This window comes from Bacteroides salyersiae WAL 10018 = DSM 18765 = JCM 12988 (assembly GCF_000381365.1).
GTDB lineage: Bacteria > Bacteroidota > Bacteroidia > Bacteroidales > Bacteroidaceae > Bacteroides > Bacteroides salyersiae.
In genome coordinates, this window is record NZ_KB905469.1 from 173,014 (window position 1) to 230,684 (window position 57,671).

A 57,671-nucleotide genomic window follows, 5' to 3' on the forward strand; every position below is an offset into this window, starting at 1 on the left:
GAAGCGTTACACAAGTCTAACCGTCAACTTCAACGGGATTTGGATACGACAAAGATGCTTCATAAAGCCTGCGAGGTGCTTATTGATCTGACAGAGTAGACCTATCATATACCCGTGCGAAAAAACTCAGATGCCAAGTAATCGACACCTTGTCACAGAGGGGCTCAGTCAACCGTAAATACGGTGGTCTGAACAGACTCTGTGGTTACTTCGGCATAACCAGACAAGGTTACTATAAACATGTGGACAGACAGTGTGAAGCTAATGTTTTGAAGACAAGCATTGTTCTGTATTGCAAAGAATTAAGAACTTTAATGCCCCAAGCGGGTATGTGTGAGCTATATGCATGCTGTGTTCGTTACTTTAAGGAAAAAATGGTGATAGGACGTGACCAGTGCTATGAGATATTCCGATCTAATGGTCTGGTCCAACGGAAGAGACGCGTGCGTCCCAAAACGAGGAACTCCAATCATAATTATTATGGGAATTATATATATCCTAATTTGCTAAACACGACACCTAAGTTTGTTGCAAGCACAAGCGGAAGTATAATAGTAGGTTATTCGTTCTGTCCTTCATTGACAATGGAAGGCCCGATGAAAGCTTTGGAGTCAGCTTTTCTATTTTACAGAGAGAACGGAATAAATATCAGTGGGTTGATTATATCATTCAGACCTGAAGTTCAATACTGTTCAAACCAATATGTTGATACGTTAAAAGCACAACATATAAACATAAGCATGACACAGTGTGGTGATCCTCTGCATAATGCATTGACCGAACGGGTGAATAATACTATTAAGAACGGATGGCTCTTTGACTACGGGAAGGAGATTTTAATCAGGTGGAAGAACGCATTAAACAGGCTGTGCACACATATAATAATATCCAACCACACCAAGCTTTGAAAATGCGCACACCAATGGAAATTATAAAGGAGGAGAAGGTATGAAAGTACCCCGACTCAGGTTGTGCTCATCGGGACGGGTGGTCCCGCCCTTTGCCGTACGGCCCCGACCGAGGATATTTCTTGACAAATGAGAATATAACAAAAATCAGTTCTATAACATTGGAATAAATAGAATAATTAGTACTATATTTGGATATCCTCCAAATAGGACAACTACAATAGGACTAACAAACAGAAGTGTAAACTTATTCGGTTCTTCTTTAATTTAGTTGAAGAAGAACCACTAAATCCAGTACATATCACACCCGGATGTTTTATCAAATAGAAATGGAAAAACTCTACCTAAATATTCGACATACAACTGCATATACTAATAAATTTAATTTCTACTCAATTATTGAAGAAAATTAGCCAAAATCTCAACACTGTCAACATTAGATACAATGAAAAATTATTCTTCACTTTCTGCCTTCATCCCTTTATATTGTTTCGGAGAAAGTTGATATTTTTTAAAGAATTCGTTATAAAAGTAAGATTTGTTAGTAATACCTATCTTATAAATAATCTCTTTCACTGATAAATTTGTAGTAATAAGTAACTTCGCAGCATAAGAAAGTTTATAATCTTTAACCAGCTCTGTAGGGGAAATTTCTATGATCTTTTTCATTTGACGATATAAATTCCGAGTCGAAGTCTTCATCTGATTTGCAATTAATTCCGGACCAAGTTCCGAATTAGATATATTCTCCTTTATAATATCTAATACATCTTCAATAAACTTCTTATCTTTTTGATGTAAAAGTTTTCCATGTATATATTCAAAAGAGCTATCTACAGAATCATAATAATTTTTCATTTCCACTTTATTGGTCAGAAAACGACATACTACAGAAATCAAGACATCGGATGAGAAAGGTTTAGTTATATAGGCATCAACACCCAACTCATATCCTTTTACCTGATCCAAATTATCTGTTTTAGCAGAAAGAGCAATTATTGGAAGACGTTTACAGTATTTATCTTCACGCAACATCCGGATAAAAGAGAATCCGTCAATTTCAGGCATCATTATATCTGTAATTACAAGAGATGGAGTTTGCTTCTTCAAAAGCCCCAAAGCCTCTTTTACACTAAAGGCTTTCAATGTTTGACAATATGGAGACAATAAATCTGCTACTAATTCTACAATATCTTTATTATCATCAACAATTAAAACATGTGGAACCGAAGCTTCCACAACACTATTAATATCTATTTTTGATACTTTCTCCGTATTGTCCTCCTCAACCAAATTAACTGATACCTTCACAATCGGCTGTTCATTGGTATTCGGTATCTCATTTTGAACCTGGTTAGGCAAAGTAATAACAAACTCTGTATACTCGTTGACCACACTATTTACCGTTATCTCTCCTTTCAGCATTTTCACAATACTGTAACAAATATATAATCCCAGCCCATTTCTGGCTGTCATTTGATTATTAGCATTTACATCGGTCTCCTCCAAAATACAATTCCGATCAAAAATAGAAGACAGTTTGCTGGGTTCTATGCCTTTTCCTGAATTGCGAACCACAATTTTCAGAATATTATTTTCAACAGTGACCGTTAATTTAACATACCCACCAACCGGAGTGTATTTCAATGCATTAGACAGTAAATTAGAAATTATCTTTCTAAATCCTTTACTATCTGTGTTCCAATATAAATTATCGGGTACAGAAGTAATAAATTCAATACTATTTTGACCAGCCAATACAGAAAAAGAAGTTAATAATTTATCAAAAATCTCAGATAAACAAATATTCTTTAAGACACTAAGATTAATATCAGCCTCTTCAATTTTTCTTACATCCAATATTTCTTGTATCAACTCATTCAAACTAAGTACATTATTATGCAGAACACTCAGATATTTTCGCGTATTCTGATTTATTTCTCCTTTTCGTATTTGATCCACCGCCCCATTTATCAACGTTAAAGGAGTATACAATTCATGAGTTACATTGGCAAAAAAATTCAATTTTGACTCATACATTTTTTCCTTTTGTTCCTCTTTGATTCTTCGCGCCAGTGCCTGTTGTTTTTGTACAAATTTTCTTCGTACATATAGAATGACTAAAACAAGAGATACAACAAACAAAAAACTGTAAATCAAATAAGCCAATGGAGAAAGATACCAAGGCGGTAATACGGTAACCCGAAGAGAATACACCTTATCATCAGCAGAAACAACATCATTTCTATATTTAACTTTCAAAGTGTAATCACCCGGAGGGAGATTAGTAAAGCGAATCTTATTCTCCTTTTTCAATGAAACCCACTGATTATCATAATTATCAAGTAAATAGAAATAATCATAATTATCACCATTTATATAATCCAAAGTTGCAAATGTCAGTTGAAACGTATTTTGATCAGATCTCAACTTTAATACCTTATCTGTATTTTCATTATATTCATATAATGTCTGCTTATCTCCAGAACAATCTAACTCTGTAAATAATAAATCTGGTTCATAGGTAGTAATTGTTTGTTCAATCTCCGGCTCGATCCATACAAGTCCGTTTACACCACCAAAAAACAGGCGTCCAGTTAATGGACATTTCCAATAAGCATCATCCGAAAATTCAGAAACACCAATGTGTAATGACCTCACATTAAAAAATGCACCATTCTGAGGATTATATTTGACCAATCCTTTACTAGTACTGAGCCAAATAATACCAAAATTATCTTCCAGAATTCCATGAATCATATCATTCAAGATACCATCCTCACGAGTAAACTGCTTTATTTTATCTTTCGTTTTATCTTCACCTCCCAAAACTTGTATCAATCCAGAACTGGTACCCACGTACAACGTAGAATCTTCGTCAATGTACAAACTAATAACATCTCCAATTGCCATATTCATCAAAATAGAAGAACTCGTGGAATCGTTAATATTAAAACGGTTCACTCCATATCCCCCCCTACTTCCTAAGAATAAAATAGAGTCTCCATTATAAATCATTGAATAAAATTCATCATTAACCCAAACATTATCTCTCAGAAAAGGATAACATTCTTTTCTTTTAATTTCATAAGGATGTTTACTTTTATCAATAGTAACTTTATAAAGCCCTCTGGAAGACAACCATAACGTAGAATCGTTCACTTCACAGAAACTATGAACATTTGCAACAGCCGGAACCAGATTTGAATGATCCTTCACTGGATACATTTTTTTTTCTTTATAAGAATAATAAGAGAGATTTCCATCAGTACCGATCCACAAATCATTTTTATTGAAACGACTTCTTACGAAAGAATATACTGGATTTTCGTGCATATCGACAAAGTGCTGTATATTCTCAACAGGAATTTTGCTGTTCTTAAATAAAGCATAATCTTTAATTCGAATAATTCCATCTCCTTTGGTTCCAATCCAAAGTGTATTCTCTTCATCCGTATAGAAGGCACGGACCGGGCGTTTTGCAACAAACGGCAAATTACTCAACAATATATTACCAAAATTATTCTTTTCACTACAATATAATTCCACTCCCAAACCATCGGTACCAACCCACATCGCCTCTTGAAAACGATCTTTCATCAATCCGAAAATACCCACTGTCATATTTATTAATTCCGGCTTCTTGTCATGAGTAGACGCATCAAACTTTAACAACCCACTATGCATAAAAGCAAGATAGACTTCATTCTGAAAAAGCCGTAGAGACGAAACTAATCCATATTGACTAACCATATCAGATATGTTCCGCAGCAAAATTTTCATTTGCTTAAAGCTGTCATAGACAAACAGGTTATGGTATTTATCAATAAAATAGACCTGTTCATCCTCATAAAAGACCTGTATTATTTCTTCATTATGAAAATTTACCTCCGATATAGACAAGGCATAAGGGATATCTTTTCTCGTAACTTTACAGGTCAATGTAAGATATTGCAAACGGGCATCTTTCAATATAAGACAGATTCTACCCGATTTATCAGCAAACATTGACCTTATTTCACTCAACCGAATCCCCTCGGCAGGTATCTCCCACATTTTCTTTATTGATGAATCATAAAATAAGATATAATTATCTTTATTAATCATCCAACTATTCCCTTTTTTATCAACTGCAATCAGATCTACCCGTTTATATTGCACATAAGTTTCAACAGCCTGTCGTTCTTTCAAAGAAAATTTATTAAGTCCGCGTTGAGTCGATATCCACAAATAACCATCATCAGCACTTTGTATATTATGGATGGTATTACCAGAAAGGGAATTCGGATTATTAATTTCATAACGGAATGTAGTTACCTTCTTGCCATCATACAAATTTAGTCCGTCATAAGTACCAAACCACATGAAGCCATACAAATCCTGATGAATACACAAAATAGCATTATTAGACAGCTGACCATTAAGACTTGCCAAGTCGAGCAATGAAAAAGATGCAAATGCCTGTTTTACAACAAAAAGACTCAACAATAGAATAGTAATCAATACTTTTCTCATAACATTATACTATAACTTCAACTTTCTATTTTATTCATTGCAATCTATATGACAATATTTCACTTTATTCAGCTACGAATTTACTAATAATCATCTTCTTTGTATCTGTAAATATCATTTTTCCATCTTTCATCGCAGAAATTGTATAGAGATAAATTCCTTCGTTAATATCGTGACTATCCCAGATGAATTCCTGTAACCCAGATTTGGAAACCGGATAAACACGGTTATCAATAACTTTCCCAATACAATCATACACATTCAATACAAGCTCGGATATTCCTTCTGGCACTACACATTGTATCGCAGTCTGTCTAAAAAAAGGATTCGGATAGTTACCTTCAATATGGAAATTATTATTCAAAGAAACTGTATGTTCAATGCCCACTGTACCCACTTCACGACCATACACAGCAAACTCAAGAATACGTATAGTAGACCCTTTCTGTTCACCCTTATCGATCTGTAAGCGAATACGATCGGCTTTAAAAGGAGTTACTGATCGGTGAACCTTATTTATCGTATTTCCTTCCACTCCATCTATATCTATCCAATTGCCATTTTCGTATTTTTGTAAACGGAATGCCGAGGTTATATAATCAGTACTCTCAATTCCTGCATTCATAACAAACCAATGACAGATTTCCACCGTTTTAGCAAAAGAAAATTCCAGCCAAGGAGTAGAATTGTCAGTAACACACCATTTCGTATCTAAATCGTCATCAACAGCCTTATCCGCCCCCTCATTACTACCATTTTGATGAGAAGCTTGAACTGTCTGCGGAACCAATTTCTCACCACATCTGTCTTCTGACAAATCAGTAAACACCGGCAAAGAAGTCACCTCAGATACCGGAATTACATCATCATTCACATTATCAGAAAGAGTAATTGCAAAAATATATAAATCTGTATTAGTTGCTATCATCAAGTCTGTAGCATCATAATTTATCGGAATCGCATACTTGTACATATGCATGAATCCATAAAGATCATTTTTCCCATTTTTAGTATGCCGATGAGTAGCTGTAAAAGCCACATTTTCCTTACAAAATCCTCCTTCCTCGTTATATTCGGTTTCCCATGCTCCAATTGTTTCAGCCCAATATGGAACATGAAATGAATAAGACTTCCCTCCTACGGTAAATTTAGCAATAGTTCCTTCTTTCTTACTACTCGCAGCCAACACATACATTTTCTTTGCATTTTGCATAGCCGGTAAAGCAATTGAGATTTTACTATCTCTACATAAAAAAGCATTTCTTTGTTTAGCTTCACGATTTCCAATCTTAAACTCAACACCCCCCGAAAACAAATTGTCAGAAAGCAATTCTGCAGGATAAGCATAATCAATACCAGTCGACATATCATTTCTACTATTATCATAGCTCATTACATCACGATTATAACTCAAATCCACAATACAGGATGAGGGAGGAGTTACTCCAGTTTCTTGTAAAGCCAATTTTAAAGCGAAAGTTTTCGGTTGGAATTTTCCAATATTAAAAGCCAATTTATTATTAGAAAAAGAAGCATTCCCGACTTCTTCTTCAATACCATTAACCTCACGTGCCGACAAAATTGTACTAGGAAACGTAAGTTCTACATTATCTTGATTATTTCCTGTCAATTCATATACACGTACTATGATCTCATCCGATTCTTCTGCTTTCTTTAGTGCTTTTATAGCTACTTTATCGGTATTTAACGAGACAAATCCAAAACTCTTCCCCAAGAGACCTGCATATTTAGGTACTTGGAAAGCTAATATAGGCTGATTAAGACGGGAAGCCTCCCATTGTGTACGTTCATCCCATTTGCCTTCATGACTATAAAAAGAATATGTAAACTTATTTAATCCCAAATCCTGATCTTTTTGATACGAATAATTTCCCGCTACAGCAGGTGTATGAATCAAAGTCAAACGCAATGTATTATCATTTGGTTTATCCCATCCATATTTACAATCATTTAAGATAGAAACTCCATATTCGCCATCAACAGCGGTTAAATCGGCCCATTGATGTCCAGCTACTTCATATAAGTTTTCTTTATTATTTCCACGCTCAATAGCCCCTATAGACAAATCGTAAGTTGCTTTTGAATTTGCACTTTGCAATGGAAAAGCTACCTTTAACAACTTCCCCCTACTTTTCCAATTCACTTCATTAACAAAGTCAATCCGATCACTCACTTCACTATCTGTCAAACGTATATATTGTACAAATTCAGATCCAGCTTTCGTTCGACAGATCTTTAAACTAACTCTCAACGGACCATTCTCTACTATCTCAATTTTCACATTTTCATCCACATAGGAAGGCGTATTATTTAAAGTTTCATAAACTATTTCCCATGCAGGAAAGCTATCCGACCGATCATCAAACAAAAGCATCTGTATAGGCATTCTCAACAAAAGTTTGTCCAGCTTTTTATCTTTAATCTGCCGAACATCTCCTGTCCTTGCATTAAGAGTTACAAGATAACGATCATTTTCAAGAGTAGTTTCAGTAATTTTCAATGAAGAAGATAATTCAGAGGTCTCGTTCAAGCGTATCTCATAAGTGGCATATCCCAATGAGGCTACAGTAGCCTTAAATATAAAAGAAAGTTTGCCCGTAGTACTATCATATCCCGTTATTTGAGACAAAACTTCTTCACCCGCCCCATCTAATATACGTATTTCGGAAGGCTCAGAAGCTACAGTAATCGATGCTTCAACCACATCGGTCCGTTGCACAGAAAGAGGATTGTAAACTACCAAAGGAACGCCTTGTACTTGTGTATCCATCTGACGCACTAATGCCCCAATGGTACCAGTAAGCGTGTTGGCTAAAGTCTGATTCACTAGCACTTCGTCATTGTAAGAAATTGTATAAGCACTCGGGATAGAAGTTCCGGTCAAGTCATCATGGAACTGATGCCACAACAAACGTATCCAGGATTCAGTCAGAATATCCGACGGATATTCTGCGCCTCCCACCCATGCAGCAGCAACCGATGCTTTTTCAGTAGCATCAGCCAACAGTTCGTTTTTACGATTCCAGTATTTCATAATGGTCTGAGAAGTATAACATCCAGTACCATGCGTTTTCATTGGTAATTCATTGTCCCAAACCACATACTTTTCATTACGGTTTTCATCTAAGTATTGAAAGATAGCGTCCGGAGTCCATAAATCGACTTTTACCGGTCCGTCTGAATTTATACTCTGCTGTAACCAATAAGGAGTACGTTCACCTTCTTCACTTTCAGTATCTTTCAATCCGCCTCCTCTATCCCCCATCGGACCAACATATCTAAATACCGATGCCAAGCCATATTTCTGATAATTTTCCTCTGCAAGTCGATTCATATCTTCATCCTTAGACATATCTTTATTATATTGTTTATGTGCATCATAGGCCTCCCCTTTAAAGATAGCATACACTTCAGAACCATCTACGCCTTTCCAAATACCAAACGGTGGCAATGATTTATAATCATAAGCCGATCCCCAAGAAAGTTTCTGTGTATGAAATCCCGTTATTCCACAATGCTTTCCTAAAGTAGGCAGAGAGTATGGAAAACCAAAACAGTCAGGAAGCATAATGTCAGTTCCTCCTTTTCTCCCGAATTCTTTTTTATAATAAGATTGTCCGTACAGGAAATTTCTGATAACAGATTCGGCAGAAGGCACCATTACATCACTTGCATTGATACTTCCTCCACTAATATGCCAACGCCCTTCAGTAATATACTTCTTCACTTTTTCGTATTCCTCCGGATAATATTCTTTCATCCACATATAATGGATAGCCGCCTCAAAATTAAAATGAAAGTCCGGATATTTCTCAAACAAAGGAAAATTCTGAGTCATCGTATTCGGAATATATTCTTCAAGAGTGGTCCGGGCTGTCCAATTCCACTGAGTATCCAAATGAGACGTAGAAATAAAAATACATTTCTTCTCATCAGCCTGTCCCCAAATAGTTGCGCTCATACATAAGGCCAACAACGTTACTGATAGATTTTGTTTAATCATGATATCTTAATTATTTGTTAATCGTGATACTTTGTTGTAAAAATAGTACATACCATAATACCATACAACTAAATGAGTGAATCAAATACTCATTTGGCATATTATGTCCCTTTTTAAAACACACTACCAGTCATAGGCATCGTTATTTTAGCTATTTTTGTAATATTATTAATCATACCTATATGCACATGAAAATACAAATTTATTCCCTCGTTTTAACATTCGTATTATTACTTATTCCACATACAGGAACAGTAAATACCAAACTACCGATCACATTAGAAGCAGCCAATGCTCAATTAAAAGGAAATGGTCCTACCATATCAGAACATGAGAATGGAAAAATAGTAGAAAACATTACATTCGGTTCCTCACTCGAATATACAGAAATCGAAATAGAAAAGGCCGGAACCTATAAATTTGACATCAAATACCTGACAGGAGACACCAACCGCCCAATGTCAATAACTGTAAATAACTACGACCCTGTCATCGTCCAATTTCCACAAACAACCGCTTCGTGGGGAAATCCGGCTGATGCCAATACCGCAACAACCTACCTGCACTTTGATACCGGTAAAAACAACATCAAAATCACTCCGTTAAAAAACTACGGACCAAACTTGGTGCGGTTCATCATCAGCAAATCCGATAAGTACATCGATGAAAATGTATATCCCTACGATTTCACAGATGATGCGACAATAAGTTCGTCCGATGATAATGAAACACTCGAGAATCTAACAGATAATAATTACAATACCTTATATAATGTACCCGAAAAAACATCTGCAACAATTACAATCGATTGTAAACAACCTGTTTTATTAACAGGATATCTATTATCCGCAGGAAAAACGAGTACCGAAGACGTAGGTAAATGGATATTGGAATATTCGGCAGATGCACTAAACTGGAAAATGGTAATCCCCTCTTCTTCCAAATCGCACGAATATTCTACTATTTTTCAGATAGACCGGAACACTTCGAACGCCGTTACGGAGACTGCACGTTATTATCGCTTGAAAGCAACCGGACACCCAAGTGTCAGCGTTGCCGAACTACAACTGTTCGGAATTCCCTTCACTGAATCCGGAGAAGCATTCGTTGAAGACATGATGGCCGGAATTCCTGTAGAAGAACACACCAGTGCAACACCGGAAGGTGAAAACGGACATAGCTTTCTCAACTTATTCGACCGCAAATTATCTACCAAATATTATGGAAAGTCCGCCAATACCTTCTTTGTCATAACCGAACCCGCACAGCCCCAAGCATTACAATATTACACATTAACTTCCTGTGAAGATGCAATAGACAGAGATCTGAAATCCTGGAATATAGAAGGATACAACGGGTATACTTGGGAAACGATCGATGAAAGACACGATTTCCTGTTTCCCTGCCGATTAGCAACTATGAAGTTCAAAGTAAACAGCACAAAAGGATATCAAGCTTTCCGCCTAAGAATGCAAGAAACAAATGGCAGTTCCAACTTCCAGTTATTGCAATGGCAACTGTTCGGTAAGAATGCTTCTATCAACCAAAAGCCTCAGACTCAATGGAGGAAAAAGAAATCGCCCATAACAACTCCGTGGTATGATACTATCGATCCGGAAAATGTATTAGGAGAATACCCTCGCCCGCAAATGGTACGTGATAACTGGCTCAATTTGAATGGAATTTGGGATTTTAAAGAAAGTATCGGCATGGGAAGATACCGTTCTGCCCAACTTTTCGACAAGAAAGTTTTAGTTCCATTTCCTATTGAATCAGCATTATCCGGCTTAATGCTAACTGACCATGAAGAACGCCCTTACAAAACTTATCTATACAACCGGACATTCACCATTCCTTCCGAAATGAAAGGTAAAAACATTCTTCTCCATTTCGGTGCAGTGGACTGGAAATGTGAAGTTTATGTGAACGGAAAACAAGTAGGCACCCATACAGGAGGATATGACCCGTTCAGCTTTGATATAACCTCAGCTCTAAAAGAAGAAGGAGAGCAAGAATTACAAGTCCAGTTCATGGATCCTACTGATGCCGGAGGACAACCCGTTGGAAAACAAAAAATTCAGAATGGCGGTATCTTCTATACCCCTTCATCGGGAATCTGGCAGACTGTATGGATGGAGGGAGTAAATAATAGTCATATCAGTGAATTAAGTATTATTCCCGATGTGGACAATAGTCTGGTCAAAATAAAAATAAACGGAAACAATGCACTTTCATGTCAAGCCATCATACGCATTTATGATAAAGGTTCTTTAGTCACAGAGAAAATCGGCAAAGTATTTCAAACCATCGAATTGCCGATTGCACAACCTAAATTATGGAGTCCCGATTCTCCTTTCCTTTACGATGTAGAAATAGAATTACGTTCCAACAATCAAACCGTAGATAAAGTAAAAAGCTACTTCGGTATGCGAAAAATATCAATGGGAAGTGAAAACGGAAAAGCCTGTTTCATGCTCAACAACAAACCGATTTTTCAATTCGGTCCTCTGGACCAAGGCTTCTGGCCCGATGGTTTATATACCGCGCCAAGCGATGATGCATTGATTTTCGACATTGAACAGACCAAAGCATTAGGCTTTAACATGTCACGCAAACATATCAAAGTAGAACCGGCACGTTGGTATTATCATTGTGACCGACTGGGGTTATTGGTATGGCAAGACATGGTAAATGCCGGTTCGGATCAAAACTTATTGGGTGATGACGAATGGGTAAAAAAGAATTTCCTGAGTGAATGCGATCACATTGTCAGCAACCTGAAAAATCACCCGTGTATCGTCACCTGGATTGCCTTTAATGAAGGATTCGGACAGTATGCGGATAATAGTAACCATACCCGCAATGCCTATAACCGGATCAAAGCTTTAGATGATACCCGTATCGTCAGTTCTGCCAGTGGTTGGGTGATTTTTGATAACGTAGGACAAGTAGCCGATATGCACAGTTATCCCCGCCCTGGTATGCTTCCCAATCCTACTTCCAACCGGATATCTGTATGTGGAGAATATGGTGGAATCACTTATGTTATAAAAGACCATGTCTGGAAAAACAGTGATATGGTATATGTATCGGTAAATAGCGGTGAAGAATTGAAAGATCTGTTCAATAGCTATACAGATTTGCTGAAGCCTTTGCAAGCCGATGGATTGGGAGGTGCCGTATACACACAGCTCACCGATTTGGAAGGAGAAGTCAATGGCCTGATAACCTATGACCGGAAAGTCGTAAAAGTAAATGAACAACAGAAAGAAGAAATCAAAAAAGAGATTTCACACACAATCAAGTCTTCTGCCATCGAGCTGGTCCCTACAGCATTAAGAGCTAAAAAAGTTCAATGGAAATACACTAACAACACACCAGCCGAGGATTGGAATACTATAACTTTCAATGATACTTCGTGGAATACCGGAGTTAGTGGTTTCGGTGATGGAGGCGCACCTAACACCACTTATGACAATAAATCCACAGTAAATACAGAATGGAAAAGCAACCATATCTATTTAAGAAAGAAATTCAACGTAGCAGAAAAAGACGAGAAACTCCGTAACAATCTACGCCTGACGCTTTATCACGATGACGACTGTGAAGTTTATATCAACGGAGTATTGGCTTTCAGTACAACCGGATACACCAGTAATTACACAACAGTAGATGTCAGTAAGGAAGCCAAAGCAACTTTAAAAGCCGGAGAAAATTTAATTGCTGTAAAATGCACTCAATTCTCGGGTGGCCAATACATCGATGCAGGATTGATCCTGGAGTATCCCGTAAATGAAGACGATGGCGGCACCGGGCTTCTTGCACCCTCTGCCTCCGTAAACGACCTTTATCTGTCTCCAAACCCAACTAAAGGTTATTGTTCAATAGAGGGTACCAATTCGGAACTGATAAATGAAGTAAGAATCTTCAGTCTATCCGGAAAAACAGAAAAAACATTCTCCAACAAGGTATTTAACATAGACGACATGGATAAAGGCATTTACCTGATACAAGCCTATACAAAAGCCGGACAATCGTATTCATTAAAACTAATTAAAGAATAATACCCACATCTCTATATAAGAACATGAAAATAACAAAAAAAATAGCAGTATTCGCCATTCTGGCGGCATCTTTTTGTTGGAGTATGAATGCAAAACCCGTATTACCGGCAATATTTTCCGATAACATGGTCTTACAGCAACAAACTCAGATCCCGATATGGGGGCAGGCAGGCAAAAGAAAAGAGGTAAAGCTCACCGCTTCATGGGATGGAAAAACCTATATCGCCCCTACCGACTCCGAAGGAAATTGGAAAATCGAAATTCAAACACCAAATGCAGGAGGTCCCTATGATATCAGCATTTCAGATGGTAAAGAGATCAAGCTATCCAATGTTATGATTGGAGAAGTATGGATATGCTCCGGGCAATCCAATATGGAAATGCCTATTAAAGGATGGGGAAAAGTAATGAATTTCCAACAAGAAATCAATCAGGCCAATCATCCTGATATCCGTTTATACCAAGTGAAAAAGACCATTAGTCCTATCCCTCTTACAAAAGGAGAAAGCACAATGGGAGGATGGCAAAACTGTTCATCACAAACCGTAGAAAATTTCTCGGCAGTAGCCTATTTCTTTGCCCGTGAATTAAATCAAAAATTAAACGTACCAATAGGAGTTATTGATGTGACCTGGGGAGGAACTCCAGCCGAAAGTTGGACGAGCGGTAAAACACTGGATACCATGTGGGAATTTCACGAACAAATAGCGCTTACCCGAAAAGCAGAAGACAATATGCCGGAAGCCATAGCCATATACAATCGGATGATGAACGAATGGGAAGCACAAGTCAGACAAAAAGACCCGGGATACAACAATGAACACCCCTTATGGGCGGAAGTTGATTACGACACTTCTTCCTGGGGGACCATACAAATTCCAGGATATATAGAAGAACAAATCAATCCCGGTTTTGAAGGATTCATCTGGTTACGTCGCGAAATAGACCTACCGGATGAATGGTTAAAGCAAGATTTGAAAGTAGAACTGAACCAAATTGATGACGATGACATAACCTTTTTCAATGGCCATGAAATAGGTCGTACGTATGGCATAGGTACTGCACGTCACTATGCAATTCCACGTAATCTATTGAAAAAGGGAAAAAACATATTAACCATTCGCTTAGGAGATACCGGAGGAAACAGTGGAATTCCGGGAGATCCCTCCATGCTTTATGTCACAAACGGTAAAGGAAGAATATCTTTGGCAGGAGAATGGCAACAGCAAATCAGTATTTTCAATAAAAACGAAGTACCACAACAACCTCTGTCATTCCAGACATGCCAGTTCTACCCGACAGTACTATACAACGGAATGTTACATCCGCTTATCCCATTCGGAATGAAAGGCGTTATTTGGTATCAAGGAGAAGCCAATGCAGACCGTGCCTACCAATACCGCGACTTGTTTCCTTTAATGATTCGTGACTGGCGTACTAAATGGAACAAAGACTTTCCTTTCTATTTCGTACAATTGGCTAACTTCATGCAACGTTCAGAAAAGCCGGAAGAATCGGCTTGGGCCGAATTACGTGAAGCTCAAACCAGAACTTTAAGCCTGGAAAACACAGGCATGGCTGTTACAATCGACATAGGTGATGCCAATGACATTCACCCCAAAAACAAACAGGAAGTAGGACGTCGGCTTTCATTAATAGCCCTTAACCAAACCTATGGAAAAAATATTAACTATTCCGGACCTATTTATAGTCACATGCAGTTAAGAAACAACGAAATAGAAATATTTTTCAAACACACTAACGGTTCATTGATTGCTCAAGGAGGCGAATTAAAAGGATTTACGATCGCCGGAGCAGACCATATATTCTACCCGGCCGAAGCAAAAATAATCGGTGATAAGGTCATTGTCTCTTCCCCAAAAATCACTTTCCCAATAGCTGTACGCTATGGTTGGGCCAATAATCCGGAATGTACTTTATACAATAAAGCGGGACTTCCCGCCTCTCCTTTCCGCACAGACGACTGGCCGGGAATAACCCAATCTTCCTCTAATCAATAAAATCAAAAGATTTATTGAATACACATAAAAGAACTACGGCCCGAATTCAAAGAATTCGGGCCGTAGTTCTTTTATTAACTTCTTATCAACTCTCATACCACTATCTTCACAGAGCAGAAAGTACGTCTTCGATCGAAAAAGATACAAAATAGCATGTGGCGATCCTAATAACTTCCAGTTACGACAGAACCAGCCACATATTAAAATTCATTATTCAAACTATTATCAAAGAATACGAACATTTTTCTGTACACATATATCGTGGGAAGAAAATCCCAACATTATATGATAATCACCTTTATCTTTCAAAAAGCTCTTTGCAGCTATATTATAATAAGTAAATGCATCCTTAGACAACAACATTTTTATCGTTATCGATTCTCCCGCTTTCAAGAAGACCTTTTTGAATTGCTTTAATTCTTTTTCGGGACGCTCTACGATTCCCCCCGTTTTCCCAACATATAACTGCACAACCTGTGCACCATCACGTTTTCCTGTATTGGTGAGTTTGCACGTCACTTCTACAGAACCATCGACCATCGGATTGGAAACAGACAGATCGGAAAGGCGAAAATCCGTATAAGACAAACCATAACCAAAAGGATATTGTACCTCGCGTTGCAATTTATCATAACCACGATAACCAATAAATATTCCTTCTGTATAAGCAACATGTTTATCACCATCCGGATCATAATAACTATCATAAGCAGGATTATCCTCCCATCGCTTTTCAAAAGTCATCGGTAATTTACCTGAGGGATTCACATTACCAAAAAGTATATCAGCAACAGCCGTACCACTTTCCTGTCCCGCATACCATCCCCACAACAAACCTTTTAATCCGGGTTCCCATGCTTGCATCTCTACATTCCCTCCCGCATTAACAACACCGACTACCGGCCTTTTACATTTTAATGCTCGTGTAATCATCTTTGCATCAGCATCAGGTAATGCAAAAGTACGGTCAGCGCCTTCTCCTTCCGTATCCGAACTATGCCCAAAACAAGCTATTACCATATCCGCACGATCTAACCGTTCTACAAAAGGATCTCGCTTTTCACCTTTATACTCCCAAATCAAAGCAACAGCTGCCCCACCGCCTTCCTGAAAATATTCGAAACGTATATCATACTCCTTACCTGCTTCCAATCTCTTTTTCACAGAAGAATTACGAAAGCTACCTATTTCCCACTGATCGGCTACCAGTTCATTGTCAATAAACAGACGATAACCATCGTCACCACCTACAGAAAATTCATATTCTCCCGTGATATCAGGGCGTATCACACCTGTCCATCGCACCGAATAGTTTTCTTTACCAAGTCCTTTTATCCCTGTGCCTTTCGTCCAAGAATAGTTGATCTTATTCTCCGTACGTTCAAAAACCGGTTTTCCAGATAGATTTTTATTATTAAAATAAGCAGCATGTAAACCTCTCTCACCCATACTTTTTGTATATAAAATCTCGGGTAAGAAATCAAGTTCATCTACATAAGTCACATTTACATGATGTTTTGCAGCTTCTTTTTGAATGCCTTCGTACATACTTACATAATGGAAAGGATTTACAGAACCACTACCACCACCATGTACATACCCATGCGCGTTTTTACCAACCACTACAATGTCTCTCACTTTTTTCGTGTTAATAGGTAGGGTATTCTGTGTGTTTTTCAATAAAACAATACCCTCTCTTGCCACATCTAATGCCACTTCAGCTGCTTTCGGATCATCTAATGGAATATTTTTATCTGCTTTCATCCCATTCTGAAAATCAAACGCAACCATTGTGCGTAGAATATGACGCACCATCTCATCGATCATTTCTATAGTTATATCACCTGTCTTGAGGTAATAAGCAAGTTCTTCCGGTTTTCTCGTCCCTCCTGGCATCTCAAGATCAAGCCCAGCCTTTACAGCCGGAATGCAATGATGGGTAGACCCCCAATCAGACATAAGTACCCCATTGAACCCCCATTCATCTCTCAAAACACCTTTCAACAACCAAGGAGACTCTGTCGTATAAACACCATAGAGTAAGTTATAACTAGTCATGACAGCAGCTACTCCAGCCTCTTGAACAGCTGCCTTGAATGCCGGAAAATAAATTTCATGCAATGTTCTTTCATCAATATCATTGCTTATTTCATGCCTGTCATAGTCGGAATTATTAGCAGAAAAGTGTTTGATGACAGCCATAATTCCCTGGTCTTGTACCCCTTTTATATATCCCGTAGAGATACGTGCCGCCAAATAAGGGTCTTCTCCCATATATTCGAAATTACGGCCACACATAGGAGCGCGATATATGTTCACTGCAGGTCCCAATAATACATTAATCCCTCTGGCTCTACAATCACGTCCTAAGGACTTACCATATTCATAGGCAAGATCTTCATTCCAAGTAGCAGCCAACAATACCGTAGCCGGATAAGCAGTAGACTGTCCATGAGTACCGAGCCCCTGCGGTCCATCAGACATTTTCATACGGGGTATTCCTAAACGATCAATGTTTCTCGTATACATCCAATCAATTCCACCGATATAAGATAACTTTTCTTTTACAGTCATCTTTCTCAAAATATTATCTACCTTCTCATCTACATCAGAAGTATACCACTTCTGTGCCATTACACAAAAAGGTGCCAAGATTAGTAAAAATGTAATAGTGATTCTTTGAAATTTCATGTTATTCGTGTTATTTTGCTTAAGACCTATTTATGTTTTCATAAAAAACAGCACACAACCGGAAGGTTAGACTCCCAGTTGTATACTATCACAAACTGCTTATTGTATGCTGTTCAGCAAATCAGTTTTCCCTTCATTCACCAGTTTCAGAATCAATTCACCGAACAAAGTGTTCTGCCAAGCAAACCATGCACGGGTAAAATTAGCAGGATCATCCTTATGGAAAGATTCGTGTATGAATCCGGTACCGGCATCTGTATCTATCAGCATTTTGACACAATCTTTTATTTCCTCATCATCTTGACTGGTAAATGCCTTCATCATGATACTCATCGGCCATATCATATCATAACCGATGTGTGGACCACCAATTCCCTCACCAGCTTTACCTTTAAAAAAATAAGGATTATCCTTACTCCATACAAAACGACGTGTATTCTGATAAATCGGATCGTTTATATCTACATCTCCCAAATAAGCCATTGCTAACAAACTGGGTACATTCGCGTCATCCATCAATAAATGATTACCGAAACCGTCTACTTCAAAAGCATAAATGGTGCCGTATTTAGGGTGGTTGTAAGTTGCATACTTCTGCAATGCCGTTTCGACTTCCTCCGCAAGATCGGTACATTGCTGTGCAAGATTTGTATTTTGATTCACAGTCGTTAGTATCTCAGCTGCTTTCCGCAATGAAGACACAGCAAAAAAATTAGAAGGAACCAGAAATTGCAAAGTAGTTGCATCGTCCGAAGGCCGGAAACAGGATACAATTAATCCCACCGGATTAACAGGAGCGCCCAAGCCATTGTTATTCAGTGTATCAAGAGCACGTTCCGTTTTACGTTGAAATTTATAATAGTCCACTCTTCCCTTACGCTGTTGTTCCTTGAATGTTTTCAATATATTGGTGATAGCTTGTATCCATTCGCTATCGAATACACTGGCATCACCGGTTTCTTTCCAATATTGATATGCTAAACGGAGAGGATAACAAAGAGAATCTATTTCCCATTTACGCTCATGAAGTTCCGGTTTCATGTCTGTCAGATCGGACATCCAATCCCCTCCTTTTGCACCATCATTGAAAGCATTGGCATACGGATCTATATTAATACACTTAAACTGACGCCGGATTACACCTTCGAGCATTTTCTTCAATTCAGGGTCTTTATGAGCCAGCTGTATATAAGGCCATACCTGCGCACCGGAATCACGTAACCACATTGCGTGAATATCTCCTGTATATACAAAGGTATCCGGTTTACCGTCAGTTGTCCGATAATGTACGGTTGTTTCAAGTGTGTTCGGAAAACAATTTTCAAACATCCAAGCCAGTTTCTGGTTAGTCAACAGTTTCTTTACACGCAAAATCTCTGTTTCAACAGCCTTAGAAGTAAATAATCTCTTCTTTACAGGCGGACGGTTCGTTTTATATGCTGCTGCCAGACACGCCTGATTTACAATGACCGTATTATCTTTTACAATGACAAAATCGGTTGCTTTCACAGACTTCCCCATCAACAATGCGGTTGCAATTACACACAAACTAATGTTTTTGTTTTTCATATTTTCTTATCTTTAATTGTTTACAAATCTTTTATTTGAGCCAGACGTGCATACATTTCCACTATAGCAGCCTGTGTCAACAGCCACTTCTTTCCGTCTTTATCTACTCCGCTTAAATCAACATTGAACAGTCCATTATCATCACGAGCATTATCCCAGGCATACGTCAAACTCCGGTTGAAAGCATCCAGATACTTCTTATTATTATCCTGCTTGTAAAGTTCGATAAATCCACGGAGCATAACGGCCGTAAACCAGATATCTCCTCTCTTAATCAATTTAAAAGTATTACCATCCGCCGGAGTAAAATCAACAAAGAAATAATTATAACATTCCTTCGCTATATTTTGTGCATCTGTCAGATAAGCCGGAATGCCGGTCAATTGGTAAAGTAATGCTGCGGCCTGCATCATCTGTCCGCTATTATAAGCAAACTTAGCTCTCCCTATTTTACCATCCAATCGGATGTTATCAAAATAAAGATAGTCTGTAGAATCCTGCAAATGTGTCTTTGTCCATTCATACAGCACTCTGCCACGAGACAAGAAAAGAGTGTCTCCAGTCGCTTTGAATAATTTTAGCGCCAAAACAGCTCCGGGTGCATTAGAACAAGTATTTTTACTCTCTTTCTTCTGCTCACACCAATAAATACCACCACCGAGTTGATCATCCGTCCCGCTTTCAACAAAATTCCATATCAATCGGGCTTTCTCAAGATATCCGGCTCCTTTAGTCATCTGATAAAGATCGGTAAAGTCAATGCCAAGCCACACATTATCGTCATAAAAACGATCAGACAACGGCGCCGTCCGGATATATGATGAATAAGCCTGAGGTTCCCTACGGGTATCAAAGTACTCTTCCAGCCCCGGCAATACTTTTTTATCCAGCAACTCTTTATACTTTGATTGGCCGGTAGCCTCCAACAAAGCATTCACAGCTGAAAACGTTCCCGAATACGGCCAAAGGTACGAATATTGATTCGGCATATTTGCCTGCTCTTCAGAAGCAAGATAAGTAACAGTATTCTGTTGATCGAAAGGATAATTCTCCCGTAATAAATTTCCATCCGGTTGAGAGTAATTCTGATAAAGAGAATCCAATGTTTCCTGAGCTCTCAACAAGTTAGGATTCGTATTCGATTGTTCCTTCTGAGCACAACCGACCAAAGCAAGCGCACATAACGAGTGCAATAAAAAACGTTCTAAATTCATATCTCTACTAAATTATATATTATCAATTCTTTCGTGGAAAGTTATAATTCCTATTTCTTTTTATTATCTGTTATTTCAAACAAACTGATAGCAAAACCACTGCCGATGGATACTGATTGTTTAAACTTCGACTTATTAGTTACCACCATTTTGCGAATAGTGTATGCCTGCTGATTGTTCTCATAATCAGTATCTGCAGCATCTGCATAGACGGTAGCCATGTATTTCTTACCGGGATCCAAAAAATCAAACTGAAAAGCAGCTATATGCGGTTGTGCACCGGTCGTTCCTCCCACAAACCAATTACTCGAGCCTTTTTCCTTACGGGCAATCGTCAGATATTCATAAGGTTCCGCCTCCAAGTAAACTGATTTATCCCAATCTACAGCTACGTCTTTTATAAATTGAAATGCATCTGGGAAACGTTCATAATTCTCCGGATAATCGGCCACCATCTGTAACGGACTATACATCGTAACATATAGCGCCAATTGATTGGTTATCGTGGCTTTCATCTTCTCATGACGATTTGGATTAATTTTAGATAAATCCAACTCAAAAATTCCGGGAGTGAAATCCATCGGACCGCCAATAAGCCGTGTAAACGGAAGAATAGTCGTATGCCCCAATGGAACACGAGACATGAATTCATTTCCTCTTGCCGATTCATTTCCTATTAAATTCGGATATGTCCGGCAGATTCCTGTCGGACGAACTGCCTCATGTCCATCGACCATAATCCGATACTTAGCCGCTTTTTCCACCACATATTGAAAATGATTAACCATCGGTTGACTATAATGATATTCGCCGAGTGGTACTATCGGCCCCACATAGCCTGTTTTCACCGCATCATACCCATACTGTTTCATAAATTGAAAAGCTTCATCCATATGACGCTCATAATTTCTGTATGCCGAACCAGTTTCATGATGCATAATCAGTTTCACATTCTTGCTATGTGCATATTCATTCAGTTCTTTCACGTCAAAGTCAGGATAAGGAGTCACATAGTCAAAATTAAATTCTTTCCGATTACTCACCCAATCTTCCCATCCGATATTCCACCCTTCTACCAAAACTGCATCAAAACCATTTTTTGCGGCAAAGTCGATATATCTTTTCACATTCTGACTATTCGCCCTATGATTGCCGTGAGGTTTTGCTTTCGTATAATCAGTTTCGCCTATTTTTATAGTAGGATAGTCCGATGTGTAATCCCATGAACCCCCACCGGCTATCATTTCCCACCATACTCCGACAAATTTGGTAGGTCTGATCCATGAAGTATCTTGAATTTTACATGGTTCATTCAAATTTAATGTGATACGAGAAGCTAAAATATCTTTTGCTTCAGTACCTACGATAATAGTACGCCAAGGAGAGACTCCCGGTGCCTGCAATGTCCCTTTAAAACCAACTGCATCAGGAGTAAGATGTGACTGGAACGTTCTATTTTCACTATCCAGTTCAAGATGCATACACGGATAGTCGAGTAAAGCGGCTTCATGTAAATTTATATACAATCCGTCATCTGTTTTCAGCATCAAAGCTGTTTGTACGGCAGCTTCTCCGATTACCTTCGAAGCTATATTCTGGTGATCGACAGCCTTATTCATCAGCCCCCGGATCTCAGACATCTTAGATTTTGTATATCCATACTCCTGCGTACAATAATCTCCCGGAATCCAATAAGCTGTATGATCACCAGTCATCGCAAACTGAGTGCATTCTTCCTTCACTATAAAATGCCTCAAGTCTTTCTGCATCGGAAATTCATAACGAAATCCCAAACCATCATTAAAAAGACGAAAACGGATTAGCATTCTGCGGTTCTTTTCTTTCTGTACTAATGTTACCGCCATTTCATTATACTGATTACGGATATCTTTCTCTTCACCCCATACAGGCTGCCAAGTTACGTCAAAAGAAGAAGTCTGAATATCACCCACCTCAAAATCATCCAAAAACGACTTATCATCATTAACTAATTCAAAACCAAGTCTGCTGTTTTCTATTACTTGCTTGTCGCCCAACGATAGAGCATATGTAGGAATTCCATTGCCGGCAAGAGTAAATTTCAAAATCAGATTACCGTTGGGAGATTTCAAATTATATGCGAAAAGTTGTTGGAAAGCAACCAACACGAGAAAACTAAAAAAAACAATATTCTTCATATCATGACTATTATTCAAGTTAACAATTTTACAATGTAGCATCAACTATACATTGCCATAAAAAATCCCACTAAAAGTCATCCTGTACAATCTTTACCTTAAAAAAACAAGTAGATAATACCCTATATCCTCCTTTTGTTTAGATGTTCCAAAGTTACGTGCCCGACCCGACAATTAATATATGATTTTATGACATTAGTGTATATTTAAAGCCTAAAGGCAACATTATAAACATATATGTCATGAAATCGTATACTTTTAAAGTTCTCTTTTTGGAACGGTTTTCTTTTTTATCTAACTTTGTACTCAACAATCACACCCCCTTTTATTTATTGAAATTCACAGTTTCTATTATGAGAGTTTCCGGTCCATACTATCTTCTTTTGTCCATCCTTTTCCTTCTCTGTTGTAGTATCGGAAAAGCAGACTCATACAACGTAAGACAGTTTTCCAGTCAGAACGGTTTATCCAACAGTGCTATTCTTTCTATTTGCCAAGATAACAACGGACTTTTATGGTTAGGTTCTTGTGACGGTCTTAATATATTCGACGGAACCACTCCCCGTTTGTATAAACCAACCGACACCCGGGTCAACTTCTCCGGAAATATCATAGGTAATATTATAGAGGCAGAAGAAAATGTACTATGGATACAGACCAACTACGGTCTCGACCGTTTCGACATCCGTCAACAAACCGTCCAAAGTTTCACAGAGTTTAAAGATACCAATAAAATGGCAAAAAGCCGGGATAATGACATCTATCTCATGAAAGATGACGGATATATCTACTGTTTCCGCCAAGGCGATAAACAATTTCATCGATTAGATACGGAGAAATTTATTTTCGATAATATTTTGCAGATAGTTGTGGATGAATCGGATGTCCTTTGGATATTTACTTCAGACGGCAATAATAAAAGTTATCAGTTGAAAAAAGAGGGTGAAAACGTCACACTTTCTATCAAAGATTATTTCCAGCATCCGGAAAAATTAATAGGAGTATCATTCGAAAGCAATCTGCTTTATTTCATTGACAGTTCGCATGCTTTCTATGAATACGATCTGAATAGCAAAAAGAAATATTACATAACGGACGTCGAAACAGAAATACAAAAACGAGGTGAAATTTCATCGGTCATCAAAAAGCAAAACGACTACTACATTGGTTTTAAGAGTAGCGGTCTTATCCGATTGAAATACCAACCCGACCAGAAAATAAAATATATCACACAATCTACCGATATCGCGTGTGGTATATTTTGCTTGGTAAAGGATAAATTTCAAGATATCATCTGGGTAGGGACAGACGGTCAAGGAGTGTATATGTATTTCACAGATGCATTCTCTATCCAAAACACCTTGCTAAATACTCCCGCTTACCAGATAAACAACCCGGTACGCGCACTCTTTCTGGATAACGAACAAACATTATGGATAGGAACTAAAGGAAACGGTATCCTTCGAATGCTTAAATATACTCCGGAAAAGGGAAAGCCAACGGCTACCGAGAGATTGCTCACAAACAACAGTGCACTGACCGACAACTCCGTCTACTGCTTTACACCCAGCCGTTGGAAAAGGCTTTGGATCGGGACTGAAAGCGGCATTAATTATTATTCCTATCAAGAAAGAAAACTAAAACAATTTCCTGTTACCGCCGGCGGGAAAGCGGTAAAATATGTCCATTCTATCTGCGAACAAAATGACAGTACCCTCTGGATTTCTACTGTTGGAGAAGGTATCGTAAAAGTCTCACTAAATACATCATCGGGTATACCTACAATAAAAGATGCAGAAAGAACCGTATTGGATGGGGGAAAACGTGCATCTAATTACTTTTTCATTTCTTTCCAGGAAAACGATTCTATTCTATGGTTTGGAAACCGGGGATACGGAGCCTATCGGATAAATACGGAAACCGGACGAATGAAACCTTATCTGTTTAATGAAGCAGTCAAGAGCCAGACTGTAAACGACATATTTGCCATTCTCAAGAATGAAACCGGTTACTGGTTCGGAACCAGCTTCGGATTGACACGAATGTATGACGGTAATTACCATATATATAATGAAACGGACGGCTTTCCCAACAATACGATTCACGGTATCCTTGAAGACAGACAACAATATCTATGGCTCAGTACCAATCAAGGGTTGGTAAGATTTAATACCCGGATGAATACGATACAAGCCTATCACCAGCAAAACGATTTGAGAGTAACGGAATTCAGTGACGGAGCCTATTTTAAGGATGAACGTAGCGGTACTCTTTTCTTTGGCGGTACCAACGGATTTATAAGTATCCATGAAAACGATTTCAAAGAGACAGAATATATGCCCGCTCTGCAATTCAACCGTCTATTCATCTTCGGCAAAGAGTATAATATCAATGAGTTTCTGCACGAAGACAAACAGAAGCACAAAGTTTTGGAACTGGATCACAGTCAGAATTTCTTCGGACTGTCTTTTATTGTCATCGACTATCTGAACGGAAGCAACTATACCTATTACTATACAATCGAAGGATTAAGTGACAATTGGATAGAGAACGGAACATCCACAACGACCATGTTTTCTAATCTTGCACCGGGACAATATACCCTGTGGGTGAAGTACCGGAGCAACATAACAGGTAAAGAAAGTGCCCCGCAACCTTTAACGATCCGCATTACCCCGCCCTGGTACATGACCTCTTTGGCCTATTGGTGCTACTCCATACTCTTTATAGGATTTATTGCATGGTGTATACACTTGTCCATAAAGCGGTATCGCCGAAAAAGAGACGCGATGATAGAGAGAATAAATCGCCGGCAACGGAACGAACTATATGAATCCAAACTTCGTTTTTTCACCAACGTGACTCACGAATTTTGTACGCCACTCACATTGATTTACGGACCTTGCCAAAGAATACTCACATATCCTTCCACCGACAATTATATCCGTAAATATGCCTCTATCATTCAACAAAATGCCCAAAAACTGAATGCCCTGATTCTGGAGCTCATCGAGTTCCGACGACTGGAGACCGGCAACAAAACCCTTGAAATCCAAAAGCTGCCCGTCTCCGCACAAACCCAAAACACGGCCGATTCTTTTAATGAATTAGCCGAAAGCAGGAAAATAAACTATCAGCTAAAAATAGAAAAAGAGGTCTACTGGAACTCGGATGCCGGTTGCTTCAGCAAGATTATCAACAATTTACTGTCCAATGCTTTTAAATACACGCCGGAGAACGGTATGATTAGCATAGAACAGTACGTAGAGAACGAGCAATTGCATATCCGCATATCAAATACGGGCAAAGGGATTGAAAAGGAAAATCTTACAAAAATATTCGACCGTTATAAGATACTGGACAATTTTGAGATACAGAATAAAAACGGAATATCGCCACGCAATGGCCTGGGACTGGCTATCTGCCATAGCATGGTAACTCTGCTGAACGGACAAATCCGGGTAACAAGCACCCCTAATCAGCTTACGACTTTTGAAGTAATCCTGCCCGCCCTCTCCATAACAGCCACCGATACAGAACGGCCTATGTCAATGGAAATGGAAACAGTGATACAAGAAGGCAACGAAACGATGGAATTAGAAAGTCCGACACCGACGTACGACACTTCCCGGCAAACCATCATCGTCATTGACGACGATCCTTCTATGTTATGGTTCGTAAGTGACATTTTTGCGAACAAATACAACGTGTTCTCTTTTAACGATACAGAAAAAGCAATGGAACAATTAAAGCTGAGACCAGTCGATTTAATCATTTCGGATATTATGATGCCGGGTACGGATGGAATATCTTTTGCCAAACAAATAAAATCGGATAAGCTACTCACCCATACTCCCTTGATCCTCTTATCCGCCCTCAACAGCATTGATGACCAGATGAAAGGGATTGATTCCGGCGCTGAAGCATACGTCACCAAACCATTCAATACCGATTATCTGATAAAACTTGCAGAACGCCTTATCCAACGGGAAAAAGATTTAAAAGAATATTACAACTCTGTATTCTGCACATTCAAATTAGACGACGGACAGTTCCTGCATAAAGAAGATAAGGTATTCTTCGAGAAGATGATGAAAATTATCGATCAGAATATTACTAACCCGGAATTGTCTGTAGAGCTGCTGAGTAGTTCTTTAGGGTACAGCACACGCCATTTCTACCGGAAGCTCAAAGAAATAACAGAGCAAACTCCTGCTGATATCATCAAAGAATACCGGCTGGCAATAGCTGAACAGTTATTACTTTCTACCAACTTGACTGTCGAGGAGATCATGGACAAATCAGGATTTATGAACCGGGGAACTTTCTACAAGATATTCTCGCAAAAACATAACATGCCGCCACGGCAGTACAGGGAACGACAAAAAAAAGATTTTAAGAAAGCGTGTTCTCCACAATGTTCCTCTTCACATAGGGAAGGAGAAGCACCTCAAACTGTGAGTGAAGAAAATTGAGAAATAAAAAAGGGCGATAAAGCATGCTATGTACAGCTTTATCGCCCGGTTTTATTGGTTATAATCCACCTTATTTATACTCCTGCCAGCTCTTGATCTGGATATCTTCCAGTTTCAACTCACAGAACGCTTCGATGAACGCACCTGCCAGACGGGCATTGGTAATCAAAGGAATATTATGATCGATGGCTCCGCGGCGGATGCGATAACCGTTCGTCAGCTCACGCTTAGTATGATTCTTAGGTATGTTCACAATCAGATCGAACTTATGATCGGCAATCATCTTCATCACGTTGTTTTCTGCTCCCGGCTTTTCATCCGGCCAATATACCGGAGTCGTATCTACCCCGTGTGCATTAAGGAACGCAGCAGTACCGGCAGTAGCATAAATCTTATACCCTTGTGCAAACAAAGCACGGCTTGCATCCAGCAAATCTACCTTCGACTTCATAGCACCGGATGAGAACATCACTCCTTTATCTTTGGAAGGTATCTTGAAACCGGTAGCGATCATAGCGCTCATCAATGCTTCCGAAAAGTCATCACCGATACAACCTACCTCACCGGTAGAAGACATATCCACACCCAAAACCGGGTCTGCCTTGTGCAAACGCGAGAATGAGAACTGAGAAGCTTTCACACCGATCCAGTCGATATCGAAAGCCGACTTATCCGGACGACTATAAGGAGCATCCAACATAATACGGGTAGCTGTTTCAATGAAATTACGTTTCAGTACTTTAGAAACAAACGGAAAACTACGCGAAGCACGCAAGTTACATTCGATTACCTTCACCTCGTTGTTGCGAGCCAGGAACTGGATATTGAACGGACCGGAAATATTAAGTTCTTTCGCAATCTGACGGCTGATCTTTTTGATGCGACGGGCCGTTGCAAAATAAATCTTCTGTGCCGGGAATACCAGTGTAGCGTCACCGGAATGAACGCCGGCAAATTCCACATGCTCGGAAATGGCATACTCTACCACTTCACCATTCTGGGCAACCGCATCAAATTCTATCTCTTTCGTATTTTCAAGGAACTGAGAAACAACCACCGGATACTCTTTAGATACTTCGGCAGCCATTTTCAGGAAGTTTTCCAATTCTTCATCATCATAACAAACGTTCATCGCTGCACCGGAAAGCACGTAAGAGGGACGAACCAATACCGGATAGCCCACCTTACCGACGAAACCTTTTACTTCTTCCAGACTGGTAAGCTCCATCCATGCCGGCTGGTCGATACCCAACTGATCGAGCATTGCAGAGAACTTGTTACGGTTTTCGGCCCGGTCGATAGAGATCGGAGAAGTACCCAAAACAGGCACTGACTGACGATAAAGCTTCATTGCTAAGTTGTTAGGAATCTGTCCGCCAACGGAAACAATCACACCGCGCGGTTGTTCCAGATCGATTACATCGAGCACGCGTTCGAAAGAAAGCTCATCGAAGTACAGGCGGTCGCACATATCATAGTCGGTAGATACCGTTTCGGGGTTGTAGTTGATCATGATAGACTTATATCCTAACTTACGGGCAGTCTGTACAGCATTAACCGAACACCAGTCAAACTCTACCGAGCTACCGATACGGTATGCACCCGAGCCGAGAACAACTACCGATTTTTCATTCTTATAATAGTTAACGTCATATCCCTCTACGGCATAAGTCATGTAAAGATAGTTAGTCAGCTCCGGATGTTCGGAAGCAACCGTGTTGATACGCTTTACAGCGGGAAGAATACCCAACGCTTTACGGTGTGCACGAACCATCAGGTTTTCTTTTTCCATATTACCGGTAGGATTCAGCACGAAACGCGCAATCTGGAAGTCAGAGAAACCGAGTATCTTCGCTTCACGCATCACGTCTGCCGGGATATCCTCTACCTTATCATAAGTAGAAAGTTTCGCCTTATAATCAACAATATTCTTCAGTTTGCCGAGGAACCACGGATCGATCTTTGTCAGTTCATAGATGCGGTCGATCGTATATCCTTCTTCCAAAGCCTGCGCGATGGCAAATACACGCAAATCGGTCGGGTTGGCCAGTTCTTTGTCAAGATCGTCAAAAGTAACATCATCATTCCCCACAAATCCATGCATTCCCTGACCGATCATACGGAGACCTTTTTGAATAATCTCTTCAAAAGAACGCCCGATAGACATGATTTCGCCTACGGACTTCATGCTCGAACCGATTTCGCGGGATACACCTGCAAACTTGGTAAGGTCCCAACGGGGTATCTTACAGATATAATAATCGAGTTGTGGCGCTACATAAGCAGAGTTCGGAGTACCCATCTCACCGATCTGGTCGAGTGTATATCCTAAAGCCACCTTAGCGGCAACAAACGCCAACGGATATCCGGTAGCCTTGGAAGCCAAAGCCGAAGAACGGCTCAGACGGGCATTTACTTCGATTACGCGATAATCATCCGTTACGGAATTAAACGCATATTGAATGTTACATTCACCTACAATACCGAGGTGACGAATACATTTCGTAGAAAGTTCCTGCAGCATTTTCAGCTCTTCGGCATCCAACGAACAAGTAGGAGCTACTACGATCGATTCGCCTGTATGGATACCCAACGGGTCGAAATTCTCCATACTCGCCACAGTAAAACAGTGGTCATTTGCATCGCGGATCACCTCGAACTCAATCTCTTTCCAGCCTTTCAAAGACTCTTCAACCAGAATTTGCTTAGAAAAAGCGAACGAGCTTTCGGCCAGTTTCAGGAATTCTTCTTCATTGGCACAAATACCGCTTCCCAGACCTCCTAAAGCATAGGCCGAGCGCACCATCACCGGATAGCCGATACGACGTGCAGCAGCAATGGCGTCTTCCATGTTCTCCACTGCCTGGCTGACGGGAGTTTTCATCTCGATCTCATCCAGCTTTTTCACAAACAGGTCACGGTCTTCGGTATACATGATAGCCTCAACGGAAGTACCCAATACTTTTACTCCGTACTTGTCGAGGATGCCTTGCGTATAAAGTTCCGCACCGCAATTCAATGCCGTCTGACCGCCAAATGCCAACAAAATACCATCAGGACGTTCTTTCTTTATAATCTCCTCTACAAAGTAGGTAGTCACGGGAAGGAAATACACCTTATCAGCAATTCCTTCAGAAGTCTGAATGGTTGCAATATTCGGATTTACCAATACGGAGCTGATACCTTCTTCTTTCAAAGCTTTCAGTGCCTGCGAACCGGAGTAGTCAAACTCTCCGGCCTGTCCGATTTTGAGTGCTCCCGAACCCAGAACCAAGACCTTTTTCATTTCCTTTTCCATTTCTCTTGTTGTTATTATGTTGTTTTCTTATAATTACCGCACAAAAAAAATGCGTTACCCTGATGAAAGGATTAACGCATTACCAAAGAACTAAATATCGTTTTTGGAGAAAAGAGAAGAAGTATACAGATTCCGGATGGAAGACATCCGAACGGAGATGATACTTGCTTCTGATTTCCTGCTGACTCATTGCTATTTTTAAAATTTGTGCAAAGTAACGACTTATTTCGATAAATACAAAAGATTCGGGAAAGAATATTTTAAGTAAAAACATATGATCGGGCAGAAAAGATTGAAAACTCCATCCGGCAGAGATGTGGTGCGGGCAGAGAACAAAAGCACGCAGAATACTTTGCACGCTACGCTTTTCTTTGTAGCGTCTCACAGTCATGAGACGGTCATCTCTCAATTGTGTAACGATCGTCTCTCAATCATGAGATGCACGTCTCACAACCGTGAAACGCTTATCCTACTTAGACATCTTCAACATAATAAGATCAGAACACGAATATAATAAGATCAGAGCGAGCTTTCCGGTCTATACACATTTCGGACATTCGTTTTTTATTCGTACCTTTGCAGTTAATATATTAAATGATAAAGAAATGGGAAAGATTATATTAACAGGAGATCGCCCGACAGGCAGACTCCACATCGGCCACTATGTAGGTTCTCTTAAAAGAAGAGTAGACTTGCAAAATGCCGGACAATATGAAAAAATGTTTGTATTCATTGCCGATGCACAGGCTCTGACCGACAATATCGACAATCCGGAAAAGGTACGCCAAAACGTAATCGAGGTAGCCCTCGATTATCTGGCCTGCGGTCTCGACCCGACGAAAGCAACCATTTTCATTCAATCACAAATCCCCGAATTATGTGAACTGAGTTTTTACTTCATGGATCTGGTTACCGTGTCACGTTTGCAACGCAACCCGACCGTAAAGACAGAAATTCAGATGCGTAATTTCGAAACAAGCATTCCGGTCGGTTTCTTTACCTATCCCATCAGTCAAGCCGCCGATATCACCGCATTCCGTGCAACAACTGTTCCGGTAGGCGAAGATCAGGAACCGATGATCGAACAGGCGCGGGAAATTGTACGCCGTTTCAATCACATTTACGGTGACACACTGGTAGAACCGGAAATTTTATTGCCGGACAATGCGGCTTGCCTTCGCCTTCCGGGTACCGACGGCAAGGCCAAAATGAGTAAATCATTAGGCAACTGCATCTATCTTTCGGAAGAAGCAGACGAAATACAGAAAAAAGTGATGAGCATGTTTACCGATCCCGACCACTTGCGTGTACAAGATCCGGGCAAGATCGAAGGTAATACCGTGTTTACTTATCTGGATGCATTCTGCCGCCCGGAACACTTTGAACGCTATCTGCCGGATTATCCGGATTTGAACGAACTGAAAGCGCACTATCAGCGCGGGGGATTGGGAGATGTGAAAGTGAAACGCTTCCTGAATGCCATCATGCAAGAGACACTGGAACCGATCCGCAATCGGCGAAAAGAGTTCGAAAAGGACATCCCGGCCATCTACGATATGCTGAAACAAGGATGTGATGTGGCAAGAGCCGCCGCCGCCGATACATTATCGGATGTTCGCAAAGCGATGAAGATTAACTATTTCGATGATGCAGACCTAATAGCCGAACAGGTAAAGAAATTTGCAGCAGAGAAATAAACAGAATAAACGGAGACGCAAACAAAAAAGGAGAATGAGTTCAAGAAACGAACACATTCTCCTTTTTCTGTTACTGTAAGGTTCTTTCAGAACCCCATTAATTGTTGGACTTCACCAATACGACACGGTTCAAGATCGGCTGGCCGAATTTATCAACACCGCCATTGCCATCTACACTTAAACGGTCTGCTGCAATTCCGTACTGTTTGATCAGTACATTTACCACTGCCTGCGCACGTTTCATACTCAACTCTTTGTTAAAGTCAGGAGTACCTGTTGCAGAATCGGCATATCCGTTCACGACATACTTCGTATCCGGGAATTTCTTCATCTGTTCAGCCAGATAAGACAGGTTCATTGCCTCACGCGGAGAAATCTCAGCAGAACCGATCTGGAAGAATACGGTACGGGGAGCGATGTTGGCATCTACAACGACCTGTTGCTCAATCACCTCAGTAGTGGGCTGGCTTTCTGCTTCCTGTAACTGTTGCTGCAAATCAAGATTAGCAGCAGCCATTGCATTCATCTGCTCGCGCATATTTCTCAATTCCATTTCAGAGATAATCTGCGGGAACGGACGTTGGAATCCACGGTTCGGAAAGTGGTAAGTCAAGCCGACAGAAGCACCGAGAATGCCATCGTAATCATGCTTGCCTCCATGTTGGCCGTCAAACTTTCCTTCCAATCCGGTAGCACTCAACTCCAGATTGATATCGACAGCATTGGAAATACGGAAACGGTTAATTAAACCGGCATTCATTGTAAATGCATGTATGCGAGGTTTGGTGTAAGAATGAGTAAAACCGGCTCCCAAATAAGGAATAATTTCGTAAACGCGATGCGAATTGTAACCGCCAAAAAGAGCGTTCAAATTAAACATGATATCACCATGCAGATTCATATAGTCAAATTTCTGCTTGTAATATCCGTCGCCCATTTCATTCCCGGTTACATACGGAGCTGTTTTGTCATATGAGAACCCTTTGGCTTGCAGACCGCTATACTGTAAACGCAATCCCAATCCGGGAGTAAACCATTTACCTACAGCGACATTCAAGACAGGACTGATACGATCTTTAAATTCTCCTGCATTATCGCCATTTCCGTAAAGCACCTGCGCACCCCCACCGATTGAGAAGAACCAGTTGCTCCAGAACGGATTAGTCAATACTTGATATTTATCCTGCACCTCTATTACTTCTGTTTCGGTAACAGTAACTTGTTGAGCCGAAGATGCGGCTGCTACGCCGGCAAAAGCCAGCAACATTAGAATCTTTTTCATATACCTAAATAGTTAAAGTGGTTATTGTTTTTTCCTATTGAACTGTTTAAATAACACCAATGGAACTAAAAGGTTTTGAAAAAATGAGTTTTTATGTTTCGTCTTCAATAAATACTCATGCAAACCACCATCAGTCGGAAGGTGAAGCCCATGATCCAAGATAGTAGCCAAATTGACAAGTACAGACAAAATATCTTTAGAAGACCGGCAGCACAGAATAATTTTACAGGAAACACTACAGACGATATAAACAGATATATATCAAATAGATAAGATAAAGAAAACAGAAAAACAGGAATGTGTATTCTCCGACAAAAGATATTAATATTAATGCCATGTTAAAATGCATTCTTTGCACACAAGAATACGTATTCTTACACTTAGGAAATTAATTCTTTGCAAAGCAGAAAGTAATACTTGGAAAAGAAGATTAACAATGTTAAAGGAAAATGCCTGATAGATCAGAATCACTCATGCAACAACTTTGAACTGCACCCCTAAAGTTTTACGTTCAACTTTTGGCATACGGTTTAAGTTCTTGTTTAAATTTTGCTCATATTATTTTGAGAGGAAAATTCAAACCGGCTAAGTTGTTACATGAGGATTTCATGGCTATTTAAAAAGTTTCTCTATCTCTTCTTCCCTGATAGTGGCGAGTACCACCTTACCATCCGGAGTATAATTGGGAGCTGCACAGGCAAAAAGACTATCAACAAGACTTATCATTTCTTCATTTGTCAGTACTTGCCCATAAACAATAGCGGCCGCACGGGCCAATGTCAATGCTAAGATATTCTGAATTTCTTCTTTCACATCACTTCCCTTTTCCATGGCAGTATGCAACATATTACGCACCAATTCCAACGGATCGAGCCCCTCAATGCCGGAAGGGATACCATTGATCGCGTAGCTTCCTCCTCCTAAATCGCTAAGATCAAAGCCCACTGCCGAAAGCTCATCCATAATACCTTGCAGCACAGCAGCTTCAGAAGCCGGTAGTTGCAATATCTCCGGAAAAAGAACTCCTTGTGACATTCCTTGTTTCTGTTTAATCTGAAGCATATACCGGTCGAACAATACCCGCACATGGGCACGATGCTGATCGATCAGCATCAACCCGGACTTTACGGAAGTAAGAATAAAACGCCCTTTAAACTGTAAATGGAGGTTTCCTTTTTCTACAATAGGTTCATTAGCATACAAAGTAGCCGAAGCAGCCGGCTGTATATCCTCTTCGACCGGAAAGAAATCATCCGGCCCGGTTTCCGTTTCCACTGTCGTACGATTCATCTTGCTGGCCTTTTCCAATCCGCCATAAAGATCTTCCCAATCTACTTTCTGACGGGAATAGCTCATACTTCCGCCACCGGAGGAAGAGGTTTTAAAAGGATTGAAATCCGAATTATATTGTACCCTCGGTGGCGCCGGGGGAAGATTTTGTTCAAAAGCCGGAATATCAGGCATGTCTTCCGTATCAAAATCAATGGAAGGAACTGCATTGAATTTCCCCAACGATTCTTTGACAGCTGCAGAAACAATCTGCCAGATAGCCTGCTCGTTCTCAAATTTAATTTCCGTTTTAGTCGGATGAATATTCACATCGATATTGGCAGGATCCACTTCAAAATAAAGAAAATAAGAAACCTGCTCACCTACCGGGATCAATTGTTCATAAGCCTCCATCACCGCCTTATGGAAATAGGGATGCCGCATATAACGGCCATTCACAAAGAAATACTGATGTGCCCCTTTCTTGCGCGCCGTTTCCGGCTTAGCAACATAACCGGAAAGTTTGATCATCGTTGTATTCACATCCACACTCAATAGCTGCTGGTTAAGTTTCTTGCCGAAAACAGCAAGGATACGCTGCCGCAACGGGGCTACCGGAAGATTGAATAATTCGGAGTCATTGCTATAAAGGGAGAAAGCAACATCCGGATGCACAAGAGCAATACGCTCAAACTCCGTGAGTATATTGCTCAACTCCGTAGAATTGGCTTTCAGGAATTTACGGCGTGCCGGAATATTGAAAAACAGATTCTTAATGGAAAAGTTACTGCCTTTAGGGCAAGAAACCGCCTCTTGACTTTCTACCTTAGAACCGGCGATAACCAGCTTTGTACCCAGTTCTTCATTCTCAAGACGGGTTTTAAGCTCCACCTGCGCAACGGCCGCAATAGAAGCAAGCGCCTCACCACGGAACCCCATTGTACGTAAAGCAAACAAATCGGAAGCTTCACGTATCTTCGAAGTGGCATGGCGTTCAAAAGACAAGCGGGCATCCGTTTCAGACATCCCCTTTCCATCGTCAATAACCTGAATGCAAGTTTTACCGGCATCCGTTACCAATACATGTATATTGCCGGCCTCAGCATCGATCGCATTTTCCACTAACTCCTTAATGACAGATGCCGGACGTTGTATTACCTCACCGGCCGCTATCTGATTGGCAACCGAATCGGGCAATAAATGGATGATATCACTCATAATGTTTAGTAGTTAGAATTTAGTAGTCAGTAGCTGGTAGTTGGAATTTGGCAGTCAGTAGCCCCGACAAGAACAAGCAACTGGTATAAAATGCTTCAACCTGCCCCTTCCATAAATCATAATTCAGAAATCACAACTCTCCCCAGCTCCAGCTACCCGTTTGCAAATAATGCCACAGGAAAATCAGTAAAGCAATAATTACGAGAATTACCCCTAAGTGCACCGGTTTGCGTCCACTCTCTTTACGACGTTTCAGGTGCGTAGTCCCTTCCACAAATTTCCCCCGAATGTCTTCCGGAGAAAATTCCTTCTCAGGCAACATGCCTAAATCACGTTTGGCCTGTTCTTCCATCTTATCGAGCTTTTCTTTCCGCTCGTTCACATAGATGTATTGATGATTGAAGCGACGCGGTTTTCTCATACCGCTATTAAACATTCCCATAGTGCTATTTCATATTAATTAATTCACGCTTGGGCGAATTTAATGGTTTTCGGGTAGATTTACGCAATGTTTCACCGGCTTTTTTGCCTCTCCATTCAAATATGTCATCTTTGTTCTGTGGACGAATGTAATCGAACCAGACAAATGTAGGCAATCTCATTTTATCAGCCGGGATCTGATCCATCGGATAAAGCACTCCGTCCGATTTGGGGCTCATAACCATACGCTTCATTTTACGATCCTTTAGATACATTGTCAGCAAGCTGGTTTGAGAGGTATTCATGCCAATCATCGTGCTATCCTCTTCCTGTGGATAAAAGACTACCAACACATTGGCTATGACGTCTACTTTCCTCATCTCACCACTGTCAAAATAGGCCTTGATCTCTTTTCCCGAAACCTGGTTGTAATGCAACGAATCTTTCATCTCCACCGTCAGTGCCTGATTGATGATATGCGCCCAATCGATCGTGCTATCATTCAAATAGATCTTGATCTCTTCACCCAACAGTTGCTGACCTTCATTCCAAAGAATCGGATCGGTATACATTGTCACACAAGAATCTTTAGAATTATACACCAATGAGTCGCAAACACCCTGTAGATCCGTGCGGTACATACGCACCTTATGATAAGCTCTCATCTCACGAAACACCGAATCCGTATTCAGATAAAACGTAGTCATCATTAAAGTATCGGCATGCATATAGAGACTATCGCCCTGAGAATAGTCGATAGCCACCGCTCGCTTTGTAGCAAAGGCACTATCGGTCAGCTCATTGTAAAAGCAGTAATCTCCCGTCAGCATATTACGATTGATACTGTCGTTCATCACCACATTATCGAAAGCCTCACCATATCCCAATTTACGATCATAGAATAAACTGTCACCGGTCATTCGCTTTCCCTGATTGGTCAATATGGAACGGTCCAACAACTCGGCTTGCCCGGTCAAAGTATTATAAACGCCCCGTTCTGAAAAGATATGATTCTGATCGCTTACAATCTCAGACGGTCCCAAAATGGTAGCTATTTTAGATACGGTATTATATTTCAATGTATCCGAAGTCAGAATAAACTTCGGATTAACCAACTTCACATCATGATTGAAAACGGATTGTTTGGTAGACGGGCTGTATTCACCCCAGTCGGAAGTCAGTACATTCTCTTCGTCCATCAATGTACCCCCTTCAAAATAATATCCTAAATCATAAATACGATCGTAATTCAGACTATCAGTAAGCAAAGTCGTATTACGATTGATCATTTTAACATTCTCACGCAGTTGGGCCAGTTGGGAGATTCCATCATAATATAAATAATCACCATAGATAAACAGCGTATCTCCCTGCTCCATACGTACATTATTAAAAGCCTCGACAGAATTCGTATTTTCATAAATCAATGCACTGTCACAGTACATATACATACTGTCATGGCGCAACTTTACCGAACCGATAAGTACCTGTACGTCCGGACGCGCCATCTTATCAGCTCTACCCTCGTCTGCATGAAGAAGATCCACTTTCGTCTTTTTCTTCTGAGATTTCTGTTGAGGCTTCTGATCCTGAGCCCAAAGGAAATATGCTCCAAACAAACATATCACCCCTGTGAGGACGCTTTTAAAAAAGACACTATTCGCTCTCATTAATCCTTAATCCAACCCGGATATTTGAAATCGCAGTTTTTCCAGTTGTCATTAATACGCACATAAGTATGTTTCTGCTTTTCCAAAATCCATTTATGCAGCATCTCATCCCGGCGTTTAGCGATTACGATCTCTTTCAGATTCTGATAATCTTCCGTAATGGTTGCCTTATGACCGTTGATACGGGTCTTTAACTTCACAATAGCACAGATTTCTTTTCCATCTTTCTCGTTGACCATCGTAAAAGCTTTCGAAATCTCACCAACGTTCAGTTTATCCACTACTTTTGCTACATCCTGCGGCAACTCCTGCATTTCAAACTTGGAAGTAGCCATGGCATCATTGGAGTTGGTGTTTACCATCAACCCGTGATTATTACGCGTATCCTTGTCATGAGAAAGTGCGGCAGCCGCATCGTCAAAAGGAAATTTACCGGCACGAATATCATCTGCAATAGAGTCCAGACGCCCACAAGCCTCTATCAGCTCTTTCTCAGAAACTTTAGGACGCAACAATATATGACGGGTATTTACACGATCACCACGTTTCTCTATTAACTGTATGATATGGAAACCATATTCCGACTCCACAATCTTAGATACCTTTTTAGGATCCTGCAAACTAAAAGCGACAGCAGCATAAGCCGGATCCATCATTCCCTTACCCATAAAATCGGTCTCACCCCCTCTCATGGCAGAACCACGGTCTTCAGAATACATACGGGCCAAAGTAGAGAATTCCGTTTCGCCCTTATTCACGCGATCGGTATACTCACGCAACCGTCTCTTCACATCTTCTATTTCAGTAATAGGAATTTTAGGCTGCAAAGTAATAATCTGTACCTCTACTTGTGTAGGAACATAAGGGATACTATCCTGAGGAAGATCTTTGAAATAACGACGTACTTCGGAAGGAGTTACTTTAATATCTCCCACAAGTTTTTGCTGCATCTTCTGTACGGTAAGTCCCTCGCGCGCATTTTCACGAAGAGTTTCACGTATCTGAGACGGAGTTTTGTTCTGCTGTTCAAAAAAGTATTCTTCCATCTTTTCCCTCGAGCCCAACATTTGTATCCAATGGTTGGTCATCGCGTCCACTCGTTGAATAACTTCACTTTCGGGAACCTCGATACTATCAAGACGCGCCTGATGTAAAAACAGTTTTTGTACGGCCAATTCTTCCGGGATCACACAATAAGGATCACCATCTATTTTACGTCCGTCATACAAGGCACTCAAGCGCGCTTCTTCTACTTCTGATTTCAGAATAGCCTCGTCGCCTACAACCCAAACTACTTCGTCAATCACATTGTCCTGTCCGTACATCGCCGTGTCAGCCAGTATTACCAGCACAAATAAAACAACAAATCTAAAGTTTACAAACTTCTTCATTCTTTGTATTTAATAATTATATATAATCTTTTTCTTGTCTATAGCCTGCTTATACAAGTCATCTTTCACCCGACGCATAAAATCGACTTGTTTTATATTGACAAGCATATCTTTCACCTCCGACATAGCAAACTCATAAGGTTCTTCTTCTCCTATCGCCCGATAATCAGTCACATTGAGAAAGTAATGAAAGGCAGTATCTTTCAATTCCACATGACGATTCTTACTGACATATTCTTCCGGCATTTCTGTTTGCAAAGGAATCATATCCAGCACTTCACTCAGTGGCACCCACTTATTGTAAAAGTATTCATATTTCACTGCATTCTGAAAACTGTATTTTTCCAGATGTTCCACAGCTTCCTGTGCATCGGACTTATACCATTTTCGAACATTGGCAATTTGAGGAGCAGTTAAAGGCACTTTAATAAACAATCCTTTCACTAAAGGACGATCCAGTTTAAAAAGTTCTTTGTTTTTCTCGTAATATTCTGCAAGTTCCTGTTCCGGGATCTCGTTGGAAAGTCTCTGCCCAATCAGTTCTTGCTGATAAGTATGCATAATCAAGGCCCTCCGGTAGTTTCCTACCAACTTTTCGATCTCTTCGTTATCGGGGATGTTATTCTGTGCTTTCTCATACAGTAAAAGATCTTCCGCCCAATCCCGTATATAGCGCTCGGCGAAAAGCAAGCTGTCATCTTTTGACAATCCTGCAGGAAGCACGGATTGCAGGTCTTCTTTGTATAAAAAGTTTCCATTAACCTCTACCAAAGGAGTTTTCCCCCTATGATCATGACTGTCCGTACACGCCGCACAGAAAAAAAGAGAAACCAGCAAGAGGCCCGTTATTCGCATTGTCAACTGAATTTATACTTATATTCAAGGTACGAAGATAATGCAATAATCGGTTATATCAGTGGTTATTAACTGTTTTTAAAACCTCTTGGTTAATTTCAACCTTACTTTCATCACGTAAACGCTTCACCCAAAGCGATTCAAGGAAATTTTGATAATCGGCGGCAAGCGGCCCGCGCACCTCGGTATAACTATCCGGTCCTTTTCGTTTTTCACCAAAAACAGTAGTAAAAGGATAAGACTCCAAAGGTTCGAAGCTACCGGTTTTAAACACCAGTTTATCTACATATTTATTGTCACCTTTCGCAAACAGGCCTTCCTCTACCTTCACAATTTCTGCTACCGAATCATTATATGTCTTGGCAATGGTGTCAGCCCATACCTTCTCCGGAAGCTTTTTTATGAGCTTCTTTATTTCTTTAGCCATTTTTTTGTCGGCACAATGTACCACAACACCTTTATAACGCGGTTCTTTGTAATTATAATCCGATTTATGAGAAGTAAAATAAGCAGCCTGTCCGGCTTCGTCGGCCACAGCGCGTTCCCAAACTTCACGGTTGCTGATTTCGAACAGCAACATCCCTTCTTTATACTCCTGCATCAAAAGGCGGAAAGCCGGATACTTTTCTTCCAAACGGCTATTCTCATAATCAAGCACCGACTTCACTGTAAATGCTTCCAACTGCATTTTTAAACTTCTGGGATATGAAGCGGCGAAACGTTTAAAATCAGCACCGGTATACGTATGGTTATCCAATGTAAAAAGAGGTTTCTCCGTCTCCCCTTTTGCCTGTAACTCCTGCAAAGCTTCATTGTTCGGTTGATAATTATATTCACCCTTCAACTTTTCAACCAATGCCTCCGTTCCTTTATCAATACCAAACTTGCGTGCCAGACGCCGGCTGATCTCCTCTTTTATTTCTGCAAAAGGAGCCAATTCTTTCCGGTCAAGTACTTTAACAATATGCATACCCTGGGGAGTAAAGAACGGTTTGGAGATTTCTCCGCTTTTCATAGAAAAAACTACATCCTCAAACTCTTCCGGCGTTTGAAGAAAACCCACCCAGAACGGATTTTTATCATCAGAGAACTGGCTGACATAAGATGCAAAATCCGCATCCGGATTAGCGGATAAAACCTGATATAGAGAGTCCATTCGGGCTTCGGTTTCGCTCACCAACGATTTCGGAGATGTTTGCGGCAGATACTTAAAAATATGCATGACCTGTACGTGCCCCGCACGTGAATCCGCTTTCATTTTATCATAAAACTGACGTGCATATGCTTCATCAGCTTCTTCATCCGTCAAATATGATTTTGCCAATTGGCGACGATAGCCATTCAATTCTTCGCGAAAGGCACGGGTCGTGTCAATTCCGGCGGCTTCGGCAGCCGCCACTTTCAACTTAAAGTTGATGAAAAGATCAACGTATTCATTTAAGCTCTTAGCTTCCAACTCATTCAGAGAATTGTTTTTATTATAGATATATTCAAATTCGGAACGAGTAATATCTTTCCCATTAATCCGCATCAACACCGGATCTTCTTGTGCAAAAGCTGAAAGCCCGAACAGGCAAGTTAGCAATAAAACCAGATTTCTTTTCATAACAAAGTTTCATTTACATACATACGTTTTATTAAACGCTGAAAGAGAGGAAAAATTGTATCGCCCTAAAATTAAAAAGTCTGCCTTCAAAATATGACAACGCATAATTAAAGGTAGACTTGATTTATTTTAACCGATAGATATATCTTATTCCGGGCGACTATAATTAGGCGATTCGCTTGTAATAGTCACATCGTGCGGATGACTTTCCATTACTCCGGCATTGGTAATGCGGGTAAATTTTGCTTCATGCAATTTCTCAATATTCTGTGCGCCACAATATCCCATTCCGGCACGCAAACCTCCGGTCAGTTGATAAATGACTTCATATAAAGTACCTTTATAGGGAACACGAGCGGCGATACCTTCCGGTACGAGCTTCTTCACATCCGCCTCACCACTTTGGAAATAACGATCTTTCGACCCGTTTTCCATCGCTTCCAACGACCCCATACCCCGATACGATTTAAATTTACGGCCATTGAAAATGATCGTCTCACCCGGACTTTCCTCTGTTCCTGCTACCAAAGAACCGATCATTACAGAATACCCGCCGGCAGCAAGCGCCTTCACCACATCACCCGAATAACGCAATCCGCCATCTGCAATCAGAGGAACCCCGGTACCTTTCAATGCTTTTGCTACATCATAGACAGCAGACAGTTGAGGTACTCCTACACCGGCCACTACACGAGTCGTACAGATAGATCCCGGTCCGATCCCTACTTTTACCCCGTCGGCACCCGCATCGACCAATGCCTTGGCAGCCTCACCGGTAGCAATGTTACCAACTATAATATCAATATCCGGGAAACAACTTTTTGCTTCTTTCAGCTTTTCAATTACGAATTTTGAATGTCCGTGAGCCGTATCGATCACGATAGCATCTACTCCTGCATCCACCAAAGCCTGCATACGTTCCATTGTATCCGCAGTCACTCCCACACCCGCAGCCACACGCAAACGCCCTTTAGAATCTTTGCAAGCCATTGGTTTATCTTTCGCCTTGGTTATATCCTTATAAGTTACCAGACCGATCAGTTTATTGTCTTTATCAACCACCGGGAGCTTCTCTATCTTATGTTTTTGCAAGATTTGTGCAGCCGCTTCCAGATCAGTAGACTGATTAGTGGTAACCAGATTATCTTTTGTCATCACCTCATCGATACGCTTGTTCATATCACGTTCAAAACGAAGGTCACGATTCGTTACAATTCCAACAAGATATCTATTGTCATCTACTACCGGAATACCGCCAATCTTATATTCAGCCATCAAAGCAAGGGCATCACGAACAGTGGAGCCTTTTTTAATAGTCACCGGATCGTAAATCATACCATTTTCGGCACGTTTAACCGTAGCGACTTGCTTGGCCTGTTCTTTAATTGACATATTTTTATGAATAACGCCAATTCCTCCCTCACGGGCTATTGCAATAGCCATTTTGGCTTCTGTAACCGTATCCATAGCAGCGGTCACAAAAGGAATTTTTAACTCAATGTTTTTTGAAAACTTTGTCGAGAGCTCGACAGTACGTGGTAAAACTTCGGAATAAGCAGGGATTAACAAAACGTCGTCATACGTTAATCCATCCATTACAATCTTATCAGCAATAAATGACATAGGGCTATGCGTTTAAAATTTATTGCGTGCAAATATACAGTTTTTATTCAATACAGACAAGGATAGAAATAAAAAAATCCCCTTGCCAATCGGCAAGAGGATTCTTCTAATAGGATCAGATTAAATTGTCAACGAACAATCAACTTTACAACAGTCCCGCTCAGTTTTATCCTATTGATCCAAACAAAAGCCTGACTGGAGAGGGTCAGGTCCTACGCATACATATAAAAAAGGGACGTGTCTTTATAAACACATCCCACTATTATTTATCCCAAAATGAACTCTACCTCTTTTTAATTAGCCATTTCTGATATAAATTTAATACGAACCAAGCGAACCTCTTCTTCCGCAAAATCATCACCCAACTCATCGAGCGCATCATCTATCTTATCGGTAGTTGATTCTTTGAAATAATCATAGATATCAAGCATATGATCCTCATCCATAATTTCATCAAGGAAATAATCTATATTCAGTTTTGTACCCGAATAAACGATTGCTTCTACCTCATCCAATAATTCTCCGAATTCTATTCCTTTTGACAATGCGATATCGTCCAAAGCTACTTTACGGTCGATAGCTTGGATAATAGAAACTTTTAACTTAGATTTATTGGCTACCGTACGTACACGCAAATCTTCGGGACGTTCAATCTCGTTTTCCTCGCAATGACGCTTAATCAGCTTACAGAACTCTTCACCATAACGTTTGGCCTTTCCTGCACCGACTCCCGGAATATTCTGTAATTCTTCAAGCGTCACCGGATAAATTGTAGCCATCGCTTCTAAAGAAGGATCCTGAAAAATCACATAAGGCGGTACCTCCAGTTTCTTTGACAGCTTCTTTCTCAAATCCTTAAGCATAGAATAAAGCGCAGGGTCTACCGCACAAGATCCTCCACCACGGGCCGGAGTTTCTTCCTCTACTTCTTCGAAGTCGTTGTCTTCGGTTATCTTGAATGACTTTGGTTTCTTCAAGAATGCGTGTCCATCCTCTGTTACTTTCAACAGGCCATAATTCTCCACATCCTTGCTCAGATATCCGGCTATCAACGCTTGACGGATCACGGCATTCCAAGTCTTATCTTCCTCTCCCATACCGGAGCCGAACACTTCCAAATCTTCGTGTAAATGTGCCTGTACTTCGGAAGTTTCCCTTCCCTGTAAAATATCTATTATATAATCTGCTTTAAAGTTTTCTTTTACCGCTATGATCGCTTCAATCACAGCACACAATAATTCTTGAGCCTCCACTTGTTTTTTAGGGTTTAAACAGTTGTCACAATTTCCACAATTATCTTCCAAATACTCCTCACCGAAGTAATGCAATAAAGTCTTACGACGGCAAACAGATGATTCGGCATATGCAGCAGTCTCCAATAAAAGCTGCTTACCTATTTCCTGCTCTGCCACTGGCTTTCCCTGCATGAACTTTTCCAGTTTCTGCAGGTCCTTGTTTGTATAAAAGGTAATACACCGGCCTTCACCACCGTCTCTGCCGGCACGTCCTGTCTCTTGATAATATCCTTCCAGGCTTTTCGGTATATCGTAATGTATTACGTACCTCACATCCGGTTTATCAATACCCATACCAAAAGCAATGGTTGCCACAATCACATCGATCTTCTCCATCAGAAAATCATCCTGATTCTGAGTTCTCGTAGCAGAATCCATTCCTGCATGATATGCCCTTGCATTAATACCGTTAGCTTGAAGTATTTCAGCAAGTTCCTCCACCTTCTTACGGCTCAGACAATAAATAATACCGGACTTCTCCGGATTATTCCGAATAAACTTAATGATATCCCTGTCGATATTTGCAGTTTTAGGACGTACCTCATAATACAAATTCGGACGATTAAATGACGACTTAAATATTTGCGCATCAACCATGCCCAGATTTTTCTGAATATCATGTTGTACCTTCGGAGTTGCCGTAGCAGTAAGTGCTATAAGAGGTGCCTTCCCTATTTCATTAATAATGGGACGTATTCGCCGATACTCCGGACGGAAGTCATGCCCCCATTCCGAAATACAGTGAGCCTCATCTACTGCATAGAACGAAATCTTAACCGATCGCAGAAATTCAACATTCTCTTCTTTCGTCAATGATTCCGGAGCTACGTATAGCAATTTTGTTTTTCCGGCAAGGATATCAGCCTTCACTTGGTCTATCGCACCTTTATTTAATGAAGAATTGATAAAATGGGCAATACCGTCTTCTTCACTAAAATTGCGCATAGCATCCACTTGGTTCTTCATCAGTGCAATCAACGGAGAAATAACAATCCCCGTACCTTCCATCAAAAGAGAAGGTAACTGATAGCACAGAGACTTCCCTCCTCCCGTAGGCATCAGCACAAAAGTGTCTCTCCCATCGAGCAAGTTCTGAATGATCGCTTCCTGATTTCCCTTAAATTTATCAAACCCGAAATACTGTTTCAGCTGGTCTGTCAAATTAATCTTCCCTGCCATCTTTAAATAGGTTGTTTTATTCAGTTCATGATTTTACTTTAGAGTCCCTTTTGTAAAAGAGCTCTAACAAAGTTATAAACAACTTCTTAAATATCAAGCATAATCCGATTAATATTTTTCAAGAAAAAATAGAAATAAATCATCCTATACCTCTTACCTTTTGATTTTAAGCAGTTTGCAACCTCGCAAGATTTGCTTTTTCCAGTTGTTGTTTTGCATAATCCAATGTCACTTCGTACTCTTTTGCATTTTCCGAAGGAATCTCAAACATAACATCCATCATGATTGTCTCCACGATAGAACGCAATCCGCGTGCACCGAGCTTATACTCAACCGCCTTATCGACAATATATTCAAATACTTCGTTCTGGAATGTCAGTTTAACGCCATCCATCTCAAACAGTTTGACATATTGCCGGATAATGGAATTTTTCGGTTCAGTCAAAATCGCACGAAGCGCATCCCGATCCAATGGATTCAGATAAGTCAGCACCGGCAAGCGTCCGATAATTTCAGGAATCAGTCCGAACGATTTCAAGTCTTGCGGTGCAATATATTGCATCATGTTATTTTTATCGATAGTAGCTGTCTTTCGTGAAGCGCTGTAACCTACCACATGCGTATTCAGTCGCTGGGCAATTTTCTTTTCAATGCCGTCAAAAGCACCGCCACAAATAAACAGAATGTTTTTCGTGTTCACCGGAATCATTTTTTGATCGGGATGCTTACGGCCACCTTGTGGCGGCACATTCACAACAGATCCTTCCAACAGTTTCAACAGTCCTTGTTGAACACCTTCACCGCTAACGTCACGAGTGATGGAAGGATTATCACCTTTACGTGCAATCTTATCAATTTCATCGATAAAGACAATTCCTTGTTCGGCTTCGGGCACATTATAATCAGCAACCTGAAGCAAACGAGTCAAAATACTCTCAATGTCTTCACCCACATAACCGGCTTCCGTCAATACCGTGGCATCTACAATAGTAAACGGTACGTGCAACAACTTTGCAATGGTACGCGCCAACAATGTTTTACCTGTTCCCGTACTTCCTACCATGATGATATTTGATTTTTCAATCTCTACATCATCACCGCTATCCTTTTGCAAAAGCCGTTTATAGTGGTTGTATACCGATACAGACAAAAATCGCTTTGCATCGTCCTGCCCAATCACATACTGATCCAGAAAAGTCTTTATCTCTACCGGCTTAGGTAGTTCTTTCAAGTTTAATTTTGTAGTTCCTGTCGTCTTTTTCCCTACTCCAAGAGCTTCCTGGGTTATCTCATAAGCTTGCGTAGCACAGCTATCGCAAATATAGCCGTTCATTCCCGTAATCAAGAAACCGACCTCATTTTCCGTTCGACCACAGAAACTGCATCTTTTTTTATTCGTTTTCGATTCTGCCATTTTTATTTCTTAATCAACACTTCGTCTACCATACCGTATTCTTTGGCTTCTTCAGCAGTCATCCAATAATCTCGGTCCGAATCGGCCCACACCTTATCAAAATCAGTATGAGAATGATCGGCAATGATAGTATAAAGTTCTTTTTTCAATTTTTGAATTTCACGGGCAGTGATTTCAATGTCCGAAGCTTGGCCTTGCGCGCCTCCCATCGGTTGATGGATCATCACACGAGAGTGCTTCAATGCCGAACGCTTTCCCTCAGCACCCGCTACTAACAAAACAGCAGCCATCGATGCCGCCATCCCCGTGCAAATGGTAGCCACATCGCTCGAGATGAACTGCATAGTATCATAAATGCCCAATCCGGCATACACCGATCCGCCCGGAGAATTGATATAAATAGAAATGTCCTTACCCGGATCTACCGAATCCAGATATAGCAACTGTGCCTGCAATGTATTTGCAGTATAATCATCAATCTGAGTGCCTAAAAAAATAATGCGGTCCATCATCAAACGTGAAAACACATCGAGTTGTGTCACGTTGAGTTGTCTTTCTTCAAGAATATAAGGATTTAAATACCCTGCTTGCGATTTAATCACATCGTCCAGCATCAAGCCATTCATTCCTAAATGCTTGGTAGCGTATTTTCTAAAATCATCCATTTTCAAGTTCCTTTCTTTTTTATTTATAATGTAACTGCAAAGAAACAAAAAAGAACACAGAGACAAAAAAAACACAGAGTTATAATTTTATAAAAACTCTGTGCTCCTATGATCCTATGTTCTTTCCACAAGGGAAGTACTATTCGAACATTTTGTTAAATTCTTCCATTGAAACGGTTTTATTATTCAATGTCACCTTAGCTTTCAGCGCTGTAGCTAACTTAGCTTCCACTACACGACCTACTAAACCGTCTACATTTTCTTTCTTCTTCAGCATTTCCTGAGCATAGTTTTCAAGAATATCTTCAGGCACAGTCATCATACCATACTGAGCAAACTGAGCTTTTGTAGCATCTTTTGCCATATTGATAACATCTTCCTGCTCTACTTTGATCTCATTGTCTTTAACCAACTGCTCCTTAATCAAGTGCCATGTCAGCTCTTCTACGCTCTTTTCATAGTTTTCTGCTACAAATTCTTCACCTTTCTCCTTATTATTGAGAAGCATGATACGTTTCAATAATGCATCCGGGAATTCGAGTTTACCAACCTTTTCCATCAACATCTTACGAGCATCGATCAAAAATTTATAATCGCTATCAGCAACAAACTGTGCAGCAATTCCTTCTTTTACTTTCGCACGGAATTCTTCTTCAGTCTTCACGGCATCTTTGCCAAATACCTGGTCAAAAAGTTCTTGATTCAAATCACCCGGAACAAAACGAGTAATTTCTTCTACCTGAAAACTAAAGTTAGATTTCATTTCAGCAGCAGCTTCTTTTTCAATTTTCAGCAAGGAAGCGATTTCTGCATCATGACCGTCATAAGCCGCATTCGGATTAAATACCAATACATCATTCACCTTGGCATTGGCAAAAATAGCTTTCTGCTCGTCATTCTTCATATAAGAAGGCATCAATACAGCACCTGCTACCTGAATGCCTCCTTCTTTAGTGTTACCATTTTCATCCAATTCGGCAATCAAACCTTTCAGCATATCATTATCCTCATAAGCTGAAACCTGATCATATTTACCGTTACGTTGAGTATAAGCCTTTACCTGATTTTCCACCATCTCATCCGTAACTTCGATTGTGTAGTAGTCAACCTTATCCGTATTGCTTACTTCTGCTTTAAATTCCGGTGCCAAAGCAATATCGAATACAAATTCGAATTCTTCCATGGTGTCGAAATCAATCACCTGTTGTTTTTCTTCATTTGGCAACGGTTCACCCAGCATATTCACATTATTACTCTTAATGTAATCGTATACTTTTTCTGAAAGAAGCTTATTCACCTCTTCGGCAATAACCGATTTACCATACATCTTCTTTACCAGACTCATAGGAACCATCCCTTTACGGAATCCCGGAATCTGCGCCTTCTGACGGAATGTCTTCAACGATTTATCTACTTTTTCCTGATAATCAGCCTTTTCCAGCTTTACGGTAAGCAAGCCGCTTACTTTGTCAATGTTTTGAAATGAAACGTTCATTCTGACAATTATTTATTTGATTTATACTTTATTCTATACTCAAATGAGGGTGCAAAATTAGTGCTAATCTTTCAATTATCAAAAAAACGCGAAAGAATTATTCTTTATGAAACGAAATGAATCATACTTTTATATTACAACAACGTATCAATCACATACATAAATCATAAAATCACTACAGAAATGTTAGAAAACTAAAGAAAAACAAGTGTATTTTCATTTTTTATGCTTTTCTTTGTACAGGAATGATGATGTATTAGTTTCTTGATTTCTATTGCAAGTTTTTACCTCGTCCAAAAACGTATATGTAAACTCTCTGTCGTTTTAATCTTTTTATTATCAGTCATCTTCCCGAGAGTTTTTATTTCATTATTTATTTTTATCTTTTTCACTATGAACATTTATGTTGGAAACCTTAACTACCGTGTTAAGGAAGCAGATTTGCAACAAGTTATGGAAGATTACGGGACAGTCTCTTCAGTAAAAGTTATCATGGATCGCGAAACAGGCAGATCCAAAGGTTTCGCTTTCATTGAAATGGAAGACGATGCTGCAGCCTCAAAAGCCATTGCCGAATTAAATGGTGCAGAATATCACGGACGCACCATGGTGGTAAAGGAAGCTAAACCTAAACTCTAACTAAAAGAAATTCAAAGTAACCTTCCGATCCTCCGAACAATCGGAAGGTTCTTTTTACATACCTTCCAGTCAAACATGAAACACCAAGCCAACATAAGTATCCGTGAGATAAAAGAAAACAAAGAAGACTATCTGAATCTGTTGCTCATAGCAGACCCGTCGGTTGATATGATACAGCATTACCTTGGCAGAGGGCATTTATATATTATGCAACTGGAAGAAATACCTGTATGTGTAACCGTTGTGGTATCAGACAAAGAGACGGCAGAAATAAAAAACCTGGCAACCCATCCCGATTATCTACGCCGGGGATATGCCAGTCGAATGATGAGTTTTATTGTCGAGCATTATAGAGAAATTCCGAATATTATCGTTGGTACGGGAAGTACAGGCATCCCCGGAAAGGAATTTTACCAATTGGATTTCTATCGGAAATGCGGCTTTGTCGAATCACATATTATCAAAAACTTCTTCGTCGATAACTATCCCGAACCTATCTTCGAAGATAATGGCGAACAATGTATCGACATGATTTATCTGAGATATGCCCGATAAAACAGAATTTAGTCCTTTTCCAATTGAAAGTCCTTACGCCGGAGAACAAAACTATTACTAAGATATTTTTCCCGCACAATCTTATTTTCTGCAAGTTCTTCAGGAGTTCCCTGAAAAAGAATTTTTCCTTCAAACAAAAGGTAAGCACGATCGGTAATGCTTAATGTCTCCTGCACATTATGGTCGGTAATAAGAATACCGATATTTTTGTCTTTCAACTTCCAGACAATCTGCTGGATATCCTCCACCGCAATAGGGTCTACACCGGCAAAAGGTTCATCCAGCATGATAAATTTCGGATCGATAGCCAGACAACGGGCAATCTCCGTACGGCGACGTTCACCACCGGATAATTGATTTCCCTTATTCTTTCGTACTTTTTGCAACCGGAATTCGGCAATCAGGCTTTCCAGCTTTTCCTTCTGGTATTCTTTAGGTTTATTGGTCATCTCGAGCACAGAAGCAATATTGTCTTCCACACTCATCTGCCGAAACACAGAAGCTTCTTGTGCCAAGTAGCCGATACCGGTCTGTGCACGTTTATATACCGGATATTTTGTAATTTCAAGATCATCCAAAAAGATACGGCCTTCATTAGGGGTAATCAGTCCTACAGTCATATAAAATGAAGTAGTCTTACCAGCACCGTTCGGTCCCAATAAACCTACGATTTCGCCCTGCTTCACATTGATGGATACATGGCTAACCACAGTTCTCTTACCGTACTTCTTCACCAGGTCTTCCGTACGAAGCACCATCTTGCTTTCTTCCATATCTTTGTTATTTTGCGGCAAATGTAGCAAAAATAAGCTGAAAAAACGTACATTTGCAGACAAATATACGAAGTTATGATCAAAGCATTAAGAACCGTCGGAAGATATATGATGCTGATGGGACGTACATTCTCACGACCCGAACGCATGCGGATGTTCTTCCGGCAATATCTCAACGAGATAGAACAGTTAGGAGTGAATTCCATCGGAATCGTACTGCTGATTTCATTTTTCATCGGTGCGGTAATTACCATACAAATCAAACTCAATATCGAAAGCCCTTGGATGCCCCGTTGGACAGTGGGTTACGTAACGCGTGAAATTCTGTTACTGGAATTCTCATCCTCCATCATGTGTTTGATTCTTGCCGGAAAAGTAGGATCCAATATTGCATCGGAATTAGGTACCATGCGCGTTACCCAACAGATCGACGCCCTTGAAATAATGGGAGTCAACTCCGCCAACTATCTGATACTTCCTAAAATAGCTGCTATGGTCACCACCATTCCTATCTTAGTGACATTCAGTATTTTTGCCGGTATCATCGGTGCTTTCGCCACTTGCTGGTTTGGAGGGATTATGACAGCTACCGATCTGGAATACGGTTTGCAATACATGTTCGTGGAATGGTTCGTGTGGTGTGGTATTATCAAATCACTATTTTTCGCTTTTATTATTGCCAGCGTGTCCTCTTTCTTTGGCTATATGGTAGAAGGAGGTTCGATAGAAGTCGGAAAAGCATCTACGGATTCTGTCGTATCCAGTAGTGTATTAATCTTATTTGCCGATCTGGTATTAACTAAACTTTTAATGGGATGATTGAAGTAAAAGGACTCTATAAATCATTCGAAGACAAAGCGGTATTGAAAGACATCAATGCTACTTTTGAGAATGGAAAAACCAATCTGATTATCGGCCAGAGCGGTTCAGGAAAAACGGTACTGATGAAATGCATCGTCGGGCTGCTGATTCCCGAAAAAGGAGAATTGCTATACGACCATCGCAACTTCCTGGCGATGGGTAAAAAAGAGAAGAAAATGCTGCGCAGAGAGATGGGAATGATCTTTCAAAGCGCTGCCCTGTTCGACTCCATGTCTGTATTGGACAACGTAATGTTTCCATTGAACATGTTCAGTAACGATACATTACGAGACCGCACCAAACGGGCCATGTTCTGTCTCGACCGTGTGAATCTGACAGAAGCCAAAGATAAGTTTCCGGGAGAGATCAGTGGAGGTATGCAGAAACGAGTAGCGATTGCACGGGCCATCGCACTCAATCCGCAGTACCTGTTTTGTGATGAACCGAACTCCGGACTCGATCCTAAAACTTCGTTAGTGATCGATGATCTTATACACGACATCACGCGAGAATACAACATGACAACAATCATCAATACGCACGACATGAACTCCGTATTAGGAATCGGAGAAAAGATTATTTATATCTACGAAGGAAGAAAAGAATGGGAAGGTACAAAAGATGATATTTTCACTTCCACTAACAAGTTGTTGAATAACTTTATATTTGCTTCCGACCTGCTCCGTAAAGTAAAAGATGTGGAAATACAAAATTTAGAAGGTTGATCTAATAGATCCTCCCCCATCGAAAAGGAACAAAGGGCGCACTCTTTTTATCGAGTACGCCCTTTTATTGTAAAAACCAGTTAATAGAATTGACATATATCATCACGACATATTGACTGTCCTCTTTTTTATTCTTCACGAAACTGTAAGAGAGAGTTATTTCAATTACCGCCTCAAAGGTAGACGAAAAGTTGCACAAAAACATCACCGAAAACCGTGACAGAAGAAAAAATTTCTTTCTACACAACTTTTATCCACCCCAGCGCCATTGCTTTCACCACCATATCAATCGCATTCTTTGCCTCAAATTTTTGAATCAGCCTTTTACGAAATGTTTCAACCGTATTCTCCGTAATCTGCAACCGCGAAGCAATTTCATGCGTGCAAAATCCCTCGGAGACTGCTTGCAAAACTTCAAGCTCACGCTTGGTGGGAATATCCTTAGGGTGTATTTGTGACGAAGCATTACTCAGTTTCTGCCGTATGCCCTCAAATCGCGGACAAGTATATGCTACTCCCCGCAACACACTCTTTACAGCCTTTCCTATTTCAACGGACTCCGAAGCCTTCAGAGTCACAGCATTCACTCCCAGGCGAATAAGCCTGTTGATATACCAAATTTCCTCATGCATTGTATTGATGATTATACGTGCATCCTCATTGATTTCACGAATCATCTCTATCAATTCAAATCCGGACATATCGGGTAAACCGACATCCAAAATATAAATATCATAATCACGCGCTGCAATCAGCCCGACAGCCTCCTTACCCGTTGTCACTGCATCTGCTACAACCACTTCAGGGATTCGTTTTAAAATCTGACAAATCCCTTCCAGGATCAGCGCATGATCATCAACCAACAAAATCTCCGCTTTCTCTACCATAATATGAATTGTCTGTTGCTTAGTCTCTGACAAATATAAATATTATCGTTCAAAAAACGAAGTCCTCGTCCTACTTATTTCACATCATTTCTGACGAATATAGATATTTATAGGTGTTCCGGTCAGATTCCATTTCTCACGCATCTTATTTTCAAGGAAACGTTTGTATGGTTCCTTCACATATTGCGGCAGATTGGCAAAAAAGACAAAAGAAGGCACCTGCGTATTAGGAAGCTGGGTTATATATTTAATTTTTATGTATTTGCCTTTAACCGAAGGGGGGGGATAAGCTTCTATCAACGGAAGCATCTCTTCATTCAAACGTGCAGTAGGAATCTTTATCGTCCGGTTTTCGTAAACAACACGAGCCTCTTCCAATACTTTCAGGATACGTTGCTTAGTCAATGCGGAAGCAAAGACAATAGGAAAATCCACAAAAGGAGCAAAACGTGAACGGATAGCCTCTTCAAAAGTCTTCATTACCTTTGCCGTTTTATCTTCTACCAAATCCCATTTGTTCACAACTACCACAAGTCCCTTCTGGTTCTTCTGGATCAAAGAAAATATATTCAAATCCTGACTCTCGATACCACGGGTGGCATCCACCATCAAGATACATACGTCTGCATTCTCAATAGAACGAATGGAACGAACCACCGAGTAATACTCCAAATCCTCGTTCACTTTATTTTTCTTACGGATACCCGCCGTATCAACCAGATAAAAATCAAAACCGAATTTATTATACCGGGTATAAATAGAGTCACGCGTAGTACCTGCTATTTCAGTCACAATATTCCGCTCTTCACCGATAAAAGCATTAACGATAGACGATTTTCCGGCATTCGGACGTCCGACCACAGCAAAACGGGGAATATCATCATCCAGGATTTCCTCTGATTCTTTCTTGAACTTGCTGACAATCAAGTCCATCAAATCACCCGTACCGCTACCGCTTATGGCAGAAATACAGTATGGATCTCCCAATCCCAAGCTATAAAATTCGGGAGCATTATATCTCAATTCATGATTGTCCGTCTTATTGGCTACCATAATTACGGGACTCTTTGCACGCCGCAAAATAGCAGCAACCTGCATATCCAGATCAGTAACCCCATTCATCACATCCACCACAAACAGAATTACATCGGCTTCGTCTACCGCCATTAATACCTGTTTGCGAATCTCCTCTTCAAAAATGTCATCCGAATTGACTACCCACCCGCCGGTATCAACTACAGAGAACTCACGGCCCAGCCATTCCGACTTGCCGTATTGTCTGTCACGGGTCGTCCCCGCTTCGTCATTTACGATTGCCTGACGAGTTTTAGTCAAGCGATTAAATAAAGTTGACTTTCCCACATTAGGACGTCCAACAATTGCAACTAAATTTCCCATAGTTTACACGTTGTTTTTGCGACTATCACAGTCGTATGAATATATTCTTAATCTAACTGATAACCGAAATTACGTAATTCCTTATCCGAACTACGCCAGTCTTTATCCACTTTCACATAAGTCTCCAAAAAGATCGTCTTCCCAAAGAACCGTTCCAAATCACGACGAGCCTCCGTAGCCACCTTCTTCAGCGCTTTTCCCTGTTTCCCGATAATAATTCCCTTTTGCGAATCACGCTCGACGTAAATTACAGCATGGATATGTATCATCTTCGCCTCTTCTTTGAATTGCTCCACAACCACTTCTACCGAGTAGGGTATCTCCTTATCATAGTACAACAGAATTTTCTCACGAATAATTTCGTTCACGAAGAAACGTGCGGGCTTATCGGTCCATTGATCTTTTCCAAAATAGGGTGGAGAATCCGGAAGCAACTCCTTCACACGTTTCATTACGTAGTCAATATTGAACTTCGAAGCTGCCGAGATAGGAATAATTTCGGCCTGTGGAAGCAACGCTTTCCACTCTTCCACTAACTGAATCAGTTTTTCCTGATCGGTAAGGTCTATCTTGTTAATAAGCAAAAGTACCGGTACGGTCATTTTACGTACTTTCTCAATAAACTCGTTATTTTTGTCAGGAGTCTCTATCACATCCGTTACATAAAGCAGAATATCCGCATCCGTCAGTGCGGATGTAGAAAAGTTCAGCATCGACTCCTGCAACTTATAGTTCGGCTTCAAAACTCCCGGAGTATCGGAAAAAACAATTTGCATATCATCCGTATTATAAATCCCCATAATACGGTGACGAGTGGTCTGTGCTTTAAAAGTCGCTATTGAAACCCGTTCACCTACCAACACATTCATCAATGTCGACTTCCCGACATTCGGATTACCTACTATGTTTACAAAACCTGCTTTATGCATCGCCTTTCATTTATTGATTTAGACAAAAAAACGCATCGAATCGAAATAAGATGCGTTTTATGTGTTATATATCAGTAACGTCTGTTACTATTCCTTCTTTCCGTCATAACCCCACTTTACATAAACAGCTCCCCAGGTAAATCCTGCACCGAATGCTGTAAAGATCAGGTTATCACCTTTCTTGAGTTTATCTTCGAAATCCCAGATACAAAGCGGTAAAGTACCCGCACTGGTATTACCATATCTGTCGATATTTACCAATACCTTTTCTATTGGAAGTTCCAAACGATGGGCCACCGCATCGATAATACGCATATTAGCCTGATGAGGAACCACCCAGTCGATACTATCTTTATTCAAATTATTACGTTCTGCAATCGCCGCACAGCTATCCGACATGTTAGAAACTGCATATTTGAATACAGTCCTACCTTCCTGATAGATATAATGCATGTGATTATCCACCGTAAAATAAGAAGGAGGACACACCGATCCACCAGCTTTCATATGCAGAAAAGGCAAGCCTTTACCATCGGTTCTCAAAAGAGCATCCATGATACCCACATCTTCAGTAGTAGGCTCTACCATAAAAGCAGCCGCACCATCGCCAAAAATAGGACATGTAGCACGTTCTGTGTAGTCCACCATCGATGACATCTTGTCTGCACCTACAATAATGATTTTCTTGTATCTTCCCGAACGGATAAAATTAGCAGCCGTTTCCAACAAAAACAAGAAGCCGCTACAGGCCGCTTGCAAATCAAAAGCAAATGCATTTTTAAGTCCGAGTTTATCGCAAAGAATAGAAGCTGTGGAAGGGAAGTGATAGTCTGGAGTAGTAGTAGCAACAACAACCAAATCAATGTCGT

The 57,671-nt window shown here is 40.3% G+C and carries 36 protein-coding genes (2 of these 36 only partly in view); 11 read left to right on the forward strand and 25 right to left on the reverse strand.

Going from position 1 to position 57,671, the window contains the following annotated elements:
• The 3 genes in view from HMPREF1532_RS19730 to HMPREF1532_RS22055 are tightly spaced (at most 50 nt apart) and all read left to right on the forward strand, a layout consistent with a single transcriptional unit that may run on beyond the window.
• A protein-coding gene (locus tag HMPREF1532_RS19730; RefSeq protein WP_005934212.1) for a hypothetical protein crosses the window boundary here: on the forward strand, positions 1-99 show its 3' end. It extends 249 nt beyond the left edge of the window; 99 of the gene's 348 nt are visible here — the last part of the coding sequence; the start codon falls outside the window, past its left edge; it ends in the stop codon at positions 97-99.
• Positions 100-149: 50 nt separating this feature from the next.
• Entirely contained in the window at positions 150-908 is a 759-nt protein-coding gene (locus HMPREF1532_RS19735) for an integrase core domain-containing protein (protein WP_148301705.1), read from the forward strand.
• Positions 869-952 (forward strand): hypothetical protein, encoded by an 84-nt coding sequence (locus HMPREF1532_RS22055; protein WP_369678148.1) that lies wholly within the window; start codon positions 869-871, stop codon positions 950-952. Before HMPREF1532_RS19735 ends, HMPREF1532_RS22055 begins: the two co-directional genes overlap by 40 nt.
• A 409-nt stretch (positions 953-1,361) precedes the next feature.
• Here HMPREF1532_RS22055 and HMPREF1532_RS19740 read toward each other — a convergent pair whose 3' ends face one another.
• Both HMPREF1532_RS19740 and HMPREF1532_RS19745 read right to left on the reverse strand, forming a co-directional pair.
• Positions 1,362-5,423: a hybrid sensor histidine kinase/response regulator transcription factor gene (locus HMPREF1532_RS19740; protein WP_005934215.1), complete on the reverse strand. Its 4,062-nt coding sequence runs from the start codon at positions 5,421-5,423 to the stop codon at positions 1,362-1,364.
• Between the two features lie 64 nt (positions 5,424-5,487).
• The gene (locus HMPREF1532_RS19745; RefSeq protein ID WP_005934219.1) at positions 5,488-9,447 is read right to left on the reverse strand and encodes a glycoside hydrolase family 38 N-terminal domain-containing protein; all 3,960 of its coding nucleotides are present in this window, start codon (positions 9,445-9,447) and stop codon (positions 5,488-5,490) included.
• 188 nt (positions 9,448-9,635) lie between these two features.
• Here HMPREF1532_RS19745 and HMPREF1532_RS19750 point away from each other — a divergent pair, with 188 nt between their 5' ends.
• Together HMPREF1532_RS19750 and HMPREF1532_RS19755 are read left to right on the forward strand one after the other, a co-directional pair.
• A complete protein-coding gene (locus tag HMPREF1532_RS19750) occupies positions 9,636-13,511 on the forward strand; it encodes a glycosyl hydrolase 2 galactose-binding domain-containing protein (protein ID WP_244266453.1) in 3,876 nt (1,291 codons plus the stop codon).
• A 23-nt stretch (positions 13,512-13,534) separates the two neighbouring features.
• On the forward strand, positions 13,535-15,532 hold the full coding sequence (locus tag HMPREF1532_RS19755; protein ID WP_005934225.1) for a sialate O-acetylesterase: 1,998 nt from the start codon (positions 13,535-13,537) through the stop codon (positions 15,530-15,532).
• 225 nt (positions 15,533-15,757) lie between these two features.
• On the opposite strand, the gene HMPREF1532_RS19760 is transcribed toward HMPREF1532_RS19755, so the two are convergent.
• The 4 genes from HMPREF1532_RS19760 to HMPREF1532_RS19775 all read right to left on the reverse strand — a co-directional run bounded on the left by HMPREF1532_RS19760 (position 15,758) and on the right by HMPREF1532_RS19775 (position 23,183).
• On the reverse strand, positions 15,758-18,223 hold the full coding sequence (locus HMPREF1532_RS19760) for a glycoside hydrolase family 3 C-terminal domain-containing protein (protein WP_005934227.1): 2,466 nt from the start codon (positions 18,221-18,223) through the stop codon (positions 15,758-15,760).
• A 99-nt stretch (positions 18,224-18,322) separates the two neighbouring features.
• Positions 18,323-19,792 (reverse strand): glycoside hydrolase family 125 protein, encoded by a 1,470-nt coding sequence (locus tag HMPREF1532_RS19765; protein WP_005934229.1) that lies wholly within the window; start codon positions 19,790-19,792, stop codon positions 18,323-18,325.
• A gap of 20 nt (positions 19,793-19,812) precedes the next feature.
• Positions 19,813-21,006: a glycoside hydrolase family 76 protein gene (locus HMPREF1532_RS19770; protein WP_005934231.1), complete on the reverse strand. Its 1,194-nt coding sequence runs from the start codon at positions 21,004-21,006 to the stop codon at positions 19,813-19,815.
• A 50-nt stretch (positions 21,007-21,056) separates the two neighbouring features.
• On the reverse strand, positions 21,057-23,183 hold the full coding sequence (locus HMPREF1532_RS19775; RefSeq protein ID WP_005934233.1) for a glycoside hydrolase family 97 protein: 2,127 nt from the start codon (positions 23,181-23,183) through the stop codon (positions 21,057-21,059).
• A 353-nt stretch (positions 23,184-23,536) separates the two neighbouring features.
• Between HMPREF1532_RS19775 and HMPREF1532_RS19780 the strand changes: the two genes are divergently transcribed.
• Entirely contained in the window at positions 23,537-27,658 is a 4,122-nt protein-coding gene (locus tag HMPREF1532_RS19780) for a hybrid sensor histidine kinase/response regulator transcription factor (protein WP_044097597.1), read from the forward strand.
• Positions 27,659-27,728: 70 nt separating this feature from the next.
• On the opposite strand, the gene carB is transcribed toward HMPREF1532_RS19780, so the two are convergent.
• Together carB and HMPREF1532_RS21895 are read right to left on the reverse strand one after the other, a co-directional pair.
• Complete coding sequence (carB, locus tag HMPREF1532_RS19785; RefSeq protein ID WP_005934236.1) at positions 27,729-30,956, reverse strand: carbamoyl-phosphate synthase (glutamine-hydrolyzing) large subunit; 3,228 nt, start codon at positions 30,954-30,956, stop codon at positions 27,729-27,731.
• 79 nt (positions 30,957-31,035) lie between these two features.
• Entirely contained in the window at positions 31,036-31,365 is a 330-nt protein-coding gene (locus HMPREF1532_RS21895) for a hypothetical protein (protein WP_224206467.1), read from the reverse strand.
• 196 nt (positions 31,366-31,561) lie between these two features.
• On the opposite strand from HMPREF1532_RS21895, the gene trpS reads away from it, so the two are divergent.
• Positions 31,562-32,653: a tryptophan--tRNA ligase gene (gene trpS / locus HMPREF1532_RS19795; protein ID WP_005934241.1), complete on the forward strand. Its 1,092-nt coding sequence runs from the start codon at positions 31,562-31,564 to the stop codon at positions 32,651-32,653.
• Between the two features lie 97 nt (positions 32,654-32,750).
• Here the strand turns inward: trpS and HMPREF1532_RS19800 are convergent, their stop codons facing one another.
• The 12 genes from HMPREF1532_RS19800 to tig all read right to left on the reverse strand — a co-directional run bounded on the left by HMPREF1532_RS19800 (position 32,751) and on the right by tig (position 50,035).
• On the reverse strand, positions 32,751-33,935 hold the full coding sequence (locus HMPREF1532_RS19800; RefSeq protein WP_005934244.1) for an OmpA family protein: 1,185 nt from the start codon (positions 33,933-33,935) through the stop codon (positions 32,751-32,753).
• A gap of 612 nt (positions 33,936-34,547) precedes the next feature.
• Positions 34,548-36,422: a DNA mismatch repair endonuclease MutL gene (gene mutL, locus HMPREF1532_RS19805; protein ID WP_005934250.1), complete on the reverse strand. Its 1,875-nt coding sequence runs from the start codon at positions 36,420-36,422 to the stop codon at positions 34,548-34,550.
• A 130-nt stretch (positions 36,423-36,552) separates the two neighbouring features.
• A complete protein-coding gene (locus HMPREF1532_RS19810) occupies positions 36,553-36,864 on the reverse strand; it encodes a hypothetical protein (RefSeq protein ID WP_005934252.1) in 312 nt (103 codons plus the stop codon).
• 4 nt (positions 36,865-36,868) lie between these two features.
• Positions 36,869-38,512 carry an OstA-like protein gene (locus HMPREF1532_RS19815; RefSeq protein ID WP_005934254.1) on the reverse strand — a complete coding sequence of 548 codons (1,644 nt, stop codon included), beginning with the start codon at positions 38,510-38,512 and terminating at the stop codon, positions 36,869-36,871.
• Positions 38,512-39,903, reverse strand: coding sequence for a peptidylprolyl isomerase (locus HMPREF1532_RS19820; protein WP_005934256.1), 1,392 nt, complete (start codon positions 39,901-39,903; stop codon positions 38,512-38,514). The genes HMPREF1532_RS19815 and HMPREF1532_RS19820 overlap by 1 nt, the downstream gene beginning before the upstream one ends.
• 9 nt (positions 39,904-39,912) lie before the next feature.
• On the reverse strand, positions 39,913-40,758 hold the full coding sequence (locus HMPREF1532_RS19825) for a peptidylprolyl isomerase (RefSeq protein ID WP_005934258.1): 846 nt from the start codon (positions 40,756-40,758) through the stop codon (positions 39,913-39,915).
• A 58-nt stretch (positions 40,759-40,816) separates the two neighbouring features.
• Complete coding sequence (locus HMPREF1532_RS19830; RefSeq protein ID WP_005934260.1) at positions 40,817-42,364, reverse strand: peptidylprolyl isomerase; 1,548 nt, start codon at positions 42,362-42,364, stop codon at positions 40,817-40,819.
• A gap of 147 nt (positions 42,365-42,511) precedes the next feature.
• Entirely contained in the window at positions 42,512-43,987 is a 1,476-nt protein-coding gene (guaB, locus tag HMPREF1532_RS19835; protein WP_005934262.1) for an IMP dehydrogenase, read from the reverse strand.
• A gap of 293 nt (positions 43,988-44,280) precedes the next feature.
• Entirely contained in the window at positions 44,281-46,461 is a 2,181-nt protein-coding gene (recQ, locus tag HMPREF1532_RS19840; RefSeq protein ID WP_005934264.1) for a DNA helicase RecQ, read from the reverse strand.
• Positions 46,462-46,627: 166 nt separating this feature from the next.
• Positions 46,628-47,875: an ATP-dependent Clp protease ATP-binding subunit ClpX gene (gene clpX, locus HMPREF1532_RS19845; protein ID WP_005934267.1), complete on the reverse strand. Its 1,248-nt coding sequence runs from the start codon at positions 47,873-47,875 to the stop codon at positions 46,628-46,630.
• 2 nt (positions 47,876-47,877) lie between these two features.
• The gene (clpP, locus tag HMPREF1532_RS19850; RefSeq protein ID WP_005934270.1) at positions 47,878-48,540 is read right to left on the reverse strand and encodes an ATP-dependent Clp endopeptidase proteolytic subunit ClpP; all 663 of its coding nucleotides are present in this window, start codon (positions 48,538-48,540) and stop codon (positions 47,878-47,880) included.
• Positions 48,541-48,679: 139 nt separating this feature from the next.
• Complete coding sequence (tig, locus tag HMPREF1532_RS19855) at positions 48,680-50,035, reverse strand: trigger factor (protein ID WP_005934274.1); 1,356 nt, start codon at positions 50,033-50,035, stop codon at positions 48,680-48,682.
• A 393-nt stretch (positions 50,036-50,428) separates the two neighbouring features.
• On the opposite strand from tig, the gene HMPREF1532_RS19860 reads away from it, so the two are divergent.
• Together HMPREF1532_RS19860 and HMPREF1532_RS19865 are read left to right on the forward strand one after the other, a co-directional pair.
• Positions 50,429-50,674, forward strand: coding sequence for an RNA recognition motif domain-containing protein (locus HMPREF1532_RS19860; protein ID WP_005934276.1), 246 nt, complete (start codon positions 50,429-50,431; stop codon positions 50,672-50,674).
• A gap of 75 nt (positions 50,675-50,749) precedes the next feature.
• Positions 50,750-51,229, forward strand: a complete 480-nt coding sequence (locus HMPREF1532_RS19865) for a GNAT family N-acetyltransferase (RefSeq protein WP_005934278.1) — start codon at positions 50,750-50,752, stop codon at positions 51,227-51,229.
• Between the two features lie 8 nt (positions 51,230-51,237).
• Here the strand turns inward: HMPREF1532_RS19865 and lptB are convergent, their stop codons facing one another.
• Entirely contained in the window at positions 51,238-52,002 is a 765-nt protein-coding gene (gene lptB / locus HMPREF1532_RS19870; protein ID WP_005934281.1) for an LPS export ABC transporter ATP-binding protein, read from the reverse strand.
• A 75-nt stretch (positions 52,003-52,077) separates the two neighbouring features.
• Here lptB and HMPREF1532_RS19875 point away from each other — a divergent pair, with 75 nt between their 5' ends.
• Positions 52,078-52,821 carry an MlaE family ABC transporter permease gene (locus HMPREF1532_RS19875; RefSeq protein WP_005934283.1) on the forward strand — a complete coding sequence of 248 codons (744 nt, stop codon included), beginning with the start codon at positions 52,078-52,080 and terminating at the stop codon, positions 52,819-52,821.
• Positions 52,818-53,588, forward strand: coding sequence for an ABC transporter ATP-binding protein (locus HMPREF1532_RS19880; RefSeq protein ID WP_005934285.1), 771 nt, complete (start codon positions 52,818-52,820; stop codon positions 53,586-53,588). Before HMPREF1532_RS19875 ends, HMPREF1532_RS19880 begins: the two co-directional genes overlap by 4 nt.
• 239 nt (positions 53,589-53,827) lie before the next feature.
• Here the strand turns inward: HMPREF1532_RS19880 and HMPREF1532_RS19885 are convergent, their stop codons facing one another.
• The 4 genes from HMPREF1532_RS19885 to HMPREF1532_RS19900 all read right to left on the reverse strand — a co-directional run.
• Positions 53,828-54,475 (reverse strand): response regulator, encoded by a 648-nt coding sequence (locus tag HMPREF1532_RS19885; protein WP_005934287.1) that lies wholly within the window; start codon positions 54,473-54,475, stop codon positions 53,828-53,830.
• An 84-nt stretch (positions 54,476-54,559) separates the two neighbouring features.
• Positions 54,560-55,873, reverse strand: coding sequence for a ribosome biogenesis GTPase Der (gene der, locus HMPREF1532_RS19890; RefSeq protein ID WP_005934289.1), 1,314 nt, complete (start codon positions 55,871-55,873; stop codon positions 54,560-54,562).
• 47 nt (positions 55,874-55,920) lie between these two features.
• Positions 55,921-56,802 (reverse strand): GTPase Era, encoded by an 882-nt coding sequence (era, locus tag HMPREF1532_RS19895; protein ID WP_005934291.1) that lies wholly within the window; start codon positions 56,800-56,802, stop codon positions 55,921-55,923.
• Positions 56,803-56,889: 87 nt separating this feature from the next.
• Positions 56,890-57,671, reverse strand: the 3' portion of a protein-coding gene (locus tag HMPREF1532_RS19900) for a beta-ketoacyl-ACP synthase III (RefSeq protein WP_005934295.1). The gene runs 223 nt beyond the window's last position; only the last 782 of its 1,005 coding nucleotides appear in the window; its start codon lies beyond the right edge, outside the window; its stop codon occupies positions 56,890-56,892.

What these genes read in the sequence shown, in the direction of transcription:
- trpS (WP_005934241.1), top strand. Translation starts at nt 31,562, where the DNA reads ATGGGAAAGATTATATTAACAGGAGATCGCCCGACAGGCAGACTCCAC.
- HMPREF1532_RS19800 (WP_005934244.1), bottom strand. Translation starts at nt 33,935, where the DNA reads ATGAAAAAGATTCTAATGTTGCTGGCTTTTGCCGGCGTAGCAGCCGCA.
- HMPREF1532_RS19775 (WP_005934233.1), bottom strand. Translation starts at nt 23,183, where the DNA reads ATGAAGAATATTGTTTTTTTTAGTTTTCTCGTGTTGGTTGCTTTCCAA.
- mutL (WP_005934250.1), bottom strand. Translation starts at nt 36,422, where the DNA reads ATGAGTGATATCATCCATTTATTGCCCGATTCGGTTGCCAATCAGATA.
- HMPREF1532_RS19825 (WP_005934258.1), bottom strand. Translation starts at nt 40,758, where the DNA reads ATGCGAATAACGGGCCTCTTGCTGGTTTCTCTTTTTTTCTGTGCGGCG.
- lptB (WP_005934281.1), bottom strand. Translation starts at nt 52,002, where the DNA reads ATGGAAGAAAGCAAGATGGTGCTTCGTACGGAAGACCTGGTGAAGAAG.
- clpP (WP_005934270.1), bottom strand. Translation starts at nt 48,540, where the DNA reads ATGGATGATTTTAGAAAATACGCTACCAAGCATTTAGGAATGAATGGC.
- der (WP_005934289.1), bottom strand. Translation starts at nt 55,873, where the DNA reads ATGGGAAATTTAGTTGCAATTGTTGGACGTCCTAATGTGGGAAAGTCA.
- HMPREF1532_RS19745 (WP_005934219.1), bottom strand. Translation starts at nt 9,447, where the DNA reads ATGATTAAACAAAATCTATCAGTAACGTTGTTGGCCTTATGTATGAGC.
- HMPREF1532_RS19770 (WP_005934231.1), bottom strand. Translation starts at nt 21,006, where the DNA reads ATGAATTTAGAACGTTTTTTATTGCACTCGTTATGTGCGCTTGCTTTG.
- carB (WP_005934236.1), bottom strand. Translation starts at nt 30,956, where the DNA reads ATGGAAAAGGAAATGAAAAAGGTCTTGGTTCTGGGTTCGGGAGCACTC.
- HMPREF1532_RS19880 (WP_005934285.1), top strand. Translation starts at nt 52,818, where the DNA reads ATGATTGAAGTAAAAGGACTCTATAAATCATTCGAAGACAAAGCGGTA.
- HMPREF1532_RS19760 (WP_005934227.1), bottom strand. Translation starts at nt 18,223, where the DNA reads ATGAAATTTCAAAGAATCACTATTACATTTTTACTAATCTTGGCACCT.
- HMPREF1532_RS19820 (WP_005934256.1), bottom strand. Translation starts at nt 39,903, where the DNA reads ATGAAGAAGTTTGTAAACTTTAGATTTGTTGTTTTATTTGTGCTGGTA.
- clpX (WP_005934267.1), bottom strand. Translation starts at nt 47,875, where the DNA reads ATGGCAGAATCGAAAACGAATAAAAAAAGATGCAGTTTCTGTGGTCGA.
- HMPREF1532_RS19865 (WP_005934278.1), top strand. Translation starts at nt 50,750, where the DNA reads ATGAAACACCAAGCCAACATAAGTATCCGTGAGATAAAAGAAAACAAA.
- HMPREF1532_RS19815 (WP_005934254.1), bottom strand. Translation starts at nt 38,512, where the DNA reads ATGAGAGCGAATAGTGTCTTTTTTAAAAGCGTCCTCACAGGGGTGATA.
- HMPREF1532_RS19810 (WP_005934252.1), bottom strand. Translation starts at nt 36,864, where the DNA reads ATGGGAATGTTTAATAGCGGTATGAGAAAACCGCGTCGCTTCAATCAT.
- HMPREF1532_RS19780 (WP_044097597.1), top strand. Translation starts at nt 23,537, where the DNA reads ATGAGAGTTTCCGGTCCATACTATCTTCTTTTGTCCATCCTTTTCCTT.
- recQ (WP_005934264.1), bottom strand. Translation starts at nt 46,461, where the DNA reads ATGGCAGGGAAGATTAATTTGACAGACCAGCTGAAACAGTATTTCGGG.
- HMPREF1532_RS19860 (WP_005934276.1), top strand. Translation starts at nt 50,429, where the DNA reads ATGAACATTTATGTTGGAAACCTTAACTACCGTGTTAAGGAAGCAGAT.
- HMPREF1532_RS19765 (WP_005934229.1), bottom strand. Translation starts at nt 19,792, where the DNA reads ATGAAAAACAAAAACATTAGTTTGTGTGTAATTGCAACCGCATTGTTG.
- HMPREF1532_RS19740 (WP_005934215.1), bottom strand. Translation starts at nt 5,423, where the DNA reads ATGAGAAAAGTATTGATTACTATTCTATTGTTGAGTCTTTTTGTTGTA.
- HMPREF1532_RS19750 (WP_244266453.1), top strand. Translation starts at nt 9,636, where the DNA reads ATGAAAATACAAATTTATTCCCTCGTTTTAACATTCGTATTATTACTT.
- HMPREF1532_RS19875 (WP_005934283.1), top strand. Translation starts at nt 52,078, where the DNA reads ATGATCAAAGCATTAAGAACCGTCGGAAGATATATGATGCTGATGGGA.
- HMPREF1532_RS19830 (WP_005934260.1), bottom strand. Translation starts at nt 42,364, where the DNA reads ATGAAAAGAAATCTGGTTTTATTGCTAACTTGCCTGTTCGGGCTTTCA.
- guaB (WP_005934262.1), bottom strand. Translation starts at nt 43,987, where the DNA reads ATGTCATTTATTGCTGATAAGATTGTAATGGATGGATTAACGTATGAC.
- HMPREF1532_RS19885 (WP_005934287.1), bottom strand. Translation starts at nt 54,475, where the DNA reads ATGGTAGAGAAAGCGGAGATTTTGTTGGTTGATGATCATGCGCTGATC.
- HMPREF1532_RS19755 (WP_005934225.1), top strand. Translation starts at nt 13,535, where the DNA reads ATGAAAATAACAAAAAAAATAGCAGTATTCGCCATTCTGGCGGCATCT.
- era (WP_005934291.1), bottom strand. Translation starts at nt 56,802, where the DNA reads ATGCATAAAGCAGGTTTTGTAAACATAGTAGGTAATCCGAATGTCGGG.
- tig (WP_005934274.1), bottom strand. Translation starts at nt 50,035, where the DNA reads ATGAACGTTTCATTTCAAAACATTGACAAAGTAAGCGGCTTGCTTACC.